The organism is Pseudorhodobacter wandonensis (assembly GCF_001202035.1).
Taxonomy (GTDB): Bacteria; Pseudomonadota; Alphaproteobacteria; order Rhodobacterales; family Rhodobacteraceae; genus Pseudorhodobacter; species Pseudorhodobacter wandonensis.
This window is the reverse complement of record NZ_LGHT01000004.1, coordinates 112562-169442: the sequence shown is the minus strand read 5'-3', so window position 1 is coordinate 169442 and position 56881 is coordinate 112562. Positions and strand designations below refer to the sequence as shown.

Annotated in this window: 53 protein-coding genes, 1 tRNA gene and 3 pseudogenes (1 of these 57 only partly in view); 19 read left to right on the top strand and 38 right to left on the bottom strand. The window is 55.9% G+C overall.

Translation table 11 applies throughout. From position 1 onward, the window contains the following. From AKU79_RS00935 to accD, 3 genes are all read right to left on the bottom strand, one after another. Positions 1-1289 carry the 5' end (the start) of a monovalent cation/H+ antiporter subunit A gene (locus AKU79_RS00935; protein ID WP_050521702.1) on the bottom strand. Its footprint begins 1564 nt before the window's first position, so the window shows 1289 of its 2853 coding nt (coding positions 1-1289); the start codon lies at positions 1287-1289; its stop codon lies beyond the left edge, outside the window. 249 nt (positions 1290-1538) lie between these two features. Further along, the gene (locus AKU79_RS00930) at positions 1539-2771 is read right to left on the bottom strand and encodes a bifunctional folylpolyglutamate synthase/dihydrofolate synthase (protein ID WP_408002826.1); all 1233 of its coding nucleotides are present in this window, start codon (positions 2769-2771) and stop codon (positions 1539-1541) included. A 32-nt stretch (positions 2772-2803) separates the two neighbouring features. Further along, on the bottom strand, positions 2804-3727 hold the full coding sequence (gene accD, locus AKU79_RS00925; RefSeq protein ID WP_050521700.1) for an acetyl-CoA carboxylase, carboxyltransferase subunit beta: 924 nt from the start codon (positions 3725-3727) through the stop codon (positions 2804-2806). Positions 3728-3838: 111 nt separating this feature from the next. On the opposite strand from accD, the gene AKU79_RS00920 reads away from it, so the two are divergent. Beyond that, a complete protein-coding gene (locus AKU79_RS00920) occupies positions 3839-4876 on the top strand; it encodes a glycosyltransferase (RefSeq protein WP_050521699.1) in 1038 nt (345 codons plus the stop codon). 35 nt (positions 4877-4911) lie between these two features. Next, entirely contained in the window at positions 4912-5127 is a 216-nt protein-coding gene (locus tag AKU79_RS00915) for a hypothetical protein (RefSeq protein ID WP_050521698.1), read from the top strand. Here the strand turns inward: AKU79_RS00915 and AKU79_RS00910 are convergent. The 3 genes from AKU79_RS00910 to trhO all read right to left on the bottom strand — a co-directional run bounded on the left by AKU79_RS00910 (position 5100) and on the right by trhO (position 7396). Further along, on the bottom strand, positions 5100-5867 hold the full coding sequence (locus AKU79_RS00910) for an NYN domain-containing protein (protein WP_050521697.1): 768 nt from the start codon (positions 5865-5867) through the stop codon (positions 5100-5102). The two genes, AKU79_RS00915 and AKU79_RS00910, sit on opposite strands and share 28 nt — an antisense overlap. A 70-nt stretch (positions 5868-5937) precedes the next feature. Beyond that, a complete protein-coding gene (locus tag AKU79_RS00905; RefSeq protein ID WP_050521696.1) occupies positions 5938-6378 on the bottom strand; it encodes a c-type cytochrome in 441 nt (146 codons plus the stop codon). Between the two features lie 112 nt (positions 6379-6490). Next, positions 6491-7396 (bottom strand): oxygen-dependent tRNA uridine(34) hydroxylase TrhO, encoded by a 906-nt coding sequence (trhO, locus tag AKU79_RS00900; RefSeq protein ID WP_050521695.1) that lies wholly within the window; start codon positions 7394-7396, stop codon positions 6491-6493. A gap of 67 nt (positions 7397-7463) precedes the next feature. Here trhO and pncA point away from each other — a divergent pair, with 67 nt between their 5' ends. After that, positions 7464-8075: a bifunctional nicotinamidase/pyrazinamidase gene (gene pncA, locus AKU79_RS00895; RefSeq protein ID WP_050521729.1), complete on the top strand. Its 612-nt coding sequence runs from the start codon at positions 7464-7466 to the stop codon at positions 8073-8075. Here the strand turns inward: pncA and argC are convergent. Beyond that, positions 8072-8980 carry an N-acetyl-gamma-glutamyl-phosphate reductase gene (gene argC, locus AKU79_RS00890; RefSeq protein WP_050521694.1) on the bottom strand — a complete coding sequence of 303 codons (909 nt, stop codon included), beginning with the start codon at positions 8978-8980 and terminating at the stop codon, positions 8072-8074. The genes pncA and argC overlap by 4 nt on opposite strands. 117 nt (positions 8981-9097) lie before the next feature. Between argC and pncB the strand changes: the two genes are divergently transcribed. Then, on the top strand, positions 9098-10390 hold the full coding sequence (pncB, locus tag AKU79_RS00885; RefSeq protein ID WP_050521728.1) for a nicotinate phosphoribosyltransferase: 1293 nt from the start codon (positions 9098-9100) through the stop codon (positions 10388-10390). A 142-nt stretch (positions 10391-10532) separates the two neighbouring features. Here pncB and AKU79_RS00880 read toward each other — a convergent pair whose 3' ends face one another. From AKU79_RS00880 to arfB, 5 genes are all read right to left on the bottom strand, one after another. Beyond that, on the bottom strand, positions 10533-12002 hold the full coding sequence (locus AKU79_RS00880; RefSeq protein WP_050521693.1) for an inorganic phosphate transporter: 1470 nt from the start codon (positions 12000-12002) through the stop codon (positions 10533-10535). 72 nt (positions 12003-12074) lie between these two features. Continuing rightward, positions 12075-12533: an NUDIX hydrolase gene (locus AKU79_RS00875; RefSeq protein WP_050521692.1), complete on the bottom strand. Its 459-nt coding sequence runs from the start codon at positions 12531-12533 to the stop codon at positions 12075-12077. Further along, a complete protein-coding gene (locus AKU79_RS00870) occupies positions 12530-13468 on the bottom strand; it encodes a phosphotransferase enzyme family protein (RefSeq protein WP_050521691.1) in 939 nt (312 codons plus the stop codon). Before AKU79_RS00870 ends, AKU79_RS00875 begins: the two co-directional genes overlap by 4 nt. Next, positions 13465-14724, bottom strand: a complete 1260-nt coding sequence (locus tag AKU79_RS00865; protein ID WP_050521690.1) for an aspartate aminotransferase family protein — start codon at positions 14722-14724, stop codon at positions 13465-13467. The genes AKU79_RS00870 and AKU79_RS00865 overlap by 4 nt, the downstream gene beginning before the upstream one ends. After that, positions 14721-15143 (bottom strand): alternative ribosome rescue aminoacyl-tRNA hydrolase ArfB, encoded by a 423-nt coding sequence (gene arfB / locus AKU79_RS00860; RefSeq protein WP_050521689.1) that lies wholly within the window; start codon positions 15141-15143, stop codon positions 14721-14723. Before arfB ends, AKU79_RS00865 begins: the two co-directional genes overlap by 4 nt. A 365-nt stretch (positions 15144-15508) precedes the next feature. Between arfB and AKU79_RS00855 the strand changes: the two genes are divergently transcribed. The 4 genes from AKU79_RS00855 to AKU79_RS19420 all read left to right on the top strand — a co-directional run bounded on the left by AKU79_RS00855 (position 15509) and on the right by AKU79_RS19420 (position 19585). Then, the gene (locus AKU79_RS00855; RefSeq protein ID WP_156209365.1) at positions 15509-15811 is read left to right on the top strand and encodes a hypothetical protein; all 303 of its coding nucleotides are present in this window, start codon (positions 15509-15511) and stop codon (positions 15809-15811) included. 268 nt (positions 15812-16079) lie between these two features. Then, positions 16080-17273, top strand: coding sequence for a glycine C-acetyltransferase (locus AKU79_RS00850; RefSeq protein ID WP_050521687.1), 1194 nt, complete (start codon positions 16080-16082; stop codon positions 17271-17273). 41 nt (positions 17274-17314) lie between these two features. Beyond that, positions 17315-18355 (top strand): L-threonine 3-dehydrogenase, encoded by a 1041-nt coding sequence (gene tdh / locus AKU79_RS00845; RefSeq protein ID WP_050521686.1) that lies wholly within the window; start codon positions 17315-17317, stop codon positions 18353-18355. Positions 18356-19273: 918 nt separating this feature from the next. After that, positions 19274-19585 carry a hypothetical protein gene (locus AKU79_RS19420; RefSeq protein ID WP_050521685.1) on the top strand — a complete coding sequence of 104 codons (312 nt, stop codon included), beginning with the start codon at positions 19274-19276 and terminating at the stop codon, positions 19583-19585. Between the two features lie 57 nt (positions 19586-19642). Here the strand turns inward: AKU79_RS19420 and AKU79_RS00835 are convergent, their stop codons facing one another. The 9 genes from AKU79_RS00835 to AKU79_RS00800 form a co-directional block, all read right to left on the bottom strand. Beyond that, positions 19643-19978 (bottom strand): hypothetical protein, encoded by a 336-nt coding sequence (locus AKU79_RS00835; protein WP_050521684.1) that lies wholly within the window; start codon positions 19976-19978, stop codon positions 19643-19645. A gap of 91 nt (positions 19979-20069) precedes the next feature. Beyond that, on the bottom strand, positions 20070-21338 hold the full coding sequence (locus tag AKU79_RS00830) for a glycerate kinase type-2 family protein (protein WP_050521683.1): 1269 nt from the start codon (positions 21336-21338) through the stop codon (positions 20070-20072). Between the two features lie 3 nt (positions 21339-21341). Beyond that, a complete protein-coding gene (locus AKU79_RS00825; protein ID WP_050521682.1) occupies positions 21342-22028 on the bottom strand; it encodes a D-lyxose/D-mannose family sugar isomerase in 687 nt (228 codons plus the stop codon). After that, positions 22025-23302: an MGH1-like glycoside hydrolase domain-containing protein gene (locus tag AKU79_RS00820; RefSeq protein WP_050521681.1), complete on the bottom strand. Its 1278-nt coding sequence runs from the start codon at positions 23300-23302 to the stop codon at positions 22025-22027. The genes AKU79_RS00825 and AKU79_RS00820 overlap by 4 nt, the downstream gene beginning before the upstream one ends. Before the next feature lie 9 nt (positions 23303-23311). Further along, complete coding sequence (locus AKU79_RS19610; protein ID WP_231580067.1) at positions 23312-23764, bottom strand: TOBE domain-containing protein; 453 nt, start codon at positions 23762-23764, stop codon at positions 23312-23314. Further along, complete coding sequence (locus AKU79_RS19605) at positions 23764-24354, bottom strand: ABC transporter ATP-binding protein (RefSeq protein ID WP_231580066.1); 591 nt, start codon at positions 24352-24354, stop codon at positions 23764-23766. Before AKU79_RS19605 ends, AKU79_RS19610 begins: the two co-directional genes overlap by 1 nt. A gap of 30 nt (positions 24355-24384) precedes the next feature. Continuing rightward, positions 24385-25221 (bottom strand): carbohydrate ABC transporter permease, encoded by an 837-nt coding sequence (locus tag AKU79_RS00810; RefSeq protein WP_050521680.1) that lies wholly within the window; start codon positions 25219-25221, stop codon positions 24385-24387. Then, positions 25218-26063 (bottom strand): carbohydrate ABC transporter permease, encoded by an 846-nt coding sequence (locus AKU79_RS00805; protein ID WP_050521679.1) that lies wholly within the window; start codon positions 26061-26063, stop codon positions 25218-25220. The genes AKU79_RS00810 and AKU79_RS00805 overlap by 4 nt, the downstream gene beginning before the upstream one ends. A 90-nt stretch (positions 26064-26153) precedes the next feature. Continuing rightward, positions 26154-27422 (bottom strand): ABC transporter substrate-binding protein, encoded by a 1269-nt coding sequence (locus tag AKU79_RS00800; RefSeq protein ID WP_082223859.1) that lies wholly within the window; start codon positions 27420-27422, stop codon positions 26154-26156. Positions 27423-27533: 111 nt separating this feature from the next. On the opposite strand from AKU79_RS00800, the gene AKU79_RS00795 reads away from it, so the two are divergent. Continuing rightward, on the top strand, positions 27534-28736 hold the full coding sequence (locus tag AKU79_RS00795; RefSeq protein WP_231580065.1) for a LacI family DNA-binding transcriptional regulator: 1203 nt from the start codon (positions 27534-27536) through the stop codon (positions 28734-28736). 137 nt (positions 28737-28873) lie between these two features. Here AKU79_RS00795 and AKU79_RS19105 read toward each other — a convergent pair. Continuing rightward, positions 28874-29113, bottom strand: a pseudogene (locus tag AKU79_RS19105) (IS481 family transposase); the annotation flags it as partial. Positions 29114-29295: 182 nt separating this feature from the next. Beyond that, positions 29296-29370, bottom strand: a tRNA-Asn gene (locus tag AKU79_RS00790). A gap of 339 nt (positions 29371-29709) precedes the next feature. Here AKU79_RS00790 and AKU79_RS00785 point away from each other — a divergent pair. The 5 genes and pseudogenes from AKU79_RS00785 to AKU79_RS00765 all read left to right on the top strand — a co-directional run. Further along, entirely contained in the window at positions 29710-30852 is a 1143-nt protein-coding gene (locus AKU79_RS00785; RefSeq protein ID WP_050521678.1) for a Gfo/Idh/MocA family protein, read from the top strand. A gap of 9 nt (positions 30853-30861) precedes the next feature. Further along, positions 30862-32088 carry a D-mannonate dehydratase ManD gene (gene manD / locus AKU79_RS00780; RefSeq protein WP_050521677.1) on the top strand — a complete coding sequence of 409 codons (1227 nt, stop codon included), beginning with the start codon at positions 30862-30864 and terminating at the stop codon, positions 32086-32088. A 252-nt stretch (positions 32089-32340) separates the two neighbouring features. Further along, a complete protein-coding gene (locus AKU79_RS00775) occupies positions 32341-32556 on the top strand; it encodes a hypothetical protein (protein ID WP_156209364.1) in 216 nt (71 codons plus the stop codon). 12 nt (positions 32557-32568) lie between these two features. After that, a complete protein-coding gene (locus AKU79_RS00770) occupies positions 32569-32970 on the top strand; it encodes an ABC transporter transmembrane domain-containing protein (RefSeq protein ID WP_050521675.1) in 402 nt (133 codons plus the stop codon). Between the two features lie 162 nt (positions 32971-33132). Then, positions 33133-33501: pseudogene (locus AKU79_RS00765) on the top strand (ATP-binding cassette domain-containing protein); the annotation flags it as partial. Here AKU79_RS00765 and urtE read toward each other — a convergent pair. The 15 genes and pseudogenes from urtE to AKU79_RS00690 form a co-directional block, all read right to left on the bottom strand. After that, positions 33498-34193: an urea ABC transporter ATP-binding subunit UrtE gene (urtE, locus tag AKU79_RS00760; protein ID WP_050521725.1), complete on the bottom strand. Its 696-nt coding sequence runs from the start codon at positions 34191-34193 to the stop codon at positions 33498-33500. The pseudogene AKU79_RS00765 and the gene urtE sit on opposite strands and share 4 nt — an antisense overlap. A 16-nt stretch (positions 34194-34209) precedes the next feature. Continuing rightward, entirely contained in the window at positions 34210-34956 is a 747-nt protein-coding gene (urtD, locus tag AKU79_RS00755; protein WP_050521673.1) for an urea ABC transporter ATP-binding protein UrtD, read from the bottom strand. After that, positions 34953-36179, bottom strand: coding sequence for an urea ABC transporter permease subunit UrtC (gene urtC / locus AKU79_RS00750; protein ID WP_050521672.1), 1227 nt, complete (start codon positions 36177-36179; stop codon positions 34953-34955). Before urtC ends, urtD begins: the two co-directional genes overlap by 4 nt. 2 nt (positions 36180-36181) lie before the next feature. Beyond that, on the bottom strand, positions 36182-38125 hold the full coding sequence (gene urtB / locus AKU79_RS00745; RefSeq protein WP_408002825.1) for an urea ABC transporter permease subunit UrtB: 1944 nt from the start codon (positions 38123-38125) through the stop codon (positions 36182-36184). A gap of 64 nt (positions 38126-38189) precedes the next feature. Further along, positions 38190-39476: an urea ABC transporter substrate-binding protein gene (gene urtA / locus AKU79_RS00740; protein WP_050521671.1), complete on the bottom strand. Its 1287-nt coding sequence runs from the start codon at positions 39474-39476 to the stop codon at positions 38190-38192. A 305-nt stretch (positions 39477-39781) separates the two neighbouring features. Further along, positions 39782-40408, bottom strand: a complete 627-nt coding sequence (gene ureG, locus AKU79_RS00735) for an urease accessory protein UreG (RefSeq protein ID WP_050521670.1) — start codon at positions 40406-40408, stop codon at positions 39782-39784. Then, on the bottom strand, positions 40405-41058 hold the full coding sequence (locus tag AKU79_RS00730) for an urease accessory protein UreF (protein ID WP_050521669.1): 654 nt from the start codon (positions 41056-41058) through the stop codon (positions 40405-40407). The genes ureG and AKU79_RS00730 overlap by 4 nt, the downstream gene beginning before the upstream one ends. Next, the gene (locus AKU79_RS00725) at positions 41039-41554 is read right to left on the bottom strand and encodes an urease accessory protein UreE (RefSeq protein ID WP_050521668.1); all 516 of its coding nucleotides are present in this window, start codon (positions 41552-41554) and stop codon (positions 41039-41041) included. Before AKU79_RS00725 ends, AKU79_RS00730 begins: the two co-directional genes overlap by 20 nt. A gap of 9 nt (positions 41555-41563) precedes the next feature. Beyond that, a pseudogene (ureC, locus tag AKU79_RS00720) lies at positions 41564-43266 on the bottom strand (urease subunit alpha). Then, on the bottom strand, positions 43267-43572 hold the full coding sequence (locus AKU79_RS00715) for an urease subunit beta (protein ID WP_050521667.1): 306 nt from the start codon (positions 43570-43572) through the stop codon (positions 43267-43269). It lies immediately after the preceding pseudogene. Beyond that, a complete protein-coding gene (locus AKU79_RS00710) occupies positions 43569-43757 on the bottom strand; it encodes a HupE/UreJ family protein (RefSeq protein WP_050521666.1) in 189 nt (62 codons plus the stop codon). Before AKU79_RS00710 ends, AKU79_RS00715 begins: the two co-directional genes overlap by 4 nt. Positions 43758-43767: 10 nt before the next feature. Further along, positions 43768-44070, bottom strand: a complete 303-nt coding sequence (locus AKU79_RS00705; RefSeq protein ID WP_050521665.1) for an urease subunit gamma — start codon at positions 44068-44070, stop codon at positions 43768-43770. Between the two features lie 9 nt (positions 44071-44079). Further along, entirely contained in the window at positions 44080-44901 is an 822-nt protein-coding gene (locus tag AKU79_RS00700) for an urease accessory protein UreD (protein WP_050521664.1), read from the bottom strand. A gap of 196 nt (positions 44902-45097) precedes the next feature. After that, complete coding sequence (locus AKU79_RS00695; protein ID WP_050521663.1) at positions 45098-47314, bottom strand: sensor domain-containing protein; 2217 nt, start codon at positions 47312-47314, stop codon at positions 45098-45100. 48 nt (positions 47315-47362) lie between these two features. Continuing rightward, positions 47363-48253 carry a GGDEF domain-containing protein gene (locus AKU79_RS00690; RefSeq protein WP_082223857.1) on the bottom strand — a complete coding sequence of 297 codons (891 nt, stop codon included), beginning with the start codon at positions 48251-48253 and terminating at the stop codon, positions 47363-47365. Positions 48254-48895: 642 nt separating this feature from the next. Here AKU79_RS00690 and AKU79_RS00685 point away from each other — a divergent pair. The 5 genes from AKU79_RS00685 to AKU79_RS00665 all read left to right on the top strand — a co-directional run bounded on the left by AKU79_RS00685 (position 48896) and on the right by AKU79_RS00665 (position 56689). Beyond that, positions 48896-49372, top strand: a complete 477-nt coding sequence (locus AKU79_RS00685) for a hypothetical protein (protein WP_156209363.1) — start codon at positions 48896-48898, stop codon at positions 49370-49372. A gap of 66 nt (positions 49373-49438) precedes the next feature. Next, positions 49439-51826 carry a UDP-forming cellulose synthase catalytic subunit gene (bcsA, locus tag AKU79_RS00680; RefSeq protein ID WP_082223856.1) on the top strand — a complete coding sequence of 796 codons (2388 nt, stop codon included), beginning with the start codon at positions 49439-49441 and terminating at the stop codon, positions 51824-51826. A 107-nt stretch (positions 51827-51933) separates the two neighbouring features. Then, positions 51934-54120, top strand: coding sequence for a cellulose biosynthesis cyclic di-GMP-binding regulatory protein BcsB (locus AKU79_RS00675; RefSeq protein WP_197087159.1), 2187 nt, complete (start codon positions 51934-51936; stop codon positions 54118-54120). Between the two features lie 62 nt (positions 54121-54182). Continuing rightward, positions 54183-55241 carry a glycosyl hydrolase family 8 gene (locus AKU79_RS00670; protein ID WP_050521659.1) on the top strand — a complete coding sequence of 353 codons (1059 nt, stop codon included), beginning with the start codon at positions 54183-54185 and terminating at the stop codon, positions 55239-55241. Continuing rightward, positions 55238-56689 (top strand): tetratricopeptide repeat protein, encoded by a 1452-nt coding sequence (locus AKU79_RS00665; protein WP_156209362.1) that lies wholly within the window; start codon positions 55238-55240, stop codon positions 56687-56689. Before AKU79_RS00670 ends, AKU79_RS00665 begins: the two co-directional genes overlap by 4 nt. Positions 56690-56881: the final 192 nt, after the last annotated feature.

Below are 56881 nucleotides of genomic sequence, written 5' to 3'. Positions count from 1 at the left end.
GCGATAAGCCGAAAGGAATAAGCAACCGAGAACATGGCGCCCAGCGTGGCCAACGCGGGCATTACCCAATGATTGCCCAACCAAACCGTATGCACCGTTTCTTCCAGCATCATTTCCTTTGAAAGGAACCCGTTCAGTGGCGGAATTCCCGCCATCGACAGCGCAGCTACGCAAACGATCGTAAAGGTGATCGGCATCAGATGCCGCAAACCGCCTAGCCGCTTGATGTCACGGGTGTGCGCCTCATGGTCAACAATTCCCGCGCTCATGAACAGGGCGGCTTTAAAGGTCGCGTGGTTTATGATGTGAAACACAGCAACCGTTGCCGCCTCGGCTGTACCAAAGCCTAACAACATGGTGATAAGGCCAAGATGCGATACTGTCGAAAATGCCAGCAGTGCTTTTAGATCATCTTTGAAAAACGCGATCTTGGCGGCCATGATCATGGTGATCAGGCCGGTGGTCGCCACGATGTAAAACCACTCGGGCGTTCCAGCCAATACTGGCCACATCCGCGCCATCAGAAACAGACCGGCTTTAACCATCGTGGCCGAGTGCAGATAGGCCGAAACCGGCGTCGGTGCCGCCATCGCATGCGGCAACCAGAAATGGAACGGAAACTGCGCCGATTTGGTAAACGCCCCGATCAAAATCAGCACCAGCGCGGGCAAATACCAGTCAGACCCTTGGATCAGCTCTTTGTTTTGCAAAATCACCGTCAGGTCATAGGACCCAACAATATTGCCTAATATCAACATCCCTGCGATCATCGCCAAACCGCCGGCACCGGTCACAGTCAGCGCCATCCGTGCACCTTGGCGGCCCTCGGGCAAGTGCTTCCAAAACCCGATCAACAAGAATGAACTAAGGCTCGTCAATTCCCAGAAAATCAACAAAAGCAGAATGTTGTCAGACAGAACAATCCCCACCATCGCGCCTTGGAACAGCAGCAGATAGGTGTAAAACTGCCCCATCGGGTCTTTGGTTGACAAGTAAAACCGTGCATAGAGAATGATCAGCAGGCCAATCCCAAGGATCAAACCCGCAAACAACAACCCCAACCCGTCCAGAAAGAAATTGGCATTCAGCCCCAGTGCAGGCAACCACTCAAGCCGCGCCGTAACCACCTCGCCGCGCATCACCGCTGGCGCGTGGAGCAAAACCCCTAACAAGGCAAATGCGGTTACCAGTCCGGTAACGGTGGCGCAGGCATTGCGCCCCGCGCGGATCAAAAGACCAGGGAGCAGCGCGCCAAGAAATGGCAATGCGGCGATCAGGGCAAGGGACATTCTATTTGTTCCGTTCTTTGCTCGGGTCGTCAGTTGGGTGACATAGGCCAAACGCTATCGGCTAAGGTCACGGTTTAGCAGTGTATCTTTAACTGTGCGACAGCTATCCGTCTGTCAAGGCAAACCAGCCGCCTTTTACTCTTTGGCCACAGGCCGCACCCCGACAACGCACCACTTTCTGTTCGGCGCAAATATCCTCAGGGGGGAATTCGCCGTCAGGCGAAGGGGGGCGCGAGCGCCCCCGCCACCCTATCCGTTCTCGCGCAGCACTTGCCCCGCCAGATACAACGATCCACAAATCAGCACCCGTGCTTGGGGCTCGCGTTGCGCAATCGCGCGCAAAGCCTCCAGCACCGACGCCGCCTCAACGGCCTGCATCCCTTCCTTGCGTGCCGCGGCGCAAGTTGCCTCGGCTGGCAAAGTCGCCGCCTCACCCGGAATAGATACTGCCGTCAGGCTGGCCGCATGTTTCGCCAAAGGCAGCAAATAGCCGCCAATGTCTTTGGTGTTCAGCATCCCGCAAATCAGATGCGTCGGGCGTTTGGGCATCGCGGCCAATGTCGCGGCCACCGCTTCGCCGCCTGCAGGGTTATGGCCGCCGTCCAGCCACAGCTCGACCTCGGGCGCAGCCTCGACCAGCGGCCCAACCCGCAAGCGCTGCATACGCGCAGGCCATTCGGCGCGGGTCACGGCAGTCTCGGCATCGCCTTGCCCTAACAAACGCAGCGCCATCAGTGCGGCTCCGGCGTTTTGTATCTGATGCGGGCCGGGCAGGTTGGGCAGCGGTAAATCCAGCAAGCCGTTTTCATCCTGAAACACCATCCGCCCGCGGTCGGCAAAGCAATGCCAGTGCTGGCCAAATACATGCAGCGGCGCGCCCAGCTTGGCGGCGCGGGCCTCGATCACCTCAAGGCCTTCGGGCGCTTGTGGGCCAACGACACAAGGTACGCCGCGCTTGATGATTCCGGCTTTCTCGGCCGCAATCAGCGGCAGCGTATCGCCCAGATATTGCTGATGATCGACAGACACCGGCGTGATGATGGTCAACGCAGGGCTGTCCACCACATTCGTTGCATCCAGCCGCCCGCCAAGACCCACTTCCAGCAACGTATAATCAGCAGGCACGCGGCTAAACGCCAGCATCGCGGCGCAAGTTGTAGCTTCAAAAAACGTAATCGCATCGGGGCCGTTTGCCGTAATGCACTCATCCAGCAGCGTCGACAAAGCCTGCTCATCAATTAACGCACCCGCTAGCCGGATGCGTTCATGAAACCGCGCCAGATGCGGGCTGGTATAGGCATGCACCCGCAGCCCCGCGCCCTCTAGCCCCGCGCGGATCATCGCCTGCGTGCTGCCTTTGCCATTGGTGCCGGCAATATGCACCACAGGCGGCAAAGCGCGTTCAGGATGCCCAAGCGCCGCCAGCAGCCGCTCTACGCGGTCCAGCGTCAGGTCGATAATCTTCGGATGAAGCGTCATCATCCGTTCCAACAACACGTCAGAACTGATGCCGCTCACTTTGCTGGTGCTTTCTTTTCGGCCGCGACCGGCTTTGCCTCGGGCGCTGGTAAATCGCCATGCACGGCAGGCGATTGCTTGGTTAGCATGCGCAGCACCGTGACCAGCTCATCGCGCAAATCCTTGCGGTGGGTCACGCGGTCAAGCATCCCGTGATCCAGCAGATATTCAGCGCGCTGAAACCCTTCGGGCAGTTTTTCGCGGATGGTTTGTTCGATCACCCGAGGTCCGGCAAAACAAATCAGCGCGTTGGGCTCGGCAATTTGCACATCACCCAGCATCGCATAAGAGGCTGTAACCCCGCCTGTGGTCGGATGTGTCAGCACCACGATATAGGGCAGTTTCGCCTCGCGCAACATTTGCACCGCAACCGTGGTACGCGGCATTTGCATCAGGCTAAGGATACCTTCTTGCATTCGCGCGCCGCCCGCCGCCGAAAACAGCACCAGTGGCCGCTTTAGCTTTACCGCGCGTTCGGCAGCAGCCAGAATTGCGTTGCCAACATACATGCCCATTGACCCGCCCATAAAGGAAAAGTCCTGGCCCACAGCCACGATCGGCGTGCGCGCAATTTCACCCTCGACCACCAGCATCGCGTCTTTTTCACCCGTCGATTTCTGCGCGGCCTTCATACGCTCGGGGTATTTCTTTTGGTCGCGGAAATGCAGCGGGTCGGCGACCGGTTCGGGCACTTTTACCTCGGTGAAAAGTCCAGCGTCAAAAAGGGCGGAAAAGCGTTCGCGCGGTGTGATCGCCATGTGGTGATCGCAACTGGTGCAGACGTTCAGGTTGTCGCGCAATTCGCGGTGAAACAGCATGGTGCCGCACTCCGCGCATTTGGTCCAAAGGTTCTCGGGCACTTCGCGCCGTGAAAACAACGAGTTAATGGTCGGACGGACGTAGTTGGTGATCCAGTTCATCTGTGCTTGGCCCTTTGGTCACTCTGCTTGCACTTCAAATAAGCCTAAGGGCACGGAAATGCAAATGGGATGGCAGCCTGCAACAGCTTGAAAGATACGTAGCAGGGTTGCATGCTGCATTTGGACATAGCACAGAGGCGCCGCGTGGCAGGTCAGAACCCAAAGGAACGTCGCGCGATTGTCTGCGCAGTCACGAACGACCATGCCTTTGCCTTGGGCAGTTTGATTGCGGGTTTTCGACGTTATAACTCTGATTTTTCTGGTGCGTTTGTGGCGTTCCACGACGGGTTGTCGCTGGTGCAACAAGATCAGCTGCGCGCACTTTGGCCGAATATGGAGTTTCGCCCTTATGGTGCCGATATTATTGCGCGGCGCTTTGGCAAAAAGGCTGATTTAAGCAGGGTTCAAGCGCAGTTCAGCCCGATGATCTTTGCCAAGTTCGAACTGCCTGATGTGCTGAGCGATTATGATAAATGCCTGTGGCTTGATGTTGATATGCTGGTGCAAGGCAATTTGGCCGAGATTTGGAATTTTGACAGGCTGGCGTGGCGGCCTTTGCCCGAAGGTGCCTTTGCGCGGCGGGCCGAGGTGATGGAGGAATTTGCCGATTTGCGGGGTGATGGCAGTTTGCCCCTGTTGAATGGCGGCGTTATCGGTATGGCGCGCGGGGGGCGCATTACGACGGCCGATCTATATGCCATGGCGGCACGGTTGCTTGCACAAACCAACACGACCTCGGTTGACGAGTTGGCTATGTATTTCCTGGCGGCATCAAATGGGGTGCCTGTGCATCTGCTTGACCTGCGTTTTAACCATCCTGTGGTCGCACCAGGCGCACGTAATGCTGTTATCGTGCATGCAATTGGGCCAGATAAATTCTGGAATGCGTCGCCTTTGCAGCTTGCCTTCCCAGAATGGGCACGAAACCAGTTGGAGTGGCAAGGTGAGCGTTATGCGGGGCCGCAGCGTCTGGCGCATGTTCAAGCCGCGACCCCCGATTTGGCCTTAAAAGCAGCGCGGAATCGGGATTATTGGCAGCAGATTATGCCGATATTCGGTCGGATATTCCGCTTTGCTTGCAGGTGGATTTGCAAACCGATGGCAAGAGCTTGCGGTTCTTTTATTCAGCAACGGCATTCTTACGCCTGACCCGCCAGGCGAATGCGCGGCGGATCGGGGTAGAAATGCATATCGCAGATGATCCCGAAATTGGCGCGGTGATCGGATCGTTGCTGAAAGGACGCGACATTCCGGGTTTAGCCAAAGGCAAAACACTGGAACCGTCACAAAGCAAACTGGGCTGGGCCTATACCGCCGTGGTGCCTACCACCTGTTGCGCGCAGGTTATGTGCATGTTCGTCCAAGCCCTGGATCAAGCCACATCTCGCGCCAAAAGCTGACCTCCGGGACCGGATTTCACCTCAAACCGGCTGATTTTCCGCACAAGGTCAGAAAGCTTGGCGCTGCCATAGGTGCGCGTGTCAAAATCTGGCGCGCCTTGGGTGATATATTGGCCGATTTGACCTAGCGAGTACCATTCGCCCTCGGGGTCAATCGCGCGCATGGCGGCGATAATAAGGGGGATAGCATTGGTTGGCGCCTCTTTTGCGCCACGGGCAGGCGCAGGTTCTGCCGGCATTTCGGGCATCATGCCACGGTCGGGCTTTGGCGGGGCAGGGCGCTCATCGCTTTGATCATCATTACCGAGGTTTTCGACATAGATGAAGCGCTTGCAGGCCATACGAAACGCCTCGGGGGTTTTCTTTTCGCCGATGCCATAAACATCCAACCCCTGTTCGCGAATTCGCGCAGCAAGGCGGGTGAAATCGCTGTCAGAGCTGACCAGTACAAACCCGTCAAAGAGGCCTGAATGCAGGAAGTCCATCGCTGCAATGACCAGACCTATATCGGAGGCGTTCTTTCCACGTGTGTTTGAAAACTGCTGATCGGCCACAAGCCCCAAAGCGGCCACTTTGCGTGCCCACCCGCCTAGACGTTGTGCTGACCAATCGCCATAAATCCTGCGTACCGAGGCCTCACCCAGACCTGCAATCTCTTCAAAAATCGCTTCGGCATATGAGGCGGGCACATTGTCGGCGTCAATCAACACGGCAAGCCGTGGCGCACGCAGGTCAGCCATTGTAGGTCCTTTCGTTGTTGCGATGACCTTAAAGGAACCAACCTGCGAGCAACAGTGGTTTGTGTACCTGTTATTTCTTGGCGCGGAAGTCCGAATGACAGGCTTTGCAAGCCCCGCCAATAGCCCCCATACCGGCCTGAACGCCTTCGACCGAGGCGACATCAATCGCGCCAGCAGCGGTTTCCAGGCCTTTGGCTTTTGCAGTGAAACCTTCCATGTTCATCCAGATGTCGGGGCGCGCCTCGGACACAGGATCATCGGCTTCAACTTCGAACTTGGCCGGAATTTCACCAGCGGCAGCGATCAGCGCAGCTTTCGCGGCCTCGGCTGCGGTAGCATCAAACGCGGCTTTGCCACCCGCCATATCGCCCAAAATTTTGGTATTCATGCCGATGCTATCCATCAGGTCCATACGGGCTTTTACAGTTGGGTCCTGCACGCCGTCTTTGGCAATGGCAACTCCGGCAGTCAAGGTTAGGCTAATAATCAGGGCTTTGGCTACGAATCGCATTGGGCTGTCTCCTGTTGGTTTTCACAACGGAGTATAACGGCTTCGATCTATCCGCCAAGTTTTCAACCGGACAATCGACGGGACTTCACGCGAATGTCAGATGATCAGGCGCTTAACCGTCGGCCAAATGCCGTTCGCCACGTTCGCGCGACAGTTTGATCTGCTTCTGGCGCTCGCGGAACCGTTCGCGATCTTCGTCCGTGTGCTCATCGATGCACTGATGGCAAGACACGCCTTCTTCATATTCGGGGCGGGTTTTATCCTCGGCAGAAACAGGGCGACGGCAGCCGTGGCAGGTGGTGTAGTCACCGGGCACAAGCCCGTGGCCCACCGACACGCGGTTATCGAACACATAGCATTCGCCGTTCCACAGGCTTTTTTCCTGCGGCATATCCTCAAGGTATTTCAGGATGCCGCCTTTCAGGTGATAGACATCCTCAACGCCTTGGCCAAGCAGGTAGTTCGTTGATTTTTCACAGCGAATCCCGCCCGTGCAGAACATTGCGATGCGCTTGTTGTGAAAGCGGTCCTTGTTCGCCTCCCACCACGCCGGAAACTCGCGGAACGATTTGGTTTCGGGGTCAATCGCACCTTCAAAGGTGCCGATGCCGTATTCATAGTCATTCCGGGTGTCGATAACCGCGACATCCGGTGAAGATATCAGCTCGTTCCATTCCTCGGGGTTCAGGTAATGGCCAACACGGGCGCGCGGATCGATATCGGGCTGGCCCATCGACACGATTTCTTTTTTCAGCCTCACCTTAAAGCGGCCAAAGGGTTCAACCTCGGCCCAGCTTTCCTTGTGCTCCAGATCCGCACAGCCCGGAAGTGCGCGGATATAGGCCAGAATCGCATCAATGCCGACACGGTCGCCGGAAATCGTGCCATTGATGCCTTCGCTTGCCAACAAAAGCGAGCCGCGAATGCCATGCGCGCGGCCAAAGGCCAGCAGCGGCTGTTGCAAGGCTGCAAAGTCGGGGAAACGGGTGAAATGATAGAGTGCTGCGATTGTAAACATGGGCATTCTCTTGCCGTGGCTTGCGCAAAAAGGCAAGGTATCAGTTGACGCAGGAGATGAGGTTCCCATGACAAACGCGCTGCCCACGACTAATGCGCTGATTGTGATTGATGTGCAGAATGATTTTTGCCCCGGTGGCGCGCTTGCGGTGAAGGGTGGGGATGAAATTGTCGCAGGTATCAACGCGCGGATGGCTGACTTTGGCGCAGTGGTGCTGACGCAAGATTGGCATCCGGCGCGACATTCATCTTTCGCCAGCAACCACAGCGCGGACCCGTTTAGCACGATTGAAATGCCCTATGGCCCGCAGGTTTTATGGCCTACCCATTGTGTGCAAGGCACTGATGGCGCGGCATTCCATAACGCATTGAATGCTGACCGCGCCGATCTGATTATCCGCAAAGGCTTTCGCCCCCAGATCGATAGCTATTCAGCATTTTTTGAAAATGACCAAACCACGCCCACGGGGCTTGAGGGGTATATGCGAAATCGCGGCCTAACCAAGCTGACGCTGGTTGGTTTGGCGACTGATTTCTGTGTGGCCTATTCGGCACTGGATGCAGCCAAATTGGGGTTTGACGTTACAGTGCAGATTGACCTCTGCCGCGCCATAGACCTTGACGGGTCGCTGGCGGGCATGATTGCACAGATGAAAGCGGTTGGGGTGGTACTGGCCTAAAGACCAGCCGCTTCATCCAGCCCCAACATAATGTTCAGGTTTTGCACGGCAGCGCCCGAGGCACCTTTGCCAAGGTTATCCAGAACGGCCGACAACACCACGCGGCCATCGGCTGCGTCACCCAACACCGACAGCTCCAGTTTGTTGGTGTTGTTCAACGTCTGCGGGTTTTCGCGGGCCTGCATTTGATCGAGCGGGCGCACGGATACAAACTGGCTGCCTGCATAATGTGCCGTCAATGCTGTGTGCAGCTCTACCGCGCGGCTGGTGTGCAGCGGGATTTGCACAATCATGCCTTGGGCATATTGCCCGACAGACGGCACGAAAATCGGTGACTGGCTGACGCCGCCGTAATGCATCACTTCGGGCATGTGTTTGTGGTGCTGCGTGGTGGCGTACACAAAATTGCCAGTCGTTTCACCCTTTTCATACTCGGCAATCATTGCCTTGCCGCCGCCTGTATAACCCGAAATACCAAAGATCGACAGATCGTCATCCCCCCCGATCAAGCCTGCATCGGTCAACGGCCGCAGCAACGCAATTGCGCAGGTTGAATAGCAACCGGGGTTTGACACCCGTTTCGCCCCCGCAATCGCCGCGCGCTGGCCCGCCACGAGTTCGGGAAAGCCGTAAACCCAATCCGTGTTCACACGGTGCGCTGTGCTGGCGTCGATTAACCGCGTCGGCAAGGTGGCACAAATCGCTGCCGCCTCGCGCGAGGCGTCGTCGGGCAAGCACAAAATCGCAATATCGGCCTGTGCAAAGGCATCGGCCCGCGCGCCCGCATCTTTGCGCCGATCGTCGGGCAATGAGATCAGCGTGATGTCATTGCGCCCAGCCAGGCGGTCGCGGATTTGCAAGCCAGTTGTGCCAACTTCGCCGTCGATAAAGACCTTCGCGCTCATATCCAGACCCCTTTTGCTGTGATTGGCGCCCTGTTTACACGCTTGCGCCGCGTTCGCCAAGCTGGACAAGGGCTGAACAGCTTGATTTAACGGAATTTCAATAGTTGGGGGCGGATGATGGTCGATATTGCAACGCGGGTGCATAACCACAAGTGGAAGATCGATCCGATTGTCCGGTCCTTGATCGATACTGATTTTTACAAACTTTTGATGTGCCAGTCGGTGTTTCGCAACAAACCCGATGCCACTGTGACGTTTAGCTTGATCAACCGCACCCAATCGGTACGCCTCGCCGACTTGGTTGATGAGGGTGAGTTGCGCGAACAGCTTGACCATATTCGCACGCTCAGCCTGTCGCGGGGCGAAAGCACCTGGCTGCGGGGCAATACGTTCTACGGCAAGCGTCAGATGTTTAGTCCCGATTTTATAGAGTGGTTTGAGCAGCTTCGCCTTCCGCCCTATCATCTTGAAAAGCGCGATGGTCAGTATGAGCTGACGTTTGAGGGCAAATGGCCCGAGGTCATGATGTGGGAAATTCCCGCTTTGGCGGTGCTGATGGAATTGCGTGGTCGGGCCGTTCTGGGGCATATGGGCAAATTCGAAATTCAGGTGCTTTATGCCCGCGCCATGACCAAGCTGTGGGAAAAAATCGAACGTTTACGCAATATTGACGGGTTGCGGATTGCGGATTTCGGCACCCGCCGCCGCCATTCGTTTTTGTGGCAGGATTGGTGTGTGCAGGCGATGCAAGAGGGGCTGGGCGAGGCCTTTGCCGGAACGTCAAATTGCCTGATTGCGAAACGCAGCGAGGTCGAAGCAATTGGCACTAACGCCCATGAGTTGCCGATGGTTTACAGTGCCTTAGCCGAGAGTGATGCCGAATTGGCCCAAGCACCCTATCAGGTTCTTGCCGATTGGCACGAAGAGCATGACGGCAATCTGCGCATAATTCTGCCCGATACCTATGGCACAAAAGGCTTTTTGGCCCGCGCGCCGGAATGGCTAGCAAAATGGACCGGCATTCGGATTGACAGCGGTGACCCCGCAACGGGTGCGGAAACTGCAATCAAGTGGTGGCAAGAACGCGGCGAAGACCCGCGTCAGAAGCTGGTAATCTTTTCGGACGGGCTGGATGTGGATAATATCGAGCAATTGCACAAACAGTTCGCAGGCCGGGTAAAAGTGTCATTTGGCTGGGGCACCATGCTGACCAATGACTTTCGTGGGCTTGTTGCCGAGGACGCGCTGGCGCCATTCAGCCTTGTTTGTAAGGCGATATCGGCCAACGGGCGACCCACCGTCAAGCTTAGCGATAACCCCAACAAGGCGATGGGCCCTGCGGATGAAATCGCGCGCTACAAGCGGGTGTTCGATGTAGGTGCACAAAAGGCCCAAGACGTTATCGTGTAAACTCTGGTCTTTTGCGCGGGAAATGGGGCGCCTTGGCCGGACGGCCGGGCCTGAACGCTTTTCAAATACCTGAATATCAATGTTTTTCAGCTGATGACGAGATCGGCACCGCGCCTAACCAACTTGGTCAGGAGCGGCAAGACTATGCCAGCAGCGAAAGGCCGACATACACAAGGGCTGAAAGCGCCGCCGTTGCGGGAACCGTAATGACCCAAGCCGCGACAATGGTCAGAAAATGCGAGCGGCGAACCAGTTTGCGGCGGCGACGCTCTTCGACGGCGACCGGTTTGCCCTTTAGGATGCCCAGCTTACGCGCGCGGTTTTCAGCGTGATACTCGCGGTAAAATCCGACCCCGAAAATCGCCCCAACCGCGATATGGGTTGAGCTGACAGGCAAACCCAGCCAAGACGCAACGATCACGGTGATCGCCGCTGAAAGTGCGACACAATAGGCCCGCATCGGATTCAGCTTGGTGATCTGACTTCCAACCATGCGGATCAGCTTTGGCCCAAACAGCATCAGGCCGAACGACAGCCCTGCCGCGCCAACTACCATCACCCAAAGCGGAATCTGCACTTTGCTAGAGGCGTCAAAGTCCTGCACAGCATGCACAATTGCGGCAAGTGGTCCAACCGCATTGGCCACATCATTCGCCCCATGTGCAAATGACAGCAGTGCCGCCGATGCCACCAACGGCCAGCCAAACAACTTTTTCAGGGATTTCTTGCGGTTCTCCAGCCCTTCCGATTGCCGACGGATCAACGGCTTGGTGATGATCTGCGTCACAACCGCAACGCCCAGGCCAATTAGCAACGCGGTCGGCAAATCAATGCTGACAATCTTTTTCAAACCTTTGATTGACAGATAAGCTGCAAATGCACCCGCCATAATCGCAATCAGAATTGGCACCCAAAGTCGGGCAGCGGCGATTTTATCCTCGGCCTGTTCCACCTTGGCCTTGATGAATGCCAAGAACAACGCTGCAATCGCACCGCCCAAAACGGGCGAGATTACCCAGCTAGCCGCAATTTGCCCCATCGTCGGCCAGTTCACTGCAGCCATGCCAGCTGCCGCAATACCCGCACCCATCACGCCGCCCACGACCGAATGCGTCGTCGAAACCGGTGCGCCCATCCATGTTGCTAGGTTAATCCACAACGCAGCCGAAATCAGCGCTGCCATCATTGCCCAGATAAAGGTGGTCTGATCGGCAAGACTTTCAGGTGAAACGATGCCGCCGGAAATAGTGGAAACCACGTCCCCGCCTGCGATCAACGCGCCGGCTGTTTCAAACACGGCGGCAATCGCAATCGCGCCACCCATGGTCAGAGCATTCGCACCCACCGCCGGGCCCATATTGTTGGCAACATCATTCGCACCAATGTTCAACGCCATATAGGCCCCAAACACAGCCGCAGAGATCACCACCAGCTGGTCTTGGCTTCCGCCCGTCAAGATTGCCGCGATAACGGCCACAATCACGATGAACGCTAGGCCAAGCCCGGGCGCGATCAATGGGCGTGCCACATAATGTGTGGCCTGCTCTAGATGCGAGATGCGGTTAAGGTCTTTGTCCAGCGTCTTCCACTGGTTTACAGGGCGGTCGGTCATTTTGAAGGCCTGTCATGCGAACGTTACAATTCGCTGGCTGTTAGCTTGTTTTTTGCGCAGAAACAACGACGATCAAGGCTGTTTGGCCAAATGGCCAAGAATAAGGGCCTGTAATTCAGGCTCTCGCACACGTTTGGCCGCATCTTTTGCCGAGAACCATTTGGGCTTGCGCAGCTCGGCTTCGGGAAATTGCGGCTCAAGGCTCGTGACATGCAGGTCGAATACGCGCGCATCGCAAGATTGCTTTACACCCGTTCCGCGTAGTTTTTCGTAGTGGAAACTGCCCATTGACTTGGGTGAAACACGGCCCTTTACGCCTGCTTCCTCCCATGCTTCGATCGCGGCTGCCTCGGCCAGGGTTTTGCCGCGCATCGGCCAGCCCTTTGGGATAATCCAGCGGTTGCTATCAAGGCTGCGGATTAACAAAAATTGCCGTTCTTCCCCGTTCTGACGCCAGCAGAGTGCTGCGACCTGCAGCAGATTCGGTCGGTAAAACAGACTGTGGACAAAGCGGAACACCCTTGCCGTCATTGGATGATACGACCTGCGCACAGCAACGCGCGCGCAATATGGCTGCGCATGATAGGATCATCCGGCGCAAGCCGTGGCATTGTCCATCCTACCGAGGCCAGGCTCCGCGCCAAGGTGAACAAATCGACCATACGCGCCTCAACCGGCCGCAAAGTTTGATAGCCGTCGATCAATGCTGCCCGGATCTCGGCAAAGGCAGGTTCGTAAAGGTTTTGTGACAAAACGGTGCCAAGGTCATACAGCGCAAACCCCAGCCCGCAATCGTCAAAATCGATCAGCGACAGCGCCTTGCCGTCAACCAGAATATTCTCGCGCAGCACATCGGCATGGATTGGGATCAGTGGAGCGGTTTTCGCATGGGCGAGCAAACCGGAGCGCAGAAAATCACGGGCTGCTTGCATTTCGGCCTGCTCTGCACCGATCAGCGCCGGGTGCTCCCAAAACCGGCCCCAAAATGGTGTCTCGCCCGTCAGCCCATCAACATCCCACGCGGGGCGGTCAAAACTGGGCGGCAGGTTCAATCTCTCGGTCGCCGAATGTACACGCGCCAACAGCTTGCCCAGTGCATAATGCTGTGCTGCTTGATCCTTGGCCCCGCCCGCCAGCGGCACACCGGCTTCTCCGAGCGCCGCACCGGATAGCCATTCCACCGCCGAAGCAATGCGCCCGCTTTGCAACACCACCAGCGCCGCGCCATTCTGCGCAGGCAATGCCCGCGGCACTGGCAAACCCGCGCCAGCCAAGGCCCCACAAAACCACAGCTCGGATTCAATCGCTGCCGCAGTCTGATAGCCGATGCGGTGCAGCCGCAAAGCCGCAAGGTCGCCGTTCGGTAAAGCCATTCGAAACACCGCATTCTCGCGGTTGCGGATCAGGGCAAGCGGCTTGCCACCCCAATGTTCGGCCGCCTCAGCCGCCAGTTGTTCGATGCTCATACAGGCACCTCTTGTAACGCGTTTTTCAGTGCATCAATCAATCGATCAGCGTGTTCACGCCCGAATGGCAGCGGAGGGCGGATTTTAAGCGTGTTTCCGGCGCGGCCAATCCGGTTCAGGATAAAGCCTTTGGCAACCATCGCCTCTACCAAATTCTCGACAAATGCTGTCGCAGGCGTATTGTTGCTGTCCAGTACAAATTCCGCGCCAAAGAACATACCCACGCCCCGCACCTCGGCCAGCAACGGATGGCGCAAGGCGCGCAGGCGTTCCATCACATAGGCAGATGTTTGCGCCGCATTGTCTTGCAATCCCTCGTCGTCAATCACCTTCAGCGTAGCAATACAGGCCGCCGCAGAAACCGGATTGCCGCCAAATGTGTTGAAATAGCCAAAGGCATTGCGAAAGGCCGCCATAACATCCGGCCGCGCCAGCACGGCGGCAACAGGGTGGCCATTCGCCATCGGCTTGCCACATGTTACCACATCAGGGGTTAGGCCCAGCCACTCGTGCCCCCAGAAATGGCTGCCCATACGGCCAAAACCGGGTTGCACCTCATCGCATAGTATCAGCCCCCCCGCTGCGCGGATCTCTGCCTCGGCCTTGGCAAAGAACCTAGGTTTTACAGTCGGGATGCCCTCATTGGCGAATGCCGGGCATAGCATCATCCCTGAAAATCCGATACCGCAAGCGTTCAGATCTTTGATCGCCGCTTTGATATGTTCCGCGAAAATGCTGCCATCGGGGTCGGGATTACGCAGGCTATCAGGTGCAGGCACAAGCCGGACATGCGCCGGGTACCCCCCAATCGGAGGGCGGCGTGATGACAAAGCCGAGGTCGCGGTCGTGTTCCCGTGATAGGTGTTATCGGTGGCGATCACCCCGATCTTGCCCGTCACCGCCTGCGCCATGCGCAAGGCGATGTCATTCGCCTCGGACCCGGTGCAGGTCATGATACATTGTGAAATGCCGTGGCCCAGCCGCGCCGTCAGCTGTTCAATATAGTCCAGCACAAGGTCATGGTGATAGCGGGTATGGGTGTTCAGCACAGCCGCCTGTTTTGCAATCGCGCCCACCACTGCGGGGTGGCAATGCCCCACATGCGGCACGTTGTTATAGCAATCCAAGTACCGTTTGCCCGCGGCATCCCACAGCCAAACGCCCTCACCCCGCACGATATGCACGGGGGTGCGATAGAATGTTGGCACATTCGGCCCCATCAGGCGGGCGCGACGGTCGGTAATCGTTTCACTCATTCTTCAGGCTCCACTTTGCCCCGCAGGGATTTTACAGTGCCGCGCACCGATTTGGCGGCCAATCTGCGCTTTTGGCTGCTATAGGTCGGCTTGGTCGCAATCCGTCGTTTCGGCGCAACCAAGGCAGCGCGGATCATTTCGACCAACCGTTCGCGCGCAATTTCACGATTGCGGATCTGGCTGCGGGTTTCCTCGGCGCGGATGACGATCGCCCCGTCCAGGGTCCAACGCCTGCCGGCAAGCCGTTTCAACCGGGTTTTCACCGGGGCGGGCAGGTGGGGCGACCGCTCTGCCTCAAACCGCAGTTCTACAGCCGTCGAAACCTTGTTCACATTCTGCCCGCCAGGGCCAGATGCGCGCGTAAAGCTTTCTGACAGCTCCCAATCCGCAAGGGCTATCTCATCATTGATCCGTAACATGCGGTGACCCTACTCGAAATAACGTCGAGCGAAAGGGGGGCGTCAGGCAAAAGCGATTGATTTTCACCGAGCGTGGCAACCGCGTAAATGATCTGTATGGCCCAAGTCAAAAGGATTGGGCCTGAGCATCCCTTTCAAAGCAAGCCTAGCGGGCCGTCACAGGTGGCGTGCAGCTCTGCCTCGTTGCATTTGGGTCTTTAGCAACAGCGCAACCGAACCATGTATGGTTGCGCTTGACTGGTTCTGCGCAATGCAATAGCAGGCCTCACACGAACGCGCCGATTTGATATGCAGATTGCGGGCGCGAAACAAATGCAGCTAAAGCGAAGGCGCTGACGGCCCTTCGATTCATTTTGGAGGGCGCCATGACGGAGCAGGCTTGTAGTATTCCTATCGTTTCAATTCATCGACTGCGGCAGGATTTTCCGGGAAAAAAGATCAGCTTTGAGGCTGAGTTTTCTGTCGAGGATTTTTGGGCCGGCACACGTGCCATATTCCAAGAGTTTGAGGCCATCGGAGCGGTACCGATTTCCGTTAAGTGCAGTGCTTCAGGCACTGTTTTTTGTTCGGTGATCGATAGCGGACAAGATTTGCAGAGCTTTGCGCAAAACATTGCAAACCGGAATGATCTGTCAATCGTGCGGTGGACGACCGCGCTCAATTTCTGATCAGACCATATAGTGCTGGTTTGCGCATGCCCCGTTTTCTAACCGCAATTGCAAGCTCTTTGGTTCTTGGACGACTTCAGGGCGGTCTGAAACCATAAGTATCCAGAATTGTTTGATGGGGTGCAGAAATTGGCTGAATTAAACGCCTACTATCGGCGGCTCTGCTGCACCGCCACGTAACTGGTGCGCAGTTCGGCGTTGAACACGGACGGACATGCTATATCGTGATTTTGATTTCCACCCAGATATTTTTGACCGAGGTAAACCAATGAGCCACAGCTTTGCAGAGCATCTTTCGCAAGAACTTGACGGGTTGAAGGCCGCAGGTTTGTTCAAATCCGAACGGATTATCACCTCAAAGCAAGCTGGAGCTGTAGAACTGCGCGGCGGGCGGCGGGTCATCAACCTTTGCGCCAATAACTACCTTGGTTTGTCCGACAACCCCGATCTGATAGAGGCAGCCAAGGCCGCGCTGGACCAGTATGGTTACGGCATGTCGTCGGTTCGGTTCATTTGCGGCACGCAAGAGGAACATAAAGCGCTGGAAGCCCGGATTTCGGCCTTTCTGGGTATGGAAGATACCATCCTCTATTCCAGCTGTTTCGACGCCAATACTGGCCTGTTCGAAACCCTGCTCGGCGAAGAGGACGCGATCATTTCCGACGCACTGAACCATGCTTCGATCATCGACGGCATCCGGCTGTGCAAGGCGCGGCGTCTGCGCTACGCCAATTCCGATATGGCCGAGCTAGAGGCCCATTTGCAAGCCGCCCAAGATGCCCGTTTTCGCCTGATCGCGACCGATGGTGTTTTTTCGATGGACGGCTATATCGCCAAGCTGGACCAGATTTGTGATCTGGCCGAGAAATATGACGCGATGGTCATGGTCGATGACAGCCACGCCATTGGCTTTTTGGGTAAAACAGGGCGGGGCAGCATAGAATATCGCGGCGTCATGGGGCGGGTTGATATTGTGACCGGCACATTGGGCAAGGCGCTTGGCGGGGCCTCGGGGGGGTATACCTCGGGTAAGGCCGAGGTCATCGAATGGCTGCGCCAACGCTCGCGGCCCTATCTGTTTTCGAACACACTGGCACCGGTGATTGCGGCAACCAGCCTGCGCGTTCTGGATATGCTGGACGCTTCGGGCGACCTGCGCGCCAAGCTGGTTGAAAATACCGCGTTTTTCCGCGCTCAAATGACGGTCGCCGGCTTTGAGCTTTTGCCAGGCGAACATCCTATTGTTCCGGTGATGCTGCGCGATGCGGCGCTGGCCCAAGAGATGGCGCGGCGGTTGGACCAGCGCGGTGTCTATGTGGCGCCGTTCAGCTTTCCTGTGGTGCCGCGCGGCCAAGACCGTATCCGGACGCAAATTTCAGCCGCGCACAGCCGCGAGGATTTGGAAACAGCGATTGTCGCATTTACCGAAGTTGGTCAGGAATTGGGCCTGTTGAACCGTTAAGCCCCTAGAAAGCTAGCCCGGCACGACAAGGAGGAGTGAATATGTCAAACGAAATGAAAGCTTTGGTCAAGGCAAGGGCGGAAACAGGTTTGTGGATGGAGCGCGTTCCGGTGCCTACGCCGGGACCTGCTGATGTGTTGATCAAAGTGCGGAAATCCGCAATTTGTGGTACAGATGTTCATATCTGGAAATGGGATGCTTGGTCGGCCAAAACCGTGCCGGTCCCGATGGTTGTCGGCCATGAATTCTGCGGCGAGATTGTCGATTGTGGGGCAGCGGCAACAAAGTATCGCATCGGTCAGCGGGTTGCTGGCGAAGGCCATATCGTTTGCGGCACGTGCCGGAATTGTCGGGCAGGGCGGGGGCATCTGTGCCGCAACACGCAGGGCGTGGGTGTAAACCGGCCCGGCAGTTTTGCCGAATATCTTTGCATACCGGAATCGAATGTAGTGCCCATCCCCGATGATGTACCCGATGAGATTGCTGCCATTTTTGACCCCTTTGGCAATGCCGTTCATACCGCTTTGTCTTTTGATCTGATTGGTGAGGACGTTCTGGTTACAGGCGCAGGGCCGATTGGCATCATGGGGGCCTTGGTGGCGCAAAAGGCCGGGGCGCGCAAAGTGGTTATCACTGATATCAGCCCTTACCGGATCGATCTTGCGAGGCGACTGGGCATCCAGCATGTCGTCAACGCCAATGAGGAAAAGTTGAAAGATGTGATGGCACGGCTTGGCATGACCGAGGGCTTTGATGTCGGGCTGGAAATGTCGGGCTCTGCCATAGCGATGCGCGATATGATCGATACGATGAACAACGGCGGCAAGATAGCTCTGTTGGGAATTGCACCCACCGAATTCGCGGTGGATTGGAACAAGATCATCTTCAAGATGTTGAACGTCAAAGGCATCTACGGCCGCGAAATGTACGAGACATGGTACAAGATGATTGCACTTGTACAGTCGGGCCTCGATCTTTCGGGACTGATTACCCATCGGATCAAAGCCGATGATTTTGAAAGCGGGTTTGAGGCCATGTTATCGGGAACGGCTGGCAAGGTTGTGATGGACTGGACAGAATAGGTCACGCAGAGAGACAAATTTCCGCACATCGCTGGTGCATGAAATTCCAGTGCGGTGTGCGGAACCATCCCAGCAGCGCATTTCGCTTTCCTGCGGTTGTTCCACATATGGCCCGGCGGCCTAGCGCGGGCATCTGCATGCTTTTGTATCGTTGGGGTAGGTAGGTCGCATAGAATTGGAATGCGGTACTTTCGGAGCGCAATATGAACGGCTTTCATCGGCTGGCCCCATCCGGGCCGTTAGCCGAGTAGTACTAGGATGTCTCCTGCTCTATCGGGCAGGAAATTAATCAAACCCTCACATTGGCAATTAGCACATTCGATTTAGGGTAAACCACCCTAAGCGCGGTTTCTCGGTCAAGCCGATCGTCCGGCGCGAAGCTGACCAGATTGCCTCGGGCCAGTTCACGGAGGACGCCCCGCTTAAGGAAGATCGATATGCCGGATCCAGCCATTTTCGTGTCCTGCTTTGCTTGCCGACGTTCTTTCTGAGAAATAGTCAAACGCAATTAATGATGCGCAGAGCACTTGGATTTTGTCGGTAATCTGCTTGGGGCCGTAAACTACAAAAAGCCTTTTTGCCACGACTGTCGCCTTTCCTAAGGCCGCAAGGGTTGCATCTTGATGGCAATGGGCAGGATATCCGCCCCTACTGACAAGGACATTTTACGGCGCAAATGTCGCAACAGGCCTGTGCCCAGCATGTTTTCCAGCATGGCCAATCGCGCACTTGCGACGGCGAGGGCTATGCCCGAACCGCCTGAGCTTCTCGCGCCTTTGGAGGGATGCACGGCTGGGCCAGTGCCAATGATAACCAGTCAATAGGAGCGGGTTCGCAAGACCGAAGATTTCAGGTTTGCATCGGTGCGGTTGCGCGAAGTGCAAATCAAATGTTCCGTCCTTTAGGGACGCAGGTCAGATGATTGATCCGTTTGTTTTTAGCGGCCTGCTCGCGGGCCAATCCAGCTGTATTGCTTTAGGGGTTGCCGATGAAATCTTACCTTTGCGCCACCCTACGCAAGTGGTTACCGCCGATGGGCAGGATCTGCGATTTTGGGTGAACACGATTGCGCCTTACGCGCTGACCAAATACTTGTTGCCCCTTTTGGGAAGCGTCGGCCGCATCATCAACCTGTACTCTGCCACGCAAGCCCCCGTTGATCTGGGCGCCCCAAATCGAAGCCTTGGGGATTGGGCAGCCCGGGTTTGTTTTTTTACCTACACACACTAAATATATCGACAAGATTACTGAATTCATCACCCCACAAGACCGTTTTGGCCTGATCGATTATCCTAAGGTGCTTAACATCATGCCTTTCAAAGCTGCAGCGATCTCGACCCATTGGGAAATGATCTTCACTCGGTCATTGTTTTCGACAGTCGATATTGCACGCAAACATGATACACTGAACGAAGTGGCAAAGCTGCTGGATGCGCGAAAAATTGTTTCAAAGGCGACAGAGCCTTTGGGCAAGAAAAACGTTTTCAGTTGAAAAGCACCCATGCGACCCTTGAAAGCAATATGGCCAAAGGCAAACGTGTTCACGAAGGATTCTAATACCTTGCAGGCGATACCTGATTGAAGACGCACAAGCGCGCTGGGCAAAGTCGTCTCGCAAGACATTGGCAGCCACCTTTAGCGCCATGAGGGCCGGAATTGTTAGGGCAAAAAGAAGCCGCCCTATTCGGAGCGGCTTCAAGAGTTAAAGCGCAGGTCAACCCTGCGGCATCACCAAGATCGCCCTGAAATCATTGACGTTGGTCAATGTCGGGCCTGTGATGATCTGGCTGCTCAGTTGCCCGAAAAAGCTGTGAGCGTCATTTGCGGTAAGGGCGGCCATGGGGTCGATGCCGTTTTGTCGTGCCAGCTTCAAGGTTTCGGGCCCTGCATAGGCACCTGCGACTTCGGCGGCGCCATCTACGCCATCGGTGTCGCAAGCAAGGACATGGATGCCCGTCTGACCGTTCAGGGTGATTGCTGCGGATAAGGTGAATTCTGCATTCGGCCCCCCGATCCCTTTGCCCCGCCGTGTCACTGTGCACTCGCCACCCGATAGCAACAAGATGGGTTTATCCGTCACCGACATCGCGGATTGGAGTGACATCGCCATTTGCGCCTGCGCCGCGCCCAGATCACGTGCTTCGCCTTCCAAAGCGTCGCCCAAAAGGCGCACTTCAAGACCATCTGCGACCGCCAATTGCCTTGCAGCCTCGAGCGAATGCGACGGGGCCGCGATAATCCGCGTTTCGGCCTGCGCCAAGCGTGGATCACCCGGCGCGACAACAGTAGACCGGGTAACGGCAGCACGCACTTGCGGCGGAACAGACAAGCCATATCGGTCAATTATTGCCAAGGCATCGGTCGGGGTACTTTGATCGCCCACAGTGGGGCCAGAAGCGATCTGGCTGGGATCATCGCCGGGCACGTCTGAAATCAAAAGGCTGAGAAGCCGTGCGGGATAACATGCCGCTGCCAACTGACCGCCTTTAACACGGCTAAGGTGTTTGCGCAGGATGTTCATCTCGCCGATCGGTGCGCCGGAGGCAAGCAAGCTTTGGTTGACAGCAATCTTGTCTTTCAGCGTCAAACCTTTGGCGGGCGCGCATAGCAGTGCAGACCCACCACCTGAGATGAGCGCAAGAACAAGGTCATCCGGCCCAAGCCCCTGAACAAGGTCCAGCATCCGTTGTGTTGCCGTCACACCGGCAGCATCCGGAACGGGGTGCGCGGCCTCAACAATCTCGATCCCTTTGCAGGGACGACCATAGCCATAACGTGTTATTACCAACCCCTCACAGGGGCCATAAGCCGCCTCGACCGCTTCGGCCATGCGCGCGCTGGCCTTGCCCGCACCAATAACCAATAGCCGCCCCTTGGGGCGTTCGGGCAAATAGGCGGCAACGACCCGCATAGGATCGGCAACCGCAACGGCCGTTTCAAACAGCCTTGTCAGAAACTTGCGGGGGTCGTGGCGTGCGTCCATGATTTATGCCAACCAAGTCTGGTAATCGCTGACCAACAGATGTGTTGGGGCCTCGTCTTCGTCAATATTGGCAAAACGGCCAATGGGTTCGCGAAAGATGTTATCGGTCTCATCGTCGTTGACGGTTGAAACCTCCCCGATCAACACATCGCCTCCATCCCCCCAAAACGCATGCCAGTCGCCCGGCATTAGCGTGACGCTTTCGCCCGGAGCAAGGCGCAGTCTTTCACCGGGCGCATAGTCGCGACGGATACCATCGCAATACACCGTGCCGCCTTTATCATCGGCAAACCGGCCCTGATCGTCAGACCCGAAAAGTTCGACAACCAACGTAGCCCCGCCACGGTTGATAATATCCTCGGCCTTGAGCGCATGGGTGTGCATCGGGCTAAGCTGATCCTGACGCGAGATCAGCAGCTTTTCTGCATAGCACATGCCACCGCCGCGCTGCAGGTCAGCCAGCCTGCCATTGCGCAAGGTGAACAGGATCAAACCCATCGCGTCAAACTCACCTGCGCCGTAATCCGTGATGTCCCAACCGCAACGTGTGTTGATAACATTTCGGGCGGTGTCCTTGCGGGACTTGAACGCCTCGGGTGTCCAATAGGCAAAGGGGGGCAGCACAAACCCGTATTTTCGGATCAGGTCATCGGCCTCGGCCATGATTGAGTTGATAGTTGAACGTTTCATGCGGCAATCTCGTGCGTGCTAAGGATTTCGATGACCATGGCAGCGGTCCAAGTAAAGGCATCGCCGCCGCAAGGTTCGGCGTTGATCGGGCCATAGTATTCGGCAAAACCGCTTTGGTCTATCAAACTTAAGCAGTCGCGGTTTATGCGGTTTGCCATCGCAGACTGTCCCGCGATCTCCAATCCATCTGCGATCATGTAGTTCACGATCAGCCAAATCGGGCCGCGCCAGTAACGTAGGGCATCAAATTCCGGCGCAGTCGGGTCGTGGCTGGGAACAAGATAGTTGCAACTTGCCGCCAGCACTTCGATCCGATCGGAAATGGCCTTGGCCTGCGTTGTCGGAATAGGGGCAAAGGTTGCAAGTATCCCGCCGATCGAGGGGCTGTCCACAAGCGCGCCAAGGGTGCGGTCATAACACGCATACTGGCCTAGTTTTTCGCTCCAAAGGGTTTCCATGGCAGCGATAGCCTTGTCGGCCATGGCCTGCGACTGTGCGGCGATCTCTACCTCGCCCAGGCTTTTGGCCAGAATGGCCAGATCGGCGCAGGACCGTATTAGAATAGCGTTGAACCCCGGATCAACGATCTGAAACGGCGAGGCATCGTGCAGTTTGGAATTGTCCCAACCAAGGCTGCGAAACTTTTCCACCAGCCAGATGTAGCGCTTATACTGCTCGTCCGTAGGCCGATGCGCGGGATTGGTGTGGCTGGTATCGCGGCGGGTAAAGGGTTGAACGCCTTCGGTTGGCACCCGTTTAAACGCCGCATCCCAATCAACCGAATTGTCACGGCCGCTTTCCCAAGGGTGGATGATGGCCACCAGACCAGTGCCTTGCGGATCACGGTTGGCAAAGAACCACTGGTGCCAGGCGTGGATTTTTGGCAGCAGCGCGCGGGCTTTTTCAGCCGCCAGCACCTTGTTCTGCGCGCGATCATAGATCCGGCGTATGGCGAAGCCGGCGACCGCGGGCTGCGTGATGCCGGATGTGGGCACTGGCCGTCCGGTTCCCCAGACATCAGGGCCGGGAAAATACCCATCGTCACGCTGGTGAAAAATAATGTGCGGTACCATGCCGTCTTCCCACTGGTGGGCCAACAGCGTTTCAATTTCGGTCCAGGCGCGGGGTTCATCGAAATGGGCGAAGCCAAGAGCGCTGAGGGCGCTATCCCAGTTCCACTGGAAAGGATAAAGCCCATGGGTCGGTACAGTATAGGTGCCACGGTCGTTCTTGCGCATTACGGCCTTGGCCTGATCAATCATCTTTTGTGTCATGGGGTACTTTCAGGCTACGGCTAGGGTTGTTTCAGGGTCAAACCAGTGCACACGGTCAGGCTGGGGCGCGAGGGTCAGGGTTTCACCGGCTTTCACGACAGTGTCGCTGTCCAATACAACGCGGAACAGCGCGTCGTCGATTTGGCAGGTGACCAGCAGATGTGCGCCCAGCGGTTCCACGATTTTGGCTGTGGCGCGCAGGCCTTGTTCGGCGGGCTGCATATCTTCGGGCCGAATGGCGAAAAGCAAACCGGCCTTGTCGGTGCTCGGGCCTGCAAAGGTTTGGCCCGCCACTTGCCATTTGCCTTGACCCGCGTGGGAAGCCGTCAAAAAGTTCATCGGCGGGTTGCCGATAAAGCTGGCGACAAATCGCGCCGCTGGGTTTCGGTAAACCTCAATCGGGGATGCCGCCTGCACGATATTGCCTTGATGCATGACGCTGATCCGGTCAGCCATGCTCATCACTTCACCTGATCATGGGTGACGTAGATCGCGGTGGTTTTGCTTTCAGCCAGCACGCCCTTCAGTTCGGCGCGCATTTCCATGCGCAGCAACGCATCAAGGTTCGACAGCGGTTCGTCCATCAAAATCACATCGGGTTCCATTGCCAACGCGCGGGCAACCGCCACACGCTGCCGCTGACCGCCCGACAATTCACCGGAATACCGTTTCAGCAGCATTTCGATATGCATCAGGCCTGCGACCCGTTCGACGCGGCGTGTGACTTCGGCATTGGGCAGTTTTTGCATGCGCAAACCAAAGCCGATGTTTTCAAACACAGTCAGGTGCGGAAAAACCGCGTAGTTCTGAAACACCATCGCGATACCGCGATCCTTGGGCGATAGGTGGTCAATGCGCTTTCCACCAATCCAGACCTCACCCGAGGTTGCGGTTTCAAGCCCGGCAATGATCCGCAGCAATGTGGACTTGCCGCAGCCCGACGCCCCAAGCAGCACCATGAACTCCTGATCCGCAATTGTCAGGTTGATATTGTTCAGCGCTTGGTAGGCACCAAAGGCCTTGGCGACATTTTTGATCTGAATTTCAGCCATTCTACAGGTTCCTTTTTCTGGTCGCGCCGCTCAGCGGTTGGCGATGCCCCACATGGCAAAGAGGTATTTACGCACGGCAAAGATGAATATCAGAGCCGGCACGACGAGGATAAAACCGCCTGCGAATTTCAGATGCAGCGGAGATGTATCTAGGTTTTGCAGCAAGAATGCCGTCAGGGTTCGGTTCTCGATCGTCAGCACCGCTGCGGCGAACACCTCATTCCACGAAATCACAAAGGCAAAGATCGCAGAAGCGGTGATGCCCGGCATGATCAGTGGCAAAACAACCATCGTAAATGCGGTCAGCCGTGTGCAGCCCAATGTCCATGCCGCTTCTTCCAGCTCAATCGGGATGCCGGAAAACAGCGAGAACGTGATTAGCACAGCAAATGGCACCGCAAGCGTCGTGTGAACCAGCGCCAAACCAAAGGCTGTGTCATCCAGCCCAGTGCGGATAAACATCACCGCCAAAGGCAGTGCCAACAACGGCAAAGGGAACGCGCGTGTCAGCAAGATCAGCAGCCGAAACGTAGACTTGCCGCGGAATTCAAACCGCGACAACGCATAGACTGCTGGCGCGCCGATGAGGATAGACATCACCATCGTCATACCAGCCACCAGCACCGAGTTCTTGAGTGCTGTCAGCATGCCGGCAAAACCAGCGAAGAAGGTCAGGCTGCCCAGATCAAATTCGGGGACAAGCGTTTTGGGAAAGCTGTTTACCGTTTCTGGTGATGACAGCGTGTTGACCATCAAGAAATAGATAGGGACCAGAACCCAAGCGCAGAGCAGTACAACCGAAGAGATATAAAGATATCGCCCCCATTTGCGCGTATTTGCAGCATCGACTAAAACAGTATCAGTCATATCGAAGCTCCCTTCGGGACGCGCAATATGCGCAGGATGATAAGGGTAAAGCCGATCGAGATGGCAAGGATGACCAAGACCATCGCTGCGGCCGCACCACTGTTCAGCAAGTCAAACTGATAGGTATAGGTTTCGCCCATCAACACCGGGAACAACGTGCCACCAAGGGCCGCCACCACCGCGAAAATCTCAAAGGCAAGGATGACCCGCAGCACCAGCGCGGTTTGCAGGCTGGGACGCAGCATTGGCAATGTGATGCGGGTAAACTGCTTCCATTTAGAGGCACCAAAGACGTCGGCGGCCTCATAATATTCCTTGGGGATCAAGCCAATGCCCGCCACAAGGATCACCAGCATGATCGCGGTCGCACGCCATATTTCGGCAAGGGCAATGGCTAGGAACACAACGCCAGGATGTTCGTAGGACAAAAAGTTCACAGGCTTGTCGATCACGCCCAATCCGCTCATCATGGTGTTCAGAAAGCCGGATTGTTCAAAAATCGCCAGCCAGATAAGCTCGGCCGCCAAATCGGATATCCCAAGCGGAATAGTCCAGATATAGAGCACCAGGTCGCGGCCTTTTCCCATCCGACTGACCATAGTTGCCATAAGCAAGGCCAGCGCCAGTTGAACAGGCACGACAGCCGCTGCCAGCAGCAAGGTATTCGTCAGCGAGATCGGGAATTTCCAATGCGAGGTAATCTCGCGGAAGTTGTCAAAGGTGAAACCGGAACCCGTTGTAAAAGCCTGCTGCGCAACAAGCACAAATGGGTACAAGAAAAACACACAGAGAAACAGTGTAACCGGCAAGATCAGAATATAGGGCAAATACCGAGCATTCATCTCTGCGCTCCTATCTGGCGCATCGGCGCCGATTAGAATGGCGGGAAAGCTGTCCGGGCGCCAAACGCCCGGACAAAAGGCGCGGTGCGGTTACTCGACCGGGCAAGCGCCTTCGGAAGGTGCGTCAGGCGCCCAGCAACGCGCACCCGTTTCTTTCATGATACCGTCCAGAACAACTTTTTGGTCGTCCAAAACGGTGCGGATGTCTTGGCCGGCAAGAATGATCCGCTCAAACGTATCAACGTAGACGCGGCTAAAATCACCCCCCTTGTCGCCAAGACCGGCAGGCAACAGGCCAGGGTTGGCATCAGCCGACGCACTCATTTTTGCGACAGCGGCACCCGCGGCTTTGACCGAAGGTGGCAGATCATCTGGCAGGGCCACATCAATAACCGGGAAGAAGTTGGTCGCGCGCAATGTGGCGATCTGGGTTTCAGGCTTCAACAAATAGGTGACCAAGGCCTTTGCTGCATCCATGTCGGGGGCCGTGCGGGGAATGGCGATACCGGCAAGCACCGGCATAAAGCCACGGCCAGTAGGGCCAGCAGGCGCGGGGAAGGCTACAAAGTCATCAGGACGGTCATTAAAAGCCTGCGCTAGGCGCGATGTGTGGTCAAACACAATCCAGGCATCACCCGACAACAACTGCTCTTGCATAAAGGAGAAGTTGGTCGAGCCCGGGTTTGTGTGCGACCAAAGCTCGCGGAATTTTTCCCAAGCTACAACAGCTTCGTCAGATGCAAAGGTACGCACCACGCCATTGGTGTAGGATGGGTAAAGATAGCCTTGGAAGAAGCGGTGCTTCAAACCTTTGGGGCTAGCTGGAAAGCCAAACTTGGGCTCGCCTGTCGCTTCTTGCACATTCGCTGTCCACTGGATCAACTGGTCATAGGTCAGCGCGTCAATATCTGCGCCTACGGGTAGGTATTGAAGAGCCTGCTTGTTGGCGGCCATGATGTAGCTGGCTTGCATCCATGGGACGTACTGCATCTGATCGGTGCCCAGTTTTGCCAGCGTGTTGAATTTCTCGCTGTTGGAGGATAGGCCCAAATCGGTCAGATCAACCAGGTCATCAGGGTTCATCGCCGAAAAGTCACCGTGCAACGCGCCCAATGCACCGATAGACCCACTGCCCGCCTGCAATTCGGCGTTCAAACGGGTCAGCCAGGCGCCACCGTCGTTTGATTGATAATCTACAGGGCTGCCAAAGCCCGACAAAACTTGCTCGCGCATTTCTTGTTGTTCTTCAACAGGGTTTGCCTGCGTTGACCCAAACAAAACATCTGCCTGTGCTGCAAAGGCTGTGCATGTAAGCGCCGCGCCCGTGGCAGCGCCGATAACTTTGGTAAATAGGGTCATGTTTCCTCCCAGAAACTGAATGTTAATGTCGGCCTCCTTGCCGGCACCCAGCTTGACGGAACCACTCTTGGTTTTGTCGCCAAAGAGTAACCGTCGTTAGGCGCAAAGCTCGTGCAACCTGCGCGATTTTTGCCGCCTGTACCCAAATATGATATAACGATATATCTTCTGTCAACCATCTTCCTTTTACCTCTAGCGCCCTGTTTCTGCCATCAGCGCAACCGGCAGCCAAAACGCCTTGAAGCCCAAAGAATTTTCGCGCATATTTTGGAATATCGATATATCAAATTTGTGGGAAAAACGATGTCAGGAAAACCGACTCTGGACACGGTGGCAAAGGCAGCTGGCGTATCGATTCCTACTGTTAGCCAGGTTATGCGCGGGGCTGGACGAATCTCGGAAAAGACCCGAGATCGCGTGCTAAAGGCAGCAAAGGCCTTGAACTATGTACCCGATCAAAAGGCTGCCGCAATGCGATCTGGCGAAAACCGCGAGATTGGGTTGGTCATCAATCAACTCTCAAACCCGTTTAACGCCGAGGTAATTAGCGGCGTGGTGGACCTGCTTGAAGCAGAGGGTTACCTGGTGTCAATCCTTGATACCCGTGATGACGCTGAACGGCAGGCACGGCAACTTGAAGCCTTTATTCGGCATGGCCGTGGCGGGCTAATCTGGGTTCCCGCGCTTGATACACCCGATGAGGCTTTCGATCTGCTGGCAGCGCATAAGATCCCTTTGGTAACCTTTTTGCGTAATGTGCACGGTGATTTTGATCATGTTGGCATCCGGAATGCCGACGCAACAGCAACAGCAACGCGACATTTGTTAGAGTTGGGACACCGACAGACCGCCTATTTTGGTGGGACTGAAATGAGCATCGTGCGTAGGGACCGCATCGCTGGCTATCAAAGGACTCTGGCAGAAGGTGGTATAAGCAACGGCATCATTTGGGATTCCGAAGACAATAAGTTGGCAGGGCTTGAGGCTATGCTCAATCTCCTCCGCTGCCATCCAGAGGTTACGGCCATTATTTGTAACGGTGATGTGGTTGCTCTTGGGGCCTCTCTGGCGTTGCAGCGTGCAGGGCTTATGCCGGGCAAAGATGTGTCAATCATCGGTTTCGACGACATCCAGGACGCCGCCGTCGCGACACCTCCGCTGACAACTATGTCGGTTTCTCCGCACAAACTGGGGCGCAAATTGGCAAAAGTTTTGTTAGACCGAATTCGCGACCCTGACATGCCCATTTCGATCTCTGAGATATCGGCAGAGCTGATCATCAGGGGTACGACTGGCGAGCCGAGAAAAGGCTGATATGCTCTGAAACCATTGCCGGGGGCAAAGGTGCCATGCTTCGTTGACTAGGGCCGCAAGCAAAGCGTCCGCGATTTGGCCGTCTTCAATTTTGGGTCCAAACAGGGCCGGATGGGTACAAGTGAGGCGACAAGTAATCGCATTTGATAGGGAACTTTCCCCTCAAGTGGCACTGGCGTCCTGTTGGCGTGGCGTTTCGGGATCGGTGGCGCGTCTATCAGCTCCGTTTCACCGCGCTCGGCACAATCTTTGCGCCATCGGTAAAAACTCATCCGGCCGATGCCAGAATAGCGACACGTCTTAGCGACGTGCCCAGTATCTTCTGCATATCGAAGTATCCGCAATTTGCGCTGAATCTCGCGTTGATCCTTGGTCATTGAGCATCTCTTTAGCCCGAAACCTACAAGCCTAATGAAAATGTTCCGGGAGTAACGGCATTTCTACAAAAATTAAGCGTGTCCGATCGCGTTTGGACTGGCAAAAGCGGCCGCGGTGGGGTGCCACACCCACGAAGCCAAGCTTTGGCTTCGTTAGGTATTTCAACAACTTAAGTTGAATATGGCTCCGGCGGTAGGGATCGAACCTACGGCCAAGCGATTAACAGTCGCTTGCTCTACCGCTGAGCTACGCCGGAACACTTCGAGGCATATAGCAAGCTGAATCAAGGACGTCCAGAACCTTTCTGAAATTTTTCTGGAAAAAAATCTGGGCAGCGCTGCTAGCGATGTGCTTTGAAAATAACTTGGCAATTGCGGCCATGATTTTGCGGATGTGGGGCCGTGGTATCGATTTGGTTGATTGTTGAGCCATAGGTTCTTGGCGCAAAGATCAGAAAACATACAGTTCGACCGGTGTGTCAAATAACTAGGCGGGGCAGCCAGATACGGTCGAATACTTCGCATTTGCCGAATCAACATTGCAGTGAGGGGATTTTCAAATTACCATACTAGTCACCCAATCTGAAGGCGAGCCTATGACCAAATCTCTAAGAGTCTTGATTTCCGGAACCGGTTTTGCTGGGAAGGGCCATGCCGAGGCCTTTCGGGCCGCGGGTTGTGTTGTGGTTGGCATTGTAGGTCGCACGCCGAGCGTTGTCGCGGACGTGGTGGCCCAATTAGCGATTCCGTATCACGGAACCGATTGGCAAGCGGCATTGCAGGCCTGCCAGCCCGATATTGTTTCCATCGCCACGCCTGGCGGTGCGCATTATGAGCCAATAAAGCAAGCAATCGCCGTGGACTGTCACGTGTTTTGTGATAAGCCGATGACGCATAGCGCCCAGACCGCAAAAGAGCTGCACCGGCTTGCGCAGGAAAAGCATGTCAAAACAGCTTATGCGGCCAGCTTTCGCTATACTGCCAGTGTGCTTCACGCCAAGGAGCTGGTTGCCTCTGGCGCAATCGGAGAACCGACAGAGGTCGAATGTATCTCGCATTTCAATCTTGAACGCGAAATTCCCTTTGGTTGGTCACACCGAGCCGAGCAGGGCGGCGGGCGATTGAACAATAACTTTACGCATACCCTGTCGATTGTCGCCTCGGTCGTCGGCGAGAAGATCTTGCGCATAAATGGCGAGGTGCGCGACGATATGGGGCGTGCCCCGATTGTTGAAGGCGTACATAACTTTGCCACACGGCGCGATTTCATCCCCAAAGACCTGAATGACCCTGCGCTAAAATGGGGTGAAAGCAATGTCGAATGGTCCTACACTGTGATGGCACAGGTGCAGAGTCCTTTTGCCGACAAGCCAGTTTCGGTGCTGTTCAAACATGGCGGCCTTGTGCCGCGTTTCCGCGAAGACCACATCGTTTTCTATGGCACCAAAGGCGCGATTTACCTGAAGGGGCATTACGGCAGTGGCCAGCTTTCGCTTTATGGTGCGACCAAGCAGTGGGTCGATTTGCCGCTACCGCAGCACATCTCCGATTCAATCGCCGATGTGAAGGGCGAGACGGAGCAATGCTGGCACTACCTCGTGCGCGAATTTGTGCGTGATATTACCGGCGAAGTGGTTGAACCCTATCCTACCTTTGCCGAGGGCAGTCAGTATCAGCAAATCATTGAGATCATCCGTTCGGCCGATAATTGGACCGACCTGTCAGATTTGAAAGCTTAGGTGAAGAACATGAAAATCACGGGTGCAAAAGTTTTTGTCGGTGGTCCGGGTAAGAATTACGTCACGCTAAAAATCATGACGGATCAGGGCGTTTACGGGCTTGGTGATGCCACCTTAAACAACCGTGAAACCCTGCCTGCCGCCTATTTGCAGGACTACCTGATCCCCGCGCTGATCGGGATGGACCCGCGCAACAGCGAGGATATCTGGCAGTACTTGTACCGAGGCGCCTATTTCCGGCGCGGCCCGATTGCGATGGCAGCTTACGGGGCGATTGATATGGCGCTGTGGGATATCAAGGGCAAGCTGGCGAATATGCCTTTGTATCAGCTGTTCGGCGGTAAAAGCCGTGATGGCGCAATGGTTTACGCCCATGCCACCGGCGCGGACCTAGAGGATTTGATGGAGTCGATTTCGCATTATGTGGCACTGGGCTATAAGGCCGTGCGCGTACAATGCGGCATTCCGGGGATGCCATCTGCCAGCTATGCGGTGCCCGAACACAAAGGCGAGGGCAAACATTACATCAGCGATTTCAGCGGCATACGCCCCAAGGTCGAGATTTGGGATACTGAACGCTATATGCGCTATATGCCCGGAGCCCTGGCCGAAATTCGGGCGCGGTTTGGGCCGGATTTGAAAATACTGCATGACGTGCACCACCGCCTGACCCCGCGAGAGGCGGCCGAATTTGCCAAGGCTGTTGAGCCTGTAGGCCTGTTTTGGCTGGAAGATCCAACCCCTGCCGAAGACCAAAACGCGCTGCGTCTGCTCCGCCAGCATTCGACCGTGCCTGTCGCGATTGGCGAGGTGTTCAACTCGGTCTACGATTGCAACAAGCTGATCGAACACGAGCTGATAGACTTTATCCGCGTGGCCGTTACTTACGCGGGCGGCATAACGCCGACCAAACGTATTGTGGATTTGGCTGGCCTGCACAATGTCCGCACTGGTTTTCACGGTGCGCCTAGCCATTCGCCACTTTGTATGGCGGCGCAGGCGCATCTGAATGCGTGGGCGCCGAATTTCGGGATTCAGGAATATTTGGTCTTGGGCACGCCCGAATGTGACGCCCTGTTCCCGTCAGAGCACAAAATGGAAAGCGGCATGGTTTATGTAAGTGACGCGCCCGGTTTGGGCGTTGATTTCGATGAAAAAGAGGTTGCGCGCTATAGCTATAAACCCGGTAGTCACCCCATTGTACGCCTGCAAGATGGTACGATGTGGAACTATTGACAGCCGTCTACGATTGCTGAACGCCTTTGGGCGGCGTCACCGTATGTTGGCGCTCTAGCTTAACTAAGGTAAGGTCGCACGCGCCAAGTTCTTTGGCTGCGAAGTAGTCAAACCATGTTCAAACCCTACGATCGCATCACGCGAACCGCGCTTTACCTCGCCAACCCTTATGACCTCGGCGCCGGCGTGCCGCCTGCTTGTCAGGTCTGGCCGTATTTGCGGTCGCATTTATACCCCCTGCGCTAGGTGTTGATGCTCAGCGTAATGGTTACTTTGTTTTCGGCAGTTATGGAGGTTTGGCTGATTGGTTATGCGGAGCGGCCAATCGATATGTTGTCTGATACCGCACCCGCCGAGATTTGGCAGACCCACCGCGCCAGCCTGATTGGTGCAGGTTTGATGGGGGTATTGGTGCGCCCCGTCGCGCAGGTTGCTCGCCATGCAGTCAATAACATCGGGTTGCAGTGAAACGCAGCCAATTTGGTCCGCTGGCGCGCGCATGACCATTTGACCAAGCAGTCGGTCGGTTGGTTCCAAGAAGATTTGGCTGGCCGCACGGATTCGCGGCTGGTTCTTGTCGGCAATTATGCGTCGGACGTGATTTATCATTCGCTAAATGTGGTAGCCTTTGGCCTCGTTTATATGGTTGGCGTGGTTACCTTTATGGCCGATACCGATATTTTCCTTGTGCGGCCCTTGCTGATTTCGGTGATGATGTATGTCACGTTGATGGTCGTAATTATCCCGCGCATGGTTCAGTCGATGGAAACTTTTTTGGCGTCGAAATCCGCTTTATTGGGCGGGGCTGTGGATGCGTTTTCCAACTTTGACACCGTTAGCCGGTTTGGCCGCCGTGAAGATATCGAGGCCGAGCACCTGTAGTCGCTTGAGTAAACGCGGGTCACCTAGTTTGCAGAGCGTTAAATCAGTGTCGATCTACGCTCCATCAGCTAACCGTTGGCCATGGCGTTTGAAACGGATGCGCCAAAATTGCAGGTCACTGCGGGGCAGAATTCCATCCGAGCTGTGCCGCACCATTGTCACAAGGGCCGCACCGGCTATGACGCGCATGTGGGCGGGCGCGGCGTAAAATTGTCGGGTGGTCAGCGCCAACGGATCGCGCTTGCGCGGGTGATGCTGAAAAACGCGCCCGTCATGATTTTGGATGAAGCGACAAGTGCCCTGGACAGCGGTGTTGAGGCAGAAATTCAAGCCACGCTGATCCAAGTGATGCAAAACAAGACTGTGATAGCAATAGCGCACCGCCTGTCGACAATTGCCGAAATGGACAAGATTATCGTGCTTGTTGCGGGCCAGATTGCAGACCAAGGCACCTATGCCGAATTGCTTGCGGCGGGCGGTGTTTATGCAACGCTTTGGAACCGGCAATCGGGCGGGTTTATTGGTAATTAAACCGACACCTCGCCCCGCAATTGCGTGCGGTCCAGCTGGCTCTTTTCGCCCCGAATTGCAACATCACCACGGCGCAAAACATAGATGTGATCGGCCAACCCATAGGCGAAATCGAAGTATTGTTCGACCATCACGATCGCCATGTCGCCTTTGCCTTTCAGATACTCAATCACCCGCCCGATCTGCTGGATGATGTTGGGTTGAATACCCTCGGTCGGCTCATCCAGAAGCAACACCTTGGGCCGCATGATCATCGCGCGGGCAATCGCCAACTGTTGTTGCTGCCCACCCGAAAGGTCGCCGCCCCGCCGATTTTGCATCTCGCGCAAAACGGGAAACAGCTCGAACACCTCGGTGGGAATGGTATGTTCCGATTTGGGAAAAACGGAAAAAGCTGTCTCCAGATTTTCCCGAACGGTCAGCAAAGGAAAAATCATCCGGCCCTGCGGCACGATGGAAACGCCCATATGCGCCATCTCTTGCGGGCGGTGCAGGCCCAGCGGTTTACCGGCAAGTTCAATCGTGCCGCCTGACCGTGGGTGCGTGCCGGCCAACGCCTTTAGAAAGCTGGTTTTGCCGACGCCATTGGTGCCCATGATGCAGGTCACCTCACCCGCTTTGGCGGTAAAATCTATGCCATGCAGAATTTGCGAGCTGCCATAGTGCAGGGTTAGGCCCTTGGTTTCAATCATTCTTCTGATCCAATCTTCATTCGCCGCGCCCAAGATAGACATCGATGACCTGTTGATTTTTGGTTACGTGGTCCAGTGATCCCTCAGCCAGAACTGCGCCTTCATGCAGCACAGTGACTTTGCAATTCAGGCGGCGAACGAACTCCATATCATGTTCCACAACCACAACGGCGCGCGTTTTGGCGATGTCTACCAAAAGAGCTGTGGTATGCTCGCGCTCGGCTGGGGTCATACCTGCTGCAGGCTCGTCAACAAGCAGCAAGCGTGGCTCTTGCGCCAGCAGCATCGCAATTTCCAACCATTGTTTTTGACCGTGGCTAAGCTCGCCTGCCTTGCGGGCCAGATGATCAGCCAGACCGACCTGGGCGGCCAAATCGGCAATCCGCGCTACATCTGCCCGTGCTTTGCGCCAGATCAACACCCGCCACGGGCAGCGTGCGGCCTTTAGCGCGAGGGTCAGGTTTTCGGTAACGGTTTGGTCTTCAAACACCGTGGGGCGTTGGAATTTCCGGCCAACGCCAATGCGCGCAATTTGCGCTTCGGAAAGCTTTAACAATGACGTGGATTTTTCGCCAAACATCACGCTGCCGCTGTCGGGGCGGGTTTTGCCGGTGACGATATCCATGAACGTCGATTTGCCTGCGCCGTTTGGCCCGATGATCGCCCGCAACTCTTGCGGGCCGATAGTAAAGGTCAGGTTGTTGATGGCGCGAAAACCGTCAAAGCTGACGCAAGCGCCGGAAACCTCGAGCAATGCAGTCATTTCAACGCCTCTTTTTCTTGCAAGCTGCCATCATTTGGGCCCAATGGCGCGCCACGGCGGTTGGGGCTGTGCAGCCCTGCAAGGCTATCGAACAACCCGCCGATGCCTTTGGGCGCGAACAAGGTGACCAGCACGAATGACAGGCCCAGCAGTACTTGCCACCAGTCGACCCAGTTCAGCGTGCCAAATACGAGCGGGATAGATGGCGCTCGCCCGCCGGTGAACCAGCTGGACAGCAGCGAGACAAACGCAGCACCAATGATAGCGCCGTACAAGCGCCCGCGCCCGCCGATTGCCACCCAAACTGCAAGATAAATCGATGCGGTAGGGGCCAGTTCGGCTGGGTTGATGATGCCGGCTTGCGGGTAGTAAAGTGCACCCGCCAATGCGCAAATCACGGCAGTAAGGATGAATACGAACAGCTTGTACCCTTCAACCGAATAGCCCAAAAACCGCACGCGGGCCTCATCATCGCGAATGGCGCGGATGACTGATCCGAACTTGCCCGACACCACCCAAGAGATCAGCAGATAGGCCAAACCTAACGCCGCAGCCGAGGCCCAAAAGAACCAGATCGACAGGCTGTCTTGGCTGGTGCTGGACAGGCCGGGCAGGTTTTGCAGGCCCGACAAGCCATTGTTGCCACGCAGGCCGGAATCGTTTTGAAACAGATACAGCGCCAGTGCCAGCGTCATCGCTTGCGTCAGGATTGACAGGTATACCCCTGTCACCCGCGCCCGAAACGCCAGCCAACCAAAACACAGCGCAAGTAGCCCTGGCACCAAAACCACCAACAACATTTGCAGCGGAAAGCTGTGGGCAAAGCCCCAGATGAACGGCAATTCCGACGTGCCGACCACGCCAAAAATCTGGCTGGTGATGCCGTCTTGTATTTCGGCAGGCGTAGCGGGCAAGCCGCCACCGGCAAGGGCTGTGGTCACAATCTCGGCGGTGCGGGCATACATCAGCCACATGCCGATCATGTAGCCGCCGAGCGCAAAAAACGCCATATGTCCAAGGCTAAGAATGCCCGCATAGCCCCAGACCAGATCCATCGCCAGCGCAGCGAGGCACAGGCACAGTGTCTTGCCTAAGGTTTTGATGAATGAGGTGGAAAGTACGCCCGTGCCATAGCCTTCGGACAGAACGGTGACCACCAGCGAGAACACCAGAAGGGTTGCGATAACGACGATCAGGGACGGTTTGGATTTTGCGAAAAGCATGATCAATCTCCTGCCGCGCGGCCCTTAAGGGCGATGATTCCCCGCGGCCGGAATTGGATAAAGAGGATGATAAACAAGATCATATAGGTCTGTGCGGCCAGTGTGTTCGACGGGTTCAACCACTCGATGGTCTTTTGCAATCCGCCGATCATCGTGGCCCCCGCAAGCGCGCCCCAGATGTTGCCAACCCCGCCGACAACCACGGTCATAAAGCTCTGAACGATATAATCGCTGCCCAGCTCTGACGTGACCTTGGCAAACAGACCAATCGCCACGCCGGCAATGCCCGCGATGCCCGAGCCAATGCCAAAGGTCAGCATATTGATGCGGTCGGGGTTGATGCCCATGCTGGCGGCCATTGTCGGGTTTTGCGTCACGGCCCGCACCTCTAGGCCCAGCCGCGTGCGCTTTATGATCCAAAGGAACACGCCCAGAAACAGCAGCGCCAGCACGAAAATCGCCACACGGATATAGCTGATCGACACCACGTCATTCAGCATCCACGCGCCATCCAGCCAAGCAGGCGATGTAAGCGGGCGGGCCTGTGTGCCAAAAATGTTCTTCAAAATCTGTTGCAGCGCGATGGAAATCCCGAACGTTGCCAGCAATGTCTCCAACGGGCGCTTGTATAGGAAGCGTATCACCAACCGCTCCATCGCGACGCCAAGGCCAAAGGTGATCGCAAAGGCCAAGGGCAGGGCAACTAGGATCGATATTGTGTAATCCGAAATCCATTGCTGCACGACATAGCCGGTATAGGCGCCGATAGTGATAAACTCACCATGTGCCATGTTGATGACGCCCATAACACCAAAGGTGATAGCAAGGCCGATCGCAGCCAGAAAGTAGATCGAGGCCAGCGACAGCCCGTCAAGGCCAAGATCAGCGGCACGCATCAGGCCTACGTTTTGGTCAATCGCACGCAGGGCATCGCGCGCGGCATCGGTCACGGCAGGGTCACGCTCATCATAAATGTCAAAGAACTGATATTTGGCCAGCGTGGCTGCGATTTCATTTTCGGTTGCCGCAACCCGCGCCAGACCTTGTGTTTCCAGCGCAGTATAGGCGCGGTCTCGGGCGGATTGAGTGTTCAACTTTGCCAAGGGCAGGCCGCCTACAACCCCGTCTTTCAGATTGGCCAGCAAAGCGGCACGTTGGTCGGCTACGGTCAGGCGTGCAGGCACCAAACTGGCATCCACCAACTGGCCATAGGCTTGGTTGGATGTAATATCCTCATCAATTTTCAAGGTGTTGGCGATATTTGCACCTTCGGGCGCGGCACCTTCAACAGCAACGCGCTTGGTTGAAAGCAAAGGGTTCAGGGCAGCACGCAGATCCAGTTGTGTATCGGTGCCAAAGCTTTCAATCGCGGCAACGCGGGCAGCTGAATCGGGGTCAAATCGCAGCGTCAGCAGCCGCTCAAGGCGCTGTTTACGGTCCTTTAGCGCTGTGTCCGGCTCATTCTCAATTGAGGCGCGCAGAGGCGTCAGGGCATCAGCATTCGGATCGGTTGCAATGGAATCAAGTGCAGCTACCCTTTTCGCCGTATCTTTACTGGAAAGGTTGAACTGCACCAAAGCCGTTGCGATAAGTCCGCGCACACCGGCATTCGGCTTAAGCTCTGTAATGTCGGATTTTGGCGCAAGGCCCAGATCTTGGCCATCAAGGCTGCGGGTCGCATAGTTGTCGCCCTCGGCGCGGATCAGCAGATAAACCCCATCTGCCTTGCGCAGGCCCAGCCGCTTGTCGGCCCATGCCTCTAGGATTGCGGGTACCATCTCATCGCCGCTCTCAACCAAGGCAGCAATGACAGGCGCAATGGTCTGGCGCGAGGCGCGTTCCACCAAGGCTGTGTTTGTGGTCAGAACCGACTGGGCGGTGTCGGCCTGCACTGTGGCAAAGGCACCAAAAAACATCCAAGCCAAAACGGCCAGAACAAAGGGCAAAACCCGCATCTGATTTTTCCATAAATTAGAGGGGAGGGGGCCAAATCGGCCCCCTCCGGCTGGATTAGTAGTTCGAAGTCAACTGAACGCAGGTTTTGGTCTGCGTGTTATACATGCCGCATTTGAGGTCTTTCCAATCGGCCTCCAGCACTGCAGATTCGGGCAAGAAATCGGTCCAAGCATCGCCCGGTACTGGATCGGTTTGGCTGATAATATCAAACTGGCCATCGGCGCGAATTTCGCCAATAAGCACAGGCTTGGTCAGGTGGTGGTTTGGCAGCATTTCCGACACACCGCCCGTCAGGTTCGGGAATTTCTGCCCGATCATCGCGGCCGAAACGGCGTCAACATCGGTGGTGCCTGCCGAAGTTACGGCGTTTACCCACATGTTGAAGCCGATGTAATGCGCCTCCATCGGGTCATTGGTCACACGCTTGTCGTCTTTGATAAAGGCCTTCCAGTCAGCAATGAATGCTGCATTTTCAGGGGTATCTGCCGACATAAAGTAGTTCCAAGCCGCCAAGTGCCCTACAAGGTTGCTGGTATCCAGCCCCGAAAGCTCTTCCTCACCAACCGAGAAGGCAACCACGGGCAGTTTGTCGGCGGTCACGCCAGCGGCAGCCAGCTCTTTGTAAAAGCCGATATTGGCGTCGCCGTTGATCGTGGAAATCACGCCAACCTTTTTGCCATCGGCACCAAGGCCAACCACGTCACCCACGATTTTCGACCAATCCGAATGGCCGAACGGGGTGTAGTTAACAAAGATATCCTCTTTGGCGATGCCTTTGGAAATCAGATAAGCCTCAAGAATATTGTTGGTCGTGCGCGGATAGACATAATCGGTGCCGAGGAGTGCGAATTTTTCGATCCCCAATTCGTCAAGGAAGTAGTCAACCGCTGGAATGGCCTGCTGGTTTGGCGCGGCACCGGTATAGAACACGTTTTTCGACGATTCCTCGCCCTCATATTGCACAGGATAGAACAATAGGCCGTTCAACTCTTCGATCACCGGCAAAACCGACTTGCGGCTTACGGAGGTCCAGCAGCCGAACATCACGTCAACTTTGGAAACCGTCAGCAACTCCCGTGCCTTTTCGGCAAACAAAGGCCAGTCAGAAGCAGGGTCCACAACGACCGCTTCCAGCTTTTTGCCCAGCAGGCCGCCCTTGGCGTTTTGCGCCTCGATCAGCATCAGCATCGTGTCTTTCAGCGTGGTTTCCGAAATTGCCATTGTTCCTGAAAGGGAATGCAGTACGCCGACTTTGATAGTGTCCTCTTGGGCAAAGGCCACGGCTGGCGCGGTGAATGCGGCGATGCTGGTGGCCAAAAATGCGCGTCTGGATAATTTCATTTTGTACTTCCCTATATGGCCCGCTCTGGCCTTTTCCTTTGTCCAAGGAATGGGCATACTGAGCGAGCAGCTTTTGTTGCACCCGTGCGGTGAGGGGCGCCGTCCAAGCTATCCCTTGCCGCACACCTGCCTTGGCCATTTGTGGCCCGAGCCTCTGTAGCAAAAGCCAAGCAACGGATATTCACAACTTGGGGCTGGCGTTTGCGGTTAAATTTCTGGCAGATCGGGGATGCGGTCTATTTTTTAATCGATTGGCGCTGCGTCAGCGCGGAAAATGGGCAGCTGCCATACGAGTTTCCAGTTTGTTAAGACACGGTCAAATGAAGCCCGCCCTCGTCTTGCAGAAAACGCACGATATCTTCCACGCCGTGGCCTCTGCGCAATTTCGCCAGGACAAAGGGCAAATCTTTGCGTGCAGTTTTGGTGTCGTGCTCTAGCTGCGCCAGATCAACCCCAACATAGGGTGCAAGGTCGGTCTTATTAACTACAAGCAGATCGGACCGCGTGACCCCCGGCCCACGTTTGCGCGGAATATCCTGACCTGCTGCCGTGTCGATCACATAGATCGTCAGATCGGCCAGCTCGGGGCTAAAGGTGGCCGCAAGGTTATCACCGCCCGATTCAATCAGGATAAGGTCCAGATCGTCAAATTCACCGCGCAAATCGGCAATTGCGGCAAGGTTGATGCTGGCATCTTCCCGGATGGCGGTATGCGGGCAGCCCCCCGTTTCGACGCCCCGAATGCGGTTGGCAGGCAACACCTGCGCGCGCATCAGGTAATCGGCATCCTCGCGGGTATAGATGTCGTTGGTAATCACAGCCATCGAGCAGCGATTGGCCAGTGCGGCGCATAGCTTTTCGGTCAAAGTGGTTTTCCCCGCACCGACGGGGCCACCGATTCCAACCCGAAGCGGGCCATTTGGGCTTTTCATGATCGAAATATCCTTACATCCATTGTTTCGTGCAGCATCTGCGCCATGTCGGCCCCGAAACTGACGCTGCACAGGGCGCTTAGTGGGGCGGTGGCGCAGCTTTGCGCCAGTGTTAAAATATCGGGGCCAAGGTTTGCCAAAACTGTTTGCCCGCTTGTTTGGCCCAAGGGCACAAACTTCACCGCTGCTGCGATTTGCTGCGCGGCAAGGCCTTGCAGCCAGATTTGCAGCACTTCCTCGGTCGGCACCTGCAAGCCCCGCGTGGCATGGCCCACCGCTAAGGCAAAGGGCAGGGCGGGTTGCGCCTCGCCCGTTATCGCGGCAATCGTGCGGCCAAAGGCGCGGCCTTGTTCCATCATTTCCAGCATCCGCTCGGCGCTGCTGGCATAGGCGCAGGCCAGATCGGCAAGTGCCAAAACATCCGCATCGGGCGCACGGGCATGGGCCAGAAAAATCGCGTCCATTCGGCCTGTGCCAAAGGTCAGAATGGCGCGGACCCAGTTTTCCAGCGACGCAGGCGAGGTAACAACCCCATCTGTGATCGCCTGTTCAAGCCCCTGACTATAGGCAAAAGCCCCGATCGGAAAACTGGGCGAAAGCCATTGCACCAGCCGCAACCGGTCCAGCGGGTTAGCCGTAGGAATGGGCATGGAAATGGTCTTTGATACCGGCACCTAGTTCGGGGCCATGATCGTGACCCGCATGATCGTGACCCATAGTACGGCCGTGGCCATAGGCACCGCCTTCGGGGCAAAACGGCCCCATCGCTATGGCAAGCTCTGCGCCGAGGCCCTTTAGCATCGCCTCTAGCACATGGTCGCGGCGAATGACCAAATGGTCGGCACAAATCTGGCAAGGTGTGTGGCGGTTGCCGATGTGCCACGCAAGGCGCGGCAGATCGCCAGTCACCTTGACCACCGGTTCCAGTGCCGCCGTGATGCCGATTTTTGTGCCATCTGCCAGTTCCAGCGCGTCGCCGTCATCAAGGCTGGTGGTTTCCGCCAGATCAATCAGAAAGGTGCGGCCGGTGTTTGTCACCAACCGTTTGCGGCGCAAAAATCGTTCGGCATAGTCAAGCGTGACCTGCTCATCCAAGCCGCCGCCTGCCTTGCGATGCACGATATGCGCAGAGAGAGTTCCAATCATATCAGCTTCTTAAAACAGGAAGTAGCGTTGTGCGAGCGGCAGTTCATTGGCCGCATCGCAGGTTAGCAACACCCCATCGGCCCGCACCTCATAGGTTTCGGGGTTCACCTCGATCTGCGGGCGGGTGGCGTTGTGGATCATATCAACCTTGCCAATGTTACGGGTGTTTTGCACGGCCAGAACCGTTTTCTGCAACCCCAAGCGCGCGGCAACATCACCCGCAGCGGCCGCCGAAACAAAGGTCGCCGTGCTGGCCTGCATCGCGCGGCCTAAGGCGCCAAACATCGGGCGTGAATACATCGGCTGCACGGGGATAGAGCCGTTCGGGTCGCCCATCTGCGCCACCGCGATCATGCCGCCCATCAGCACCATTTCCGGCTTGGCCCCGAAAACGCAGGGTTCCACAGCACCAGATCGGCGCGTTTGCCCTCGGCCACGCTGCCGATATGGCTGGAAATGCCATTCGCAATTGCAGGGTTGATGGTGTATTTGGCGATATAGCGGCGCACGCGCATATTGTCGTTTTCGCCTGTCTCATCCACCAGCCGCCCGCGCTGCACTTTCATTTTATGCGCGGTTTGCCATGTGCGGGTGATAACCTCGCCAATCCGCCCCATCGCCTGACTGTCGGATGACAGAATCGAAAGCGCACCCATATCGTGCAGGATATCCTCGGCGGCGATCGTTTCACGGCGGATACGGCTTTCGGCAAAGGCCACATCTTCGGGGATAGACCGGTCAAGATGATGGCAAACCATCAGCATATCCAAGTGTTCCTCAACCGTGTTGGCGGTGTATGGCATCGACGGGTTGGTCGAGGACGGGATGATGTTTTCATGCCCCACCACGCGCAAGATATCGGGCGCATGGCCACCGCCCGCGCCTTCGGTGTGAAAGGCGTGGATGGTGCGGCCCTTGATCGCGGCCAGCGTGTTTTCGACAAAACCGGATTCGTTCAGCGTGTCGGTATGGATCATGACCTGCACATCCATATCGTCCGCGACCGAAAGGCAGCAATCAATTGCGGCGGGTGTCGTTCCCCAATCTTCGTGCAGTTTCAACGCACAAGCACCCGCGTTGACCATTTCAACCAGCGCCTCGGGTTGGCTGGCGTTGCCTTTGCCAGACAGGCCAAAGTTCATCGGAATGCTGTCGAGTGCCTGCAACATCCGCCCGATATGCCACGGGCCGGGGGTGCAAGTGGTGGCCAGCGTGCCATGCGCGGGGCCGGTGCCGCCGCCGAGCATCGTGGTCAAACCCGAATGCAGCGCATCCTCGGCCTGTTGCGGACAGATGAAATGGATATGCGCATCCATGCCGCCTGCTGTCAGAATCCGGCTTTCGCCTGCAATTACCTCGGTTCCCGGCCCGATGATGATGTTCACATTCGGCTGCGTATCGGGGTTGCCCGCTTTGCCGATTTTGTAAATAAGGCCGTCCAGCAGGCCGACATCGGCCTTGTAGATGCCGGAATGATCGACGATCAGCGCGTTGGTGATTACCGTATCCACAGCGCCACCCGCGCGCGATACCTGTGATTGCCCCATACCATCGCGGATAACCTTGCCGCCGCCGAATTTCACCTCTTCGCCGTAAGTGGTCAGGTCGCGTTCGACCTCAATAATCAGATCTGTATCGCCAAGGCGCAAGCGGTCGCCCGTGGTGGGGCCATACATCGCGGCATAATCGGCGCGGGCAATGCGAGTGGACATTTACAAATCCCCCATAACAAGGCCATTGAAACCGAACACCCGCCGCGCGCCAAGGATAGGCGTCAGGCGCACCTCGCGGCTTTGGCCCGGTTCAAACCGAACAGCGGTGCCTGCGGCAATATCAAGGCGCATCCCATGGGCGGCGGTGCGGTCAAATTGCAGGCCGGGGTTGGTTTCGGCGAAATGATAGTGGCTGCCGACCTGCACAGGCCGGTCGCCGGTATTGGCGACCATCAGCACGACAGCTTCTTGCGCCGCGTTAATCTCTATCGCGCCCTCGGCAGGGAAAACCTGACCGGGAATCACGATGAGCGGCCTTTGCGCATGTAGATCACAACGGCGACAGCAATCGCGGCGCCCAGCATCAGCAAATGGTCAGGCTCGGTCGCCAAATGCCGCAGATTTGCGAAAAAGCCGGTGTGGCTGTGGTCGCCCGTGTGGGCAAACAGGGCGGTTGGCAACAGGGCGAACAAAGTGAAAAGGGTTTTCATGACGGGCCTCTTAGCGAATGGGGTGGTGGACGGTGACAAGTTTGGTGCCATCGGGAAAGGTGGCCTCAACCTGTACGGAATGGATCATTTCGGGGATGCCTTGCATACATTGATTGGCGGTAATCACATGCGCGCCGGCCTGCATCAGGTCGGCCACACTGCGCCCGTCACGCGCGCCTTCGACCACGAAATCGGTGATCAGGGCAATCGCCTCGGGGTGGTTCAGCTTGACGCCGCGCGCCAGCCGGTTGCGGGCGACCATCGCAGCAACCGATACAAGAAGTTTCTCACGTTCACGGGGTGTTAGGTTCATAACTCGGTCCTACATTTGCCAGACGCGGGGCAGGGGGCCTGCCCCCAACACACCAAGGGCCCTAGCGATTTGCTTTTTCATCGGCCAGCTGTCGCGGGCCAAAATACGCAGCACGCATTTGCCATCCCAACCCGAGGCAGCAGTTCGCGTGCCCGGCTCATCCAGCACCGCACGCAAGGCAGAAAGCGCATCCATGGCATTTGCGGAAACCAGCGCGATCACCGCATAAGCCCGCGCTTGGCCTAGCAAAGCGGGGCTTTCGTGGGCCAGAAATTCCGCATCAATCTGAACGGTTTCGGCCCAAACGGGCCGCCCTTCGCGCCGGATCAGGCGGCGATCGGTAAGCCGAGCATCTTTTGGTTCTTCTCCCATGGCGTGCCGCCCCAGCACGACGCTTTCGCACAAAAGGCAGCTTGCGTCGGCGGCCAGATCAATGGTTGTCTCGCGCTGCAAATGACAGTTTTCAAACAAAATGGTTTCTTGCGGCAGCCAGTCCAGCCGCGCAGTTGCGCCCACCTGTGCCGTTACTGTGGCATGGCCAGCAGCACTCCGGCTTGCATAGGCCCGCTCGGCAGTTTGGGTGGTTGCCGTCACTTGTGCACCTGCGCCAAGCGCGATGTCATAGGCCAAGCTGTCGCCATCCGTGATTCCGCCTGATGTGTTCAAGAACACAACCTCGGCCGTGCCATCAAACCGCCGTGGCATAAGGGCTTTTGCGCTGCCATGCTGGTGCAAATCGCGCAACCGTGTGGTGCCAGACTGCAAGGCGAACCCGACAGTGGCGCGCCCGTGGCTGCGTTGCATCTCTGTATCTTTGACCGCCAATTGCATTGCGCGTACTCCTGACGCGAATCTACGGTGGTCATTGGCGATAGACAGCAGCGGCGCAGTTTCTGATTGAGGGTTTTGCTAAAACTTTATGCGAGTGCTGACATATTAATCGAATATGCGTGAAATATGGGCTGAATGGAAATCCGGCTCGGGCCGCCTTTTCACGGTTGGCGTTAGGAACAACAGCTCAAGCTGCTTAAGTTGAGGGTCGCAAATAGGTGCGTTCAAACGTATCAGCGCCAACAGCGCGACCCGACAAATAACCTTGGATGGAATGGCAGCCTTCTTGCTGCAACCAAGCAAGCTGTTCCGTATTCTCCACCCCTTCTGCAAGCGCACGGATGCCCAAAGTACGGGCAAGCGCCAAGATGCTGCGGACAATCATGCGGGTCTCGTGGTGGCTAGCGGCCTTATCATCACTGTCATGTGTGGTAAGCAGGTGAATAAAGCTCTTGTCGATTTTGATCTCGGAAACGATCAATTTTTGTAGATAGCTAAACGACGAATACCCAGTGCCGAAATCATCGATCGACAGATTTATCCCTGCTTGCCGCAACTGGTTGATATTGGCAAGCGCAGCCTCGGACATGGAAATCAACGAAGTCTCGGTAATTTCAACGGTAACCGTTTCTGCGGCCACGCCTTCACTTTCCAACAAGTCCAGCAGACGAGGGGCAAGAGTGCTATCTTCAAAGCTGTTCGGCGAAAGGTTAATACTTGCCGGGTTGTGCAGACCTTTTGCGCGCCAACGACCCAATTGCCGGGCGAAAATACCCATCACATGAAAATCGATGTCCGAGATAACACCGGCTGCCTCGGCAATAGGAATAAACTCCTCGGGGCTGACACGGCCCAAAACTGGGGCGTTCCAGCGCAAAAGCGCCTCGGCGCCAATCAGGCGCAAGGGCGTGCCGTTTGCGGTTGCATCGGACGGCACCGCAAATTTCGGCTGAAACGCCAGCTCGAACTGGTTTTCCTGCAGCGCGTGGCGCAGAGCCTGAATAATCACATTGCGCCGCGACAAGCGGGTGTCCATCGCAGTGTTGTAATAGGCCAGCCGATTCCCGCCCGCCGATTTTGCCGCAAAATTGGCAACCTCGGATTGTCGTAGCAAGTCGGCATTCGCGGAGGCGTCGGCTGTACTTGCCGGGAAATAGCTTAGGCCAATGCTTGCGGTGGCATAGACGGTGATATCTTGTAGCACAAAAGCGCGCTGTAGGGCATGGCGCAACTCTTGGGCGATATCATCCACAGCTTGAGGGGTGACGTGATCCAAGCGAATCGAGAAAGAATTTCCTTCGCTCCGCGCCAGAAAACCGCGCCCATCCAGTACTTTGGCAAGCCTTTCGCCGAAGGCACAAAGCAAGGCATCACCGGTCGGGCGCCCAAGCACAGTGCGAATGCTGCGAAAATTGTCGATATCGATCAAAAGAACTGCCAGCGGGGGCTTTGCGTTGGATAGGGCGTGGCTAAAAAAGCGGCCATTGGGCAAGCCGGTCAAGAGATCATGGCGGGCATCAAAATGGGCCTGAGCCGCAGCGCGGCGGCGCGTTGCTTCGGCCTCGAATCGTGCCGTGATATCGGTGAGCGCCATCACAACACTGGCGGTGGTTTCGCTGTCTCGCAGCGGGGCGGCATTTACAGAAAATACGCGGCGTGCCATGCTCGGAATCAGCAGTTCGACCACCATTCCATGCAGTGGGACGCCTGTTCGCATTATCCGCGCAAATGGCAGTTCGTCCGGATAATCATCAAGCGGGTCTTTGGTATTGGTGCTTTCACCTTCCAATTCTGGCGGCTCGGCTGCAATCCGATGCAAGGGCCAAGATGCCGCACAAAGGCGCTCTGCACGGGTTAACCTGTCAAGAATGTCGCGGGCCTCGGAATTGGCAAACACGCAGCGACCAACAGAATCAAAGGCCACAACAGCAGAAACCCCTGTGTCGATCATTCTGGTCAAAAAGTACCGCTCACTGCGCAGCGAAGTTTCAAGTCCGCGTTGATGCGTGACATCGCGATGCATGAACAAAAAGCCGTTATACTCACCTGTATCAGTGTGTAATGGCTTCATTTGAAAGCTGACTTTATAAACCGCCCCGCTTTTCGCGGTATAGGTTGTCTCGCCGCTATAGATCTTTTTCTGGGCGAAGGCCTGGGCCACATCTGAAAAAGTTGCACTGTCGCTGGCGTGACCAATAGTTAGGTCACTGATATGACGACCGATTGCCTCAGCCAAGTTATAGCCGCTGCGGCGTTCAAAGGCGGTATTGACCCATGTGATAATGCCGTTGTTATCGGTCAGCACCACCAGATCGCTCATCAAGGACAAAATGCCCGCCAAAGCATTTGGCGGGCTTTCCTTTAGAAGGTTCGAGTGAGCAAATATCAGCCCTTCGTCCATGGTATCTTTCATCTGACCGAAGCCCTTTTGCCTTGATCCGATGCTCAGCCGACACAGATCTCAGGCAGCGAAGGCGATCACGTTAGAGTTAACGTCGTCACTAAATACAGTTTTCGCACGCCCGGTCAACTTGGCGGTATACAGTCTTTCGTCAGCCTGTTTGAAAACGGTATCGAAAGTCTGTTCGGCGTTATCGTGCAAGGCAAGACCTGCCGAGAAGGAAACTGTCATGGCGTCGTTCGAGCGCAGCACGTTAGAGGTTTTCAGATCAGCGCGGAAATCGGCCAGCATAGCTGCAACAGTTGCCATTTCTGCTTGTGGGAACAGAACCACGAACTCTTCGCCGCCGATACGATAGATGGGCAGGCTGTCGTTCAGGGCTGTACGCAGGCGGGCAGCAAAGTCGCGCAACACACGGTCGCCAGCATCGTGGCCAAATGTGTCGTTGATTTTCTTGAAATGGTCGATGTCCAGCAAAGCCATAACCGTGTCAGTACCGCACTCGGCGAATGCGGCATCCAGGCCGCGACGGTTTTGCAGGCCTGTCAAAGGATCGATTGTTAGCTCAACGGCCAAGGTTTCGCGCTCTGCAATCGAAGAGCTCAACCTTTTCTGTACAACTGCCAAAGCGGCAGAAAGCGCATCATTCTTGGCTTGCAGTGCCGCCAACTGTGCGGCCAGGGGCGATACAGGTGCGACAGGCACTTCTTCTTGAACTTGCGTAAACGCAGCCACTGCCAGAAACGCAATCAAGCCAGCGGCGATTGCGAAAGCAGCAGGAACAATCTCGGTGACGCTTGCCCCCAAAAGGTAAGCAGCAACGGCTGCGATATAAGGAGTGCGTGCCTTGCTGTCCATCGCGACCGCGATTTTCTGAGCGAGGCTCGGCGCAAGGAAACGTCCACCAAAGTGGTTTACATCGCTCAGAGTGTTTGCCGTTACCAAGGTCATCACAAATCCGCCCGTTCCTAAGTCCGTTTACTGAGCGATGGTCTTGGCGCCGCAATCTTGGTTAGCTGTGCCTTAACCATCCTTCACTGTACGGTTAATCATTCTAATATGGCGTGATTATGCAGCGATTAAGGCGTCACTGTGCAGGCTGTGTCGGAACTAAGGCAGATTGTGGCAAACTTTGGGCAGGCGTGCACGGGCAGCAATGAACAGTCTGAAATGCCAGCGAAACATACCTTAACTTCGTCAAAATCCTGACAATAATGACACGCAAACAAATATTGCGATTAAAACCACTGGCAAATTCAGGTGAGACTTGGCAAAGTAAGCTCATTGCATTCTCGAGAAGCCCAGCAAAATGGGCCCGATTTGCGATGAGCAGTAGTTTCGAACAAAGATGGCGCAAAGAATATGATAACCAACCCGCTAACTTTAGGGGGGGAATCGATGATTCCTGACACCCTTCGTTCAGGTGCTCGCGCGCTATTGAATCGGTCACTTTTGGTCGTTTCTTTGGCTCTGGCTGCTTGTACCACAGGCCCGATGCTAGATCAAATGGGGCTTTCCGATAGCGCACCGCAAACGCAGTACGCACGTGGTAATTTAAGCAGTATTTGGGCCGAACCGCCTGGCGCTATCGTGATGTTGCAACGAAAAGGGAATGGCGACTACGAACAGTTGATCGGGTTGGAGAACAACACAACCCTGAAGGGTGACAACTTTCTGTGGATCAATGCAAATAACGGCAACACAGGTCAGGTAAGCAAAGGCCTGGATTTGACTAAGCTATTTGCGCGTTTCGGCGACATCCCTACACCCTTTACCCGGATAGACAGCAGCAGCTTGCGCAGTGCTAATGACGGGCAGGGCACGTATTCATGGCAAGAATATAATGCAGGGCCAAACACGATTTGTGTTTTTGCCGTACGGCGATTGGGTGTTGGTGCGCGATCGGTGCCTGCTGGCACCCGCGTTTTGGACTTGGTGTTGCGCAACTGCGTAAATGGTACTGCCAATGATGCGTTGGCCCCGATCTTGGGCAGCCCTGTTAGCAGCTATGACAGCTTTGGCGCCAATTCTCCTACAGCCATCTCGCGTTTGGGGGGATCTCGGTTTTAAAGGATCGGGCCCACTTTTCAGTGAGCCCCCTTTCCAGGAATAGGTAACAGGCGTGACTGAAGTAGTATGAAAAAAGCAGATTCAAATAACGAGCCGCGAAACAGACCAGTGCTTCTGCTGTGGTTTCTCTTTGCGATTCCGATTGCGGTACTGATCAGTGTGCCCACCTCAACCGGTGGCCAGGCCTTTATCGGGTTGATTGCCGTCGGCTTGATTGCGCTGCTGAAACCTAGTTCGCATAAGCTGTTCCCACGGGTTATGATCTTGGCTACGGCCTCGATCATTGTCATGCGCTATTGGTTTTGGCGTATTTTTGAGACATTGCCAGACCCAAGCTTGTCAATTTCATTTGCGATTGCCATGTTGCTTTTGGCGGTCGAAACTTATTCGATTTTCGTGTTCTTTCTGAATGCCTTTGTCATCTCGGACCCGACCGAGCGCCCTTTTCCCGAACAAGTCCCTGTGGATGAGCTGCCGACTGTCGATATTCTGATTCCATCGTACAACGAACCGGCTGACATGCTCAGCATCACCTTGGCTGCAGCGCAGAACATGATTTATCCGTCGCATTTGCGCACGGTAGTATTGTGTGATGATGGTGGCACCGATCAGCGGTGCAATTCCGACAATGAAGAACTTGCTGCAAAATCGCGAAAGCGGCGTGCCGAGTTGCAAGCCCTGTGTGCCGAGCTTGGCGTAAAATATTCGACACGCGCGCGCAATGAGCATGCTAAAGCAGGCAATATGTCGGCCGCACTCGAAGACTTGAACGGCGACTTGGTCGTCGTGTTCGATGCCGATCACGTGCCTTCGCGCGATTTTCTGGCCCGCACGGTTGGTTACTTCAATGAAGATCCAAAGCTGTTTCTGGTCCAATCCCCGCACTTTTTCATCAACCCCGACCCAATTCAGCGGAACCTAGAGCTTGCCCCGGAATGTCCGCCGGAAAACGAGATGTTCTATTCAGATGTGCACCGCGGCCTTGATCGTTGGGGCGGAGCGTTCTTTTGCGGGTCGGCAGCAGTGTTGCGCCGCAGGGCGTTGGATAGCGTGGGTGGGTTTGCCGGTGAAACCATTACCGAAGACGCCGAAACCGCGTTGGAAATCCACGCAGCTGGCTGGAAAAGCCTGTATATTAACCGCGCAATGATCGCAGGTTTGCAGCCGGAAACCTTTTCATCCTTTATTCAGCAACGCGGTCGTTGGGCCTCGGGCATGATGCAGATGTTGATGCTGAAGAACCCGCTGTTTCGCAGCGGTCTTAGCTTGCCGCAGCGCATGTGCTACATCAACTCGATGAGCTTTTGGGTGTTTCCTATCATCCGTCTCACCTATATTTACGTGCCGCTTGTCTATCTTTTCTTTGGCGTTCAGATTTTTGTCGCCAACTATAATGATGTTATGGCGTATATGCTTAGCTATCTGGGCGTGGCCTATCTGGTGCAGAACGCATTGTATAAACGGACGCGATGGCCGCTGATTTCAGAAATTTATGAGGTTGCGCAATCACCCTATTTGGCCAAGGCCGTTTTGAAAACGATTATACGCCCGCGCAGTGCCAGCTTTAACGTAACCGCTAAAGATGAAACCCTCGCCGAAGATTTTATCTCAGAGATTCATGGCCCGCTTACTTTCATGTGGCTGGCCATGCTTGCGGGCGTGATTGCATTAATCATTCGTTGGATCGCATACCCTGGTGACCATACTGTTCTAATCGTCGTGGGCGGTTGGGCCATTTACAACTTTATTCTGGTGTCATTGGCCTATCGTGCAGTAGCTGAAAAACAGCAGCGGCGGTCTGCTCCGCGCGTCAAAATGGACATACCTGCAACGCTGTGGGTCGAAGAGGACAGCGAGAATACTATTCCGGTAAAAATTATCGATGCGTCGACTGGTGGCATACGCATTCTGATCAAAACCAAACAGCCTATTCCTGCGGCGCAGCTGGAAGACAGAATGGTTTATTTCTGCGCTCATTTTGAAGATTCGCAGCATCTCGAGGCTCCTGCCCTTGCGCGCATTAAGTCTTCGCAAACGGTGTCCGAAGGTCAGCTCCTCGGTCTGTTCCTTGAGCCAAATCAGAATATGAAGGTTCAAACAGCGATCGCACACCTGATCTTTGGCAATAGCGAAAACTGGTATCAATATCGTCAGCAAAGCCAAGGCATTCAAGGTATTTGGCGCGGTTTTGGATATGCATTCTATTTGTTCTTAACAGGTTTGCCCCTGTTGATGCGTGATCTGGCGCGCGAACCACGCCGCCGCGCATTGCTGCGCAAATTGCCGCCATCCAAAGAGAAGCCGGCACACTTGCTTGCATTTGGCGTTGATCTTGAAGCCGAGGCCCGCGCTGCCCGCGCAGCCCAGATCGCGGCTATGCAAGAAGAAGCTGCTAAACATGCAAGCGTCAAGAAGGGCATGGTCGCCACGAATGCAGGGCGGGTAGGTCAATGATATCTGTCAAATCTTTGTTTGGACCGACCGTAAAACTTGGTTTGGTGCTGCTTTTGTGCAGTAGCCCATTGTCAGCGCAAGTAAGTTCAAACGCCCAGGATGCCCCGTTGATAGACTTTGGTGCCGTGCTAGACGCGCCATCTGGGGCACCTGCGACCGGGACAGCCGCGCCTGCGCCGACAACTTCTACAGCGATTGCGCCAATCGCAGCGCCAACAGCGCCCGAAATCCAGGATGAAACTCTGCTGACACTCCCGACTTTTGAACGGGGTATCAGTCAGGATGACCCGCTTGAAACGAAAACCGGAGAGGTGTTGCTGCCGCTGACGTCGAAGAAACCGTCCTTGGATGGTATTGTTCGCCTTAGCGGAGAGGTGCAAAGCGAGACATTCTATATCGACCTGCCACAGGCCGCGGCCATTACTGGCTTCGTTATGTCTTATCGCGTGTCTATCAACGTGCTGCCTGATCAATCCGAAATGCAAATTCGGGTGAACGGTAAAGATGCACTCTCAATCCGCCCCGATGCCTTTGACGGGTTCGGGCGGATTTCTTTGCCTGCAAGCCTGCTGGCTGATGGTCTGAACGAGATTGTTGTTACGCTTCACCACACACACCGCATCTTCTGCGGCCCGGATGCGACGTTTGATGTCTGGACCGAGATAAACACAAATACCAGTGGCGCCCGTATCAACCGTGACGATCTGCCGCTTGATTCCGTCGGAATAAAAATGGCTTTGCGTGCACAGGCGGCAATGGCAGGCAGCCTGCCGGTGCGGTTGATCAATGATCCAAACGCCAGCGACTCTACGAAAATTGGCAGAGGCAACGAAGCGATTCTTGAAGCGTTATCTCCACGGCTTGCGGGGTTGCGTGGCAGCAGCCCTATCATTCTTGCCCCCGAAGACGCCTATGGCGTGATAACTGAAACGGCGCCATTGGCGCGGATAACGGTGATGTACGGGCTGCAGCCAAGTATCGAAATCCGGCGGGGTGGAGACGGCACGGCGGTTTTGCTGTTGACCACAGGCTTTAACGGCGAATTGCCCGAACTTGATGAAGTCTTGCCATTTCCCGGGCCATTGGAAAACAATGCTTTTCTGAGACCAGGTTCCGAAACCTCATTGCAAGAGCTGGGGTTTGAGCAAACGAACGCGTACAACCATTACACCGAACAAAACCTCGCCTTCCGCTTGCCGGATGATTGGCTATTGCTGGCCTCGCAAAAAGGGCTGTTGCGTTTGGACTACAGCTTTCTAGAGGGCCTGCCAAAAGGTGCCCTTATGTTGGTCAAGCTGAATGATACCACCATCCGGATGCTGCCACTGGATATTGACGGAGGCACGTCGTTGCCAACGCTTGATGTCGGGTTTCGCGCACGTCTTCTTCGTCCGGGGGCAAATTTGCTTACCTTTGCGACAGTCGTTCCGGGTGATCCTTCTGACCAGCCATGCGCACAGACGACAGCCCCGTTTGTAACAGTCGACAGCGGGTCCACCCTGTATGTGCCGCCCTCGCCAAAGATGCAGATGTCAGATCTGGCCCGCCCATTGGCTGGCATCCATCCGGATCAGATAAGCGCGGATAGCCCGTCATTGAGCGACCGTAGTGCAGCCTATTTCCCCTCGATTCTGGCCTCGGCACTGCGCCCGATTTCCGATACCGAGCAGATGTCGAATGCGTCCCTTCATGTGACCATAGAGGCCAACGACGCAGGTTTGAGCCTGAATGATCTGGGGATCAATCGTCGGGAATTGTTGCAATTATTTGAGGAGCCGGCTGGCCAATCAACTGCGACAAGCGCGGATGCCCGCAATCGCCCGGGCATGGTTGACCGCCTAAAGGCCTATGTGAAAGACATCGGAACCCAGGTGCGTCAGCTTGCACTTCCTGATGACGGCCCGCTGGGGCTTTGGCTGGGGGGAAAGCGCGCAGATGCTGTGCTGTTTATCCCGCGAGATGATGCTCCCGAAGAAATCTGGCTTATGGTACGTCCTCAAAGCAATCCGCAAACCATGGCTGCGGTGCTGGCTCAGGCGCGCCTTTCGCCCGAAGGCCCCAGAGGCAGGCTGTCCATTCTGACGAGAGATGGCAAATGGCAAAGCTGGTACAGCTCAAAGCCAGAGCCGTGGATGCTAGAACCATTGACCGTTTCGAATTTCCGAACCGTTGCAGGGAATTATGCGTCTTGGTCGCCGCTCTTTTATGGCGCCATTTTGATGACGCTGACACTTATCTCGGTCGGACTGGCTCTGGTCTATATCGTAACAACAAGAGGAAGTCGGAAACGATGAACCGTAGAATGGTATTACGACAAGTCGCAGCGCTCGCCTCTGTTTTTTCGGGATTGTCTCCAATGGCAATCTCGGCCCAAGGTCTCGGTGATAGCCATGTTTTCATCGGGTCCCTTAATCCGCTTGCAGCTCCATGGGCCGCGTGGAAAGAGGCGTATCTGGCCGCAGATGGCCGCGTCGTGGATGCGATGCAGCAAGGGGCAAGCCACTCGGAAAGCCAAGGCTACGGTCTGGTTTTGGCTACGATCTTTGGCGATAATGCGGCTTTTGACCTGATTTATAACTGGACCGAGCAAAACCTGGCAATCCGGTCGGATGCCCTGTTGGCATGGCGATGGCTGCCTGCCGATAGCGGCGCGGTGCCCGATTTGAATAACGCCAGCGATGGCGATCTTTTCTATTGTTGGGCCTTGGTTATGCGTGGCCAGCGTGACGGCAATAGTGCCATGCTTGACCGCGCCAAAGCGATTGCGAACGACTTGGTGGCCAAATGCGTGGTATTATCGCCTGATGAATCCGGTCGCTTGCTGATGTTGCCTGCCGCCCAGGGCTTTACCGAGGAAGGTACGGCAAATATCAATCTTTCCTACTACATGCCACTTGCGATGAATGAAGTGGCCCAAGCCACAAATACCCCTTTGCTGACCAAATGCGCCGCTGACGGGGTGGATATGATGCGCATGCTGGCCGCAGAAGGCACGATGCCCGATTGGATCGGGGTTGGGCCCAATGGGTTTTTCGTGTCACCGAAACAGTCTGACCGCAACGGCTATGAGGCAATGCGTGTCGCACTTTTCCTGATTTGGTCCGGCAACCGCGAACATCCCGCCGTTGCAGCCCAACTGGCAGCCTACCGTTCCGCCGCAACGCGTGAACGCGCAAGACTTGCGGGTGGCAAAAACGTCACCGTGTTCGAACGCAGAACCGGCGCAGTGCTTGAGATAAGCGACCATGTTGGGTATGGTGCCCTTCCTGCCCTAATTGAATGCATGCAAGCCAAAGGAATTGGTTCCACTATTCCCTTTTACCGGACAAACAATCAGGCCTATTATCCTGCAACCCTTCACCTTATGGCGATGATCGTCCAAATCATTGCTACGCCCGAATGCGTGCCGATATGAAACAGCTAACACCTTCTTTCCGCTCTGAAATCCTTGGCGTTGTTCTGTTGGGGGCCGTGCTTTTGGGCGCGGCTGCCTTTGCTCAGTCAGCGCCTAGCAACGACGACTTGCGCGCGCTGCGCTTTTATACTGAAAACAACGAAACAGCTGCTGTCGCGGCCGAAATTCGCCGTTTGCAACAAAAGTTTCCGGGATGGCAGCCGCCCAAAGACCTGAATAGTTTGTCACAGCTTCAGCCGACCACCGAAATTGCAGATATCTATGCGCGGTTAGCGCGTGGCGATATCGAAGGCGTGCGCCGCGTCATGCAGGCTACACAGGCCCGCTATCCCGCGTGGCAGCCGCCCGCCGACCTGACCAGCCAGATCGCCCTGGTTGAGGCACAGGATTCCTTTGACCGCGCCGTAAATGCGCGTGACAGCGAAGAAGCCTTGCGCATCGGCAAGCGAGTGCCGGCCTTGTTCCGCTGTGATCGTATCAATAACGCCTGGAATTTGGCCGCGCTGCAAACATCTTCGGGCAATCCGGCACGTGCGCTTGCGGCTTACAGCCAAACCGTGCGCACCTGCACGACGATTCCCGACATTGTTGCAACAATCGAAAAAGCCGAGACGGTAACAACGAATGAACAGCTTGGCGGGTTGGTGGATGTTGCCAAACAACGTTTTCCTGCACATTCTGCAACGTTCAACGCGCTTTACGAAAGGCTTCTTGCTGGTAGAGGGGCGGTCGGAGCGGCCACGGTTGCGGCCGTTGCACCAACGGTAACACCCTCTAGAAAAGCCGCGACACAATCAGCGGCAGTTTCCCCGACGCCACAGCGTGAATCGGTGCCGCAGCAGCAGTTCAGCCAGCCACCAGCCACCAGCAGTCCGGTTTCGTCTTTGCCGCGCTCGGGTGACAGCCGTTTGGGGCAAGCGCGGGCCGCAAAGGACGGCAACCGCTTTGCCGATTGCTTGGCGCTTTCTTCCCGCCCAAGATCAATGGATATTGCGTATGAACGTGCATGGTGCGCTTACAACCTGGATCGGTCCCTCGAGGCGATAACTTATTTCTCTGCTGCATCTCAGGCAGGGCTTGGCGGCACCGTTTCGCGCGATGCGAAATTCGGGCTGGTCCTTGCAATGCTCAAACAAAACATGACCGAAAGCGCCGCGGACATCGCATCGCGAACCGACTTTTCGGAAAAGCAGCGTTACGAGGTTGAAGTCATCATTCTCGATCAGCGTGGAGTAAGCGCCTATAACGCAAAGCAATATGCGGCCGCGATTGAGTATTTCAATGCATTGGAGCAGCGCCAGGGCAGCTTGCGGCGCGATCTGGCTTTGTTGCGGGGCTACGCGTATTTGAACATGGGCGATCGTGCCCGCGCGCGTGAGCAGTTCCAAGTATTGCACAATGCCTTGGCTACCAAGGAAACCTCGGCGGCACTCAGCGCCTCATATTAGACCCTGTAACTTACGCAAAACGCCGCCTGAGAAGGCGGCGTTTTCGTAAACGCGATCTCGTGTGCCTGCAGGCTCTTGGGTCAGGTGCCAAAGCCAACACAGCCTTCCGCAATTCGCTAGATATTTTTGATCAACCCGTTGAAACCATTTGTTTCTGGCGGCGCATGATGGTTGGGGCATTGCACGAAATGC

Excerpts from the sequence above, each read along its gene's own strand:
- AKU79_RS00930 (WP_408002826.1), bottom strand. The coding sequence starts at position 2,771 with ATGATGACGCTTCATCCGAAGATTATCGACCTGACGCTGGACCGCGTA.
- accD (WP_050521700.1), bottom strand. The coding sequence starts at position 3,727 with ATGAACTGGATCACCAACTACGTCCGTCCGACCATTAACTCGTTGTTT.
- AKU79_RS00920 (WP_050521699.1), top strand. The coding sequence starts at position 3,839 with ATGCTGCATTTGGACATAGCACAGAGGCGCCGCGTGGCAGGTCAGAAC.
- AKU79_RS00915 (WP_050521698.1), top strand. The coding sequence starts at position 4,912 with ATGCATATCGCAGATGATCCCGAAATTGGCGCGGTGATCGGATCGTTG.
- AKU79_RS00910 (WP_050521697.1), bottom strand. The coding sequence starts at position 5,867 with ATGGCTGACCTGCGTGCGCCACGGCTTGCCGTGTTGATTGACGCCGAC.
- AKU79_RS00905 (WP_050521696.1), bottom strand. The coding sequence starts at position 6,378 with ATGCGATTCGTAGCCAAAGCCCTGATTATTAGCCTAACCTTGACTGCC.
- trhO (WP_050521695.1), bottom strand. The coding sequence starts at position 7,396 with ATGTTTACAATCGCAGCACTCTATCATTTCACCCGTTTCCCCGACTTT.
- pncA (WP_050521729.1), top strand. The coding sequence starts at position 7,464 with ATGACAAACGCGCTGCCCACGACTAATGCGCTGATTGTGATTGATGTG.
- argC (WP_050521694.1), bottom strand. The coding sequence starts at position 8,980 with ATGAGCGCGAAGGTCTTTATCGACGGCGAAGTTGGCACAACTGGCTTG.
- pncB (WP_050521728.1), top strand. The coding sequence starts at position 9,098 with ATGGTCGATATTGCAACGCGGGTGCATAACCACAAGTGGAAGATCGAT.
- AKU79_RS00880 (WP_050521693.1), bottom strand. The coding sequence starts at position 12,002 with ATGACCGACCGCCCTGTAAACCAGTGGAAGACGCTGGACAAAGACCTT.
- AKU79_RS00875 (WP_050521692.1), bottom strand. The coding sequence starts at position 12,533 with ATGACGGCAAGGGTGTTCCGCTTTGTCCACAGTCTGTTTTACCGACCG.
- AKU79_RS00870 (WP_050521691.1), bottom strand. The coding sequence starts at position 13,468 with ATGAGCATCGAACAACTGGCGGCTGAGGCGGCCGAACATTGGGGTGGC.
- AKU79_RS00865 (WP_050521690.1), bottom strand. The coding sequence starts at position 14,724 with ATGAGTGAAACGATTACCGACCGTCGCGCCCGCCTGATGGGGCCGAAT.
- arfB (WP_050521689.1), bottom strand. The coding sequence starts at position 15,143 with ATGTTACGGATCAATGATGAGATAGCCCTTGCGGATTGGGAGCTGTCA.
- AKU79_RS00855 (WP_156209365.1), top strand. The coding sequence starts at position 15,509 with ATGACGGAGCAGGCTTGTAGTATTCCTATCGTTTCAATTCATCGACTG.
- AKU79_RS00850 (WP_050521687.1), top strand. The coding sequence starts at position 16,080 with ATGAGCCACAGCTTTGCAGAGCATCTTTCGCAAGAACTTGACGGGTTG.
- tdh (WP_050521686.1), top strand. The coding sequence starts at position 17,315 with ATGTCAAACGAAATGAAAGCTTTGGTCAAGGCAAGGGCGGAAACAGGT.
- AKU79_RS19420 (WP_050521685.1), top strand. The coding sequence starts at position 19,274 with ATGATTGATCCGTTTGTTTTTAGCGGCCTGCTCGCGGGCCAATCCAGC.
- AKU79_RS00835 (WP_050521684.1), bottom strand. The coding sequence starts at position 19,978 with ATGTCTTGCGAGACGACTTTGCCCAGCGCGCTTGTGCGTCTTCAATCA.
- AKU79_RS00830 (WP_050521683.1), bottom strand. The coding sequence starts at position 21,338 with ATGGACGCACGCCACGACCCCCGCAAGTTTCTGACAAGGCTGTTTGAA.
- AKU79_RS00825 (WP_050521682.1), bottom strand. The coding sequence starts at position 22,028 with ATGAAACGTTCAACTATCAACTCAATCATGGCCGAGGCCGATGACCTG.
- AKU79_RS00820 (WP_050521681.1), bottom strand. The coding sequence starts at position 23,302 with ATGACACAAAAGATGATTGATCAGGCCAAGGCCGTAATGCGCAAGAAC.
- AKU79_RS19610 (WP_231580067.1), bottom strand. The coding sequence starts at position 23,764 with ATGAGCATGGCTGACCGGATCAGCGTCATGCATCAAGGCAATATCGTG.
- AKU79_RS19605 (WP_231580066.1), bottom strand. The coding sequence starts at position 24,354 with ATGGCTGAAATTCAGATCAAAAATGTCGCCAAGGCCTTTGGTGCCTAC.
- AKU79_RS00810 (WP_050521680.1), bottom strand. The coding sequence starts at position 25,221 with ATGACTGATACTGTTTTAGTCGATGCTGCAAATACGCGCAAATGGGGG.
- AKU79_RS00805 (WP_050521679.1), bottom strand. The coding sequence starts at position 26,063 with ATGAATGCTCGGTATTTGCCCTATATTCTGATCTTGCCGGTTACACTG.
- AKU79_RS00800 (WP_082223859.1), bottom strand. The coding sequence starts at position 27,422 with ATGACCCTATTTACCAAAGTTATCGGCGCTGCCACGGGCGCGGCGCTT.
- AKU79_RS00785 (WP_050521678.1), top strand. The coding sequence starts at position 29,710 with ATGACCAAATCTCTAAGAGTCTTGATTTCCGGAACCGGTTTTGCTGGG.
- manD (WP_050521677.1), top strand. The coding sequence starts at position 30,862 with ATGAAAATCACGGGTGCAAAAGTTTTTGTCGGTGGTCCGGGTAAGAAT.
- AKU79_RS00775 (WP_156209364.1), top strand. The coding sequence starts at position 32,341 with ATGCTCAGCGTAATGGTTACTTTGTTTTCGGCAGTTATGGAGGTTTGG.
- urtE (WP_050521725.1), bottom strand. The coding sequence starts at position 34,193 with ATGATTGAAACCAAGGGCCTAACCCTGCACTATGGCAGCTCGCAAATT.
- urtD (WP_050521673.1), bottom strand. The coding sequence starts at position 34,956 with ATGACTGCATTGCTCGAGGTTTCCGGCGCTTGCGTCAGCTTTGACGGT.
- urtC (WP_050521672.1), bottom strand. The coding sequence starts at position 36,179 with ATGCTTTTCGCAAAATCCAAACCGTCCCTGATCGTCGTTATCGCAACC.
- urtA (WP_050521671.1), bottom strand. The coding sequence starts at position 39,476 with ATGAAATTATCCAGACGCGCATTTTTGGCCACCAGCATCGCCGCATTC.
- ureG (WP_050521670.1), bottom strand. The coding sequence starts at position 40,408 with ATGAAAAGCCCAAATGGCCCGCTTCGGGTTGGAATCGGTGGCCCCGTC.
- AKU79_RS00730 (WP_050521669.1), bottom strand. The coding sequence starts at position 41,058 with ATGCCCATTCCTACGGCTAACCCGCTGGACCGGTTGCGGCTGGTGCAA.
- AKU79_RS00725 (WP_050521668.1), bottom strand. The coding sequence starts at position 41,554 with ATGATTGGAACTCTCTCTGCGCATATCGTGCATCGCAAGGCAGGCGGC.
- AKU79_RS00710 (WP_050521666.1), bottom strand. The coding sequence starts at position 43,757 with ATGAAAACCCTTTTCACTTTGTTCGCCCTGTTGCCAACCGCCCTGTTT.
- AKU79_RS00705 (WP_050521665.1), bottom strand. The coding sequence starts at position 44,070 with ATGAACCTAACACCCCGTGAACGTGAGAAACTTCTTGTATCGGTTGCT.
- AKU79_RS00700 (WP_050521664.1), bottom strand. The coding sequence starts at position 44,901 with ATGCAATTGGCGGTCAAAGATACAGAGATGCAACGCAGCCACGGGCGC.
- AKU79_RS00695 (WP_050521663.1), bottom strand. The coding sequence starts at position 47,314 with ATGAAAGATACCATGGACGAAGGGCTGATATTTGCTCACTCGAACCTT.
- AKU79_RS00690 (WP_082223857.1), bottom strand. The coding sequence starts at position 48,253 with ATGACCTTGGTAACGGCAAACACTCTGAGCGATGTAAACCACTTTGGT.
- AKU79_RS00685 (WP_156209363.1), top strand. The coding sequence starts at position 48,896 with ATGTTGCAACGAAAAGGGAATGGCGACTACGAACAGTTGATCGGGTTG.
- bcsA (WP_082223856.1), top strand. The coding sequence starts at position 49,439 with ATGAAAAAAGCAGATTCAAATAACGAGCCGCGAAACAGACCAGTGCTT.
- AKU79_RS00670 (WP_050521659.1), top strand. The coding sequence starts at position 54,183 with ATGGCAATCTCGGCCCAAGGTCTCGGTGATAGCCATGTTTTCATCGGG.
- AKU79_RS00665 (WP_156209362.1), top strand. The coding sequence starts at position 55,238 with ATGAAACAGCTAACACCTTCTTTCCGCTCTGAAATCCTTGGCGTTGTT.